Source organism: Massilia putida (assembly GCF_001941825.1).
GTDB classification, from domain to species: Bacteria; Pseudomonadota; Gammaproteobacteria; order Burkholderiales; family Burkholderiaceae_D; genus Telluria; species Telluria putida.
Window position 1 is genome coordinate 3,434,259 of sequence record NZ_CP019038.1, and the last position, 55,445, is coordinate 3,489,703.

The following is a 55,445-nucleotide window of genomic DNA, read 5'->3' on the forward strand; positions in this document are numbered from 1 at the left end:
GCGCGCGTTCGGCGCCGCCCTGCCCGGCATCCGCACGCTGCTCGACAGCGACGTGATCGCCGCCTACCAGGGCGACCCGGCCGCGCGCAGCGTCGACGAAGTGCTGCTGTGCTATCCGGGCATCCACGCGATGATCCACCACCGTCTCGCGCACTGCCTGTACGGGCTCGGGCTGCCGCTGCTGGCGCGCATCATCGCCGAACAGGCGCATGCGGAGACCGGCATCGACATCCACCCGGGCGCGACGATCGGCCCGGGCTTCTTCATCGACCACGGCACGGGCGTCGTGATCGGGGAAACGGCCGTCATCGGCCAGCGCGTGCGCCTGTACCAGGCCGTCACCCTGGGCGCCAAGCGCTTCCCCGCGAATGCCGACGGCACGCTGCAGAAGGGCTTGCCGCGCCATCCCGTCGTCGAGGACGACGTCGTCATCTATGCCGGGGCCACCCTGCTGGGCCGCATCACCATCGGCAAGGGTGCCGTCATCGGCGGCAATATCTGGCTGACGCACGACGTGCCGCCCGGTGCCCGCGTGGCCCAGGCCGCGTCGCGCGAGGACGACCTGGGGGTGCCGGGCGAGTCGGCCTGATCTCCGCTCACCTGGGGCTCTCGACCGCGTACCCCCTGGACTGCAGCGCAGCCAGATAGCTCGTCGGACCGACGATGTCCTGGATTTCCAGGACGGCGAACGTGGTGGCGTTATTGGCCAGCGCTTTTTCCGCCGCCTTGAGCCAGGAGGCGCGCAGGCGCTCGCGCATCTGGCGCAGGGCCGCGGCATCCTTCGCGATCGAACTGTTCAGCACGGCGTCCAGGCAGGCGTCGCGGCGCTCCGCGAAATTCAGGCCGCGGATTTCCGCGATGTCGCCATTGGCCCACGCATTCGCACGCACGCGCATCGTTTCGAGATCGACGTCCAGGCTGTCGAGCGTCCTGGTGAAGCAGACGAGGTCGTCCACTTGCGAATTCTTGAAGTCGCGCACGAGCTTGCGGGGATCGTCGAGCATCACGTCGTAGCCGGAATCGCTCAGCTTGACGTTGTTCTTCTTCGCGATGTCCTGGATCGTGTCCAGCACTTCGCCACCATAGGACAGGCCGCTCTTCTTGAGGCCCGCGAGCAGCAATTCTTCGCCGGCGAAGACGGGCCGGTAGTGTTCGACACCGTCGTCGTTGCCGATGTATTTGGCCTTCAGCACCGTCCAGTGGTCGTAGACATCGGGCGGGACGACGTCGTGCAGCACGGCATCGTCCGGGTTCCGCTTGATGCCGATGAGGCTGGGCAAGGCCGTCAGCCCGCGGAAGAAACCGATATGGGCTTTCGCAACGGGCGGGGTCAGGACTTCCTGCGATTTGGCCACGAGACGTTCGACACGCGACGCATCCCACTGCATCTTCTGCGGCAGCGGCGCGTACGTCCCGAACACCCACATCACATGCGTACCCTTCGAGACTTTCCACACGCCCGGGCCGGGACGGCGGCCTTCGACGACGACGGTGGCCGGGACGGCATCGGGTCCGGCCGGCTGCGCGGCCTCGTCCACGCTCTGGGCACATGCCGGCACAGCCAACAGGCCCAGCCAGAGCGCGTATTGCCGGGTTCTCTTCATGGGGGACCTTATTTCGGACTCTCGACCGTATAGCCTTTCGCCCGCAGGTCGGCCAGGTAACTGTTCGGGCCGGCGATGTCCTTCATCCGCAGCAGCGCGAAGGTCGACGTATTGTTGGCCAGCGATTTTTCCGCTGCTTTCAGCCAGCCGGCGCGGGCGCGTTCGCGGACGTTTTGTAAGGCCGGCGTGGTCTCGGCGAGCGGACTATTCCAGAGGGCATTGCCGCATGCTTCGTCCCGTTCGGCATAGTCCAAGCGGGCGATCTCGGCGATGTCGCCGTTGGCCCAGGCATTGGCGCGCACGCGCATGGCGTCGATGTCGTCGTCCAGGCGTTCCATCGTCTTGGTGAAGCACGTCAGGTCTTCCATCTGCATTTTCTTGAATTCATTGAGCACGCGGCGCGGCGCGGCTCGTCGAGTTCGATGGCGAGTACCGTCGAGGTCAGCTTGACATTGCTCTGCTTGGCAATCTTCTCGATCCGGTCGCTCACGGCACCATTCCGCGCGAGGCCATTCTTCGCCAGGCCTGCCTGCAAGAGTTTTTCAGCTGCGAAGAAGGGCCGTTCGCGCTCGACGCCATCATCCGCACCGATGTACTTGCCTTTCAACGCTTGCCAGCGCCCATACACGTCCGCCGGTAGCACGTCCTGCAGCCGCGCGCCGTCCGGGTTTTTTTCCAGGCCGATCATCGTTGGGATCAGGGTGAGGCTGCGGAAAAATCCGAAGCCGATGTTGATGCCAGGCTGCAGCAGCACTTCCTGCGACTTGGCCACGAGGCCCTCGACGCGCGCCGAATCCCATTCCATCTTTTGCGGCAGCGGGGAATACAGGCCGAACACCCACATCACGTGATCGCCCTTCGACACTTTCCACACGCCGGGACCGGGACGGCGGCCTTCGACGACGACGGTGGCCGGGACGGGCTCCGCCGCGGCATCGACAGCCGGCGCGGGTTCAGGCTGGGCCGTGGTCTGGGCCAGGGCCGGCAGGGTCACGACACTGAGAAACAGTGCGCATGCATATCGTTTGCTCATCGGGCATCCTATTCTTGTTGTGTGCGCAAAAGCTTAGCGCCACGGATGAGATTAGCCTATCGGGGCAACGAAGTGTTACATTTTTGACATGCATATGTTACGGCGGCAACATTCACGCGTCCGGTGTCTCGGTCGGCCGGTGCAGGAGATCATGCGCCAGCTTCAGCCCCTCGACCATCGTGTTGAACGCCGCGCGCTTCGCCTCCTCGCCCGGCACGCGCAGCACGTACGACGGGTGGTACGTCGTGACGACCCAGCGTCCTTCGTGGCGCAGCGGCTTGCCGAGCGAATCCTTCAACGTCACATTGGCCGTGCGCAGCACGGATTTCAACGCGGTGGCACCAAGGGCCACGACGACGGTCGGTTTGACGCTCGCCAGTTCCTTGTCGAGCCAGTAGTGGCACGCCTCGATCTCGCGCTGGACCGGCGTCTTGTGCAGGCGGCGCTTGCCGCGCGGCTCCCATTTGAAATGCTTGACGGCGTTGGTGACGTAGATCGTGTCGCGGTCGACACCGGCCGCCTCGCACACGCGGTCCAGCAGCTTGCCGGCCGGGCCGACGAAGGGTTGTCCCGCCAGGTCTTCCTGGTCGCCCGGCTGCTCGCCGACGAACATGATTTTCGCGCGCTTGGGGCCTTCGCCGCCGACGGCCTGGGTGGCGAACTGCCACAGCTCGCAGCGCCGGCATTCGTCCAGTTTGGAGGGCTGCTGGCGCTCCGGCTGGGCGTCATCGGGGGCGATCGGGATCGTCGTGCCCTTGCGCTGGCCGACGGCCTCGTACTGGCCCACCTTGCGCGCGCCCAGCGCCGCTTCGCTCACCATCTGCGGCACGATCTTCGCCTCCGGCAGGTTCTTCCAGCGATGCGACGGGATGTGCTGGTGCATCACGTCCGTGTTCAGGCGCGCGGGGTTGAACACGCTGCGGTAGTAGGTCAGCCACAGGGCCTCGCCCGTGTCCTCGAGGTCGGCGGCATCGCGCACGAGCGGTCCGGTGTTGTGCAGCGTGTGGCCATCCCACAGGACGCTCGCCTCGGGCGTGGCGATCATCCAGCTGACCTTGCCCATGCGCGACACGAAATGTTCGGCCACCTGGGGCAGCACGTCGTGGCGCGGCTCGTACCAGGCGACGAAGCGGGGCGGGCCGGCTTCTTCCGGGCGCTCGCGGAAGCGGATATAGGCATGCATGTCGTGTTCCTCGCGGTGCACCGCCTTCACCATCGCGTGCAGGCGCGCGCCGTCTTCGTCGGCCGGCGACTGCACGTCGTGCTCGCCCTGCTGCCAGCGCCAGATCACGCGGTACAGGAAGGCCCAGCGGTCCGGCACGCGGCAGCACGCGGCCGCTTGCAGCATCTCCATCAGCGAACGCGGGATGTGCGGCGCGGGTCGTAGTGGCTCGTCCGGCGGTTCGGTCGGCGGCGGCGGTATAGAGGGATTATCGGATGCCTCGGCCGCAGGCGGCGCACCCGTGAACAGGTCGCCGCCCGCCAGCAGATCATCCATGTGCGGCGCGCTCCACGTCACCTGCTCCGGCGGAATGCCGTGGACGAGCAGTTCGCGCGCCGCCTCGCGCCATTCCGCGAACGTGTCGACCGCGCGTCGCACCGCCATCATGCCGCCTGTAGTTCCGGCCACAGATTCATCTGCCGCGGCGCGTCGGCCAGGTTACGCCGCAGCAGGTCGGACGACGCGGCGCCTTGCGCCGGCTTGTAGTCCGCCGTGATCACGAAGGGCGCCAGCTTTTTCAGGCTGCAGCGCAGGCGCGACAGATCCTCCCAGCGGATGCGCCGCAGCCGCCGCAGGTCGATCAGGCGCTTCGCCGTGCGCAGCCCGATGCCCGGCACGCGCGCGATCATGCTTTCGTCGGCGCGGTTCAGGTCGAGCGGGAAATGCGCGCGGTTCGCGAGCGCCCACCCCAGCTTGGGGTCGATGTCGAGTGCAAGATTGCCGGCCGCGGGCATCAACTCCTTCGCCGTGAATCCATAGCCGCGCAGCAGGAAGTCGGCTTGATACAAGCGGTGCTCGCGCAGCAGCGGCGGCGGTGCGGACGGCACGCTCGACGGGCTTTGCGGGATCGGGCTGAAGGCCGAGTAGTACACGCGCTTCAGTTTATAGCTGCCGTACAGCGTCTGCGCGGTATGCAGGATCGTCCGGTCGTCGCTGGCGTCCGCGCCGACGATCATCTGCGTGCTCTGCCCCGCCGGCGCGAACACGGGCGCCTTGGGGTGGTCGTCCTTTTCGTCCAGCCTGGCGCGGATGGAACCCATCGCCAGCTTGATCGTGTGCACGCTCTTTTCGGGCGCGAGCTTCGTCACGCTGTCCTGCGTGGGCAGCTCGATGTTCACCGACAGGCGGTCGGCATACCGGCCCGCCAGTTCGATGAGGCGCGGGTCGGCGTCCGGGATCGTCTTGAGGTGGATGTAGCCGCGGAACTGGTGGTCCTCGCGCAGGCGGCGCGCGACGTCGACCAGCTGCTCCATCGTGTAGTCGCTCGACTGGATGATGCCGGAGCTGAGGAACAGGCCGTCGATGTAGTTGCGCAGGTAAAAGTCGTGCGTGAGCTTGACGACTTCGTCGACGGAGAAGCGCGCCCGCGGCACATTCGACGTGCGCCGGTTCACGCAGTACTGGCAATCGTAGACGCAGAAATTCGTCAGCAAAATCTTGAGCAGCGACACGCAGCGCCCGTCCGGCGTATAGCTGTGGCAGATGCCCATGCCGTTCGTCGCGCCGAGCCCGTCCTTGTCGACGGAGTCGCGCTTCGGCGCCCCGCTGCTGGCGCAGGAGGCGTCGTACTTGGCCGCGTCGGCCAGGATCTCGAGCTTGTCTTTGAGTTCCATCGCGGAATAAATACTGTATATATTCACAGTATATCGCGAATCGCCCCCGCCACGCCGTGCGCGAACGCACTGTGGCCATCATTGTCCAATCTGACGACGGTCATTTCACAATGTTAATATCGGCGGATCGCGCCAAATCTGGCTGGGGATCATCATGTCTGTTCAATTTCGCAACAACGTCCACGTAACCGGCTCAGGGCCGACGACGATGGTGTTCGTGCACGGTTTTGGTTGCGACCAGACCATGTGGCGCTTCCTGGTGCCCACCTTCGCGCAGCGCTTCCGCGTCGTGCTGTACGACCTGACGGGCAGCGGGCGCTCCGACTGGTCCGCCTACGACCGCACGAAGTACGCCAGCCTGCAAGGCCACGTCAGCGATCTGCTGGAAGTGCTCGACGCCTGCGCGGCCGGCCCGACCATCGTCGTCGGGCACTCGATCGGCGCATCGATCGCCCTGCTGGCGACGGTCGCGGCGCCGCAGCGTTTCCTGGCCCAGATCCTCGTCGGCCCGTCTCCCTGCTACGTCAACGACGGCGATTACGTGGGCGGTTTCAACCGCGAAGACATCGATGGCCTGCTGGACTCGATGGAGACGAATTTTCTCGACTGGTCGCGCAAGATGGCGCCGGCGATCATGGGCGCGCCCAACCAGCCGGAACTCGGCGAGGAACTGACGCGCAGCTTCTGCCGCAACAATCCCGCCATCGCCAAGCATTTCGCGCGCGTGACGTTCAATACCGATATCCGCGCCGAGGTGGTGCGCTCCACCGTCCCCGCCCTGATCCTGCAATGCAGCGACGACCTGATCGTGCCGCGCGAAGTGGGAGACTGGCTGCACGCGCACCTGGCGCACAGCGTGCTGCGCGTGATCGACAACGTGGGGCATTGCCCGCACCTGAGCGCGCCGACGGCGAGTTCGGATGCGATCGAGTCCTTTCTCGCGCAGACGCTGGGGTAAGGTGGGCGGGTTTCCCGTCCACGCATTCAACGGCATGCGAATGACCGCGCAATCAAACCGGCATATGCGCAACCGCGCGTCCGTTCAAGCGTGATTTGAACGTGGACGGCATAGCCGTCCACCTTACGCCGCGCCGATGTATCCGTTGGCCTGCGCCAGCAGCGCGGGCTCCATGCGCGCCGCGATGCGCCGGATATAGTTCGCGGCCGGCGCGATGCCGGCGGCGCCCGCGCGGTGCAGCCATGCATAGGCTTCCACCAGGTCGGTCGGCACGCCCTGCCCCGCCGCATACATCACGCCGAGGTTGAACTGGGCGCGCGCATGGCCCTGGCGCGCCGCGCACAGGTACCAGAAATGGGCGGCCTCGTAATCGCGCTCGGCGCCGTGGCCGCTGTCGTGGCGCAGGCCCAGCGCGAACTGCGCGAGCGCGTGGCCCTGCTCGGCCGCCTTGCGGTACCACATCGTCGCCTGGCGCGGATCGACCGTGCCCGTGTCGTCGCGGTCGAGGAGCATGCCCAGCGCGTACTGGGCCGGCGCGTAATCCTGATCGGCCGCCTTGCGGTACCAGTACGCGGCTTCGCGCTCGTCCTGCTGCACGCCGTTGCCGCTTTCGTAGCGCAGGGCGAGGTCGAATTGCGCGCGCAGGTGGCCTTGTTCGGCGGCCTTGCGATACCAATCGAGTGCGACTGAAGGATCCTGCGGCACGCCATGGCCCGCATCGTACAGCTGGCCGAGGTGATACTGCGCGCCGGCGAAGCCCTGGCCGGCCGCCTGGACATACCAGTGCGCGGCCTGCGCGTAATCCTGTTCGACGCCTTGGCCATGTTCATAGCGCAGGCCGAGGTTGTCCTGCGCGCCCGCGTGTCCCTGCTCGGCCGCGCGCCGGAACCAGGCCAGCGCCAGTTGCGGGTCGCGCGCGACGCCGTGGCCGGCATCGTAGATCAATGCGAGATTGAACTGCGAGCTGGCGTGGCCTTGCTCGCCCGCGCGGCCGTACCACAGGATGGCTTTCTCGCTGTCCTGCGGCAGGTCCTGGCCCTTGTCGTAACGGAGACCGAGGTTGAACTGGGCCGGCGCATAGCCCTGCTCGGCGGCCTTGCGGAACCAGTGGATGGCCTGCTGCACGTCGCGCGCGATACCTTGCCCGCTGTCGTAGCGAAGGGCCAGGTTGAACTGCGAGCGCGCGTAATTCTGTTCGGCCGCCTTGCGATACCAGGCGATGGCCTGTTCGACGTCCTGGGCGACGCCCTTGCCACCCTCGTACATCATGCCCAGATTATGCTGCGCGCCGGGATCGCCCTGCTCGGCGGCCTTGACGAACCAGTGCAGCGCTTCGTGCACGTCGGCCGGCGTGCCCTGTCCTTTCGCATACAGCCATCCCAGGTTGTATTGCGCTTGCACGTAGCCCTGTTCGGCCGCCTGCCGGTACCAGTACAAGGCCTGGCCCAGGTCCTGCGCGACGCCCTGACCCTTCTGGTACATCACGCCGAGGTTGTACTGCGCCTGTTCGAGGCCGGCGCTGGCGGCCATGCGGTACCAGGCCACGGCCAGCTCGTAGTTGCGCGGCACGCCCTGGCCGTTCACGTACATGAAGCCCAGGCTGTGCTGGGCGGTGGCGACGCCGCGCTCGGCCAGCGCCTTTACGCGCAGGAACTCCGCGGTGTGGCGGGCATCAAGCTCGCTGGGGCTGGCCTGGTCCGGCATGACGCATCAGGCCTGGAAGGCGAGCACGTTCGATGCGCCCGCCGGCAACGCCTGGCCGCGCAGCACGTCGATGAAGCGCGGCAGCGGCATCGGTCGGTGGTACAGATAGCCCTGCATCGTCAGGCAGCCGTTCGAGCGCAGGTAGCGCGCCTGCGAATCGGTCTCCACGCCTTCCGCGATCAGGTTCAGGCCCAGCCCGCGCGCGATCGAGATGATCGCCAGGACGACCGGGTAGTGACCGTGCTCGTCGTGGATCTCCTTGACGAACGACTGGTCGATCTTGATCGTGTGGACGGGGAAGCGGTGCAGATAAGCGAGCGACGAATAGCCGGTGCCGAAGTCGTCGATCGCAACGGACACGCCCAGCTGTCCCAGTTTATTGAGCTGCTCGATCGCGTGCTGCGGGTTGCGGATGCAGATGTTCTCGGTGATTTCGACTTCGATCTGGCTCGGCGCGATCCCGTAGCGCAGCAGGGCGTTGCGCATCTTTTCGTAGAAGTCGCCCCGGTCGAGGTATTGCGGCGACAGGTTCAGCGACAGCCGCACCTGGTTGCCGCCGATGTTCTTCCACTGCAGCATATCGCGGCACAGGGCGCCGATCATCCAGTCGGAGATCGGCAGCATCAGGCCGTTCTCTTCCGCGAACGGCAGGAATTCGCCCGGCGAGACGATGCCGCGGGTCGGATGGTTCCAGCGCATCAGCGCCTCGGCGCCGACGATGCGGCCGCTGATGGCGTCGATCTGCGGCTGGTAGTACATCTCCAGCTCGTTGTTCTCGAGCGCGCGGCGCAGGCTCTGTTCCAGCGCGATCTTCTGGTGCGAGACGTCCTGCATCGACGGGTCGTAGAACGCGTGGCCGTTCTTGCCTTGTCCCTTGACCTGGTACATGGCGATGTCGGCGTGGCGCAGCAGTTCGTCGATCGATTCGCCGTGGCTCGGGTAGATCGCGATGCCGATCGACGCCGAGATGTGCACGGCGTGGCCGTCCAGGTCGAACGGATCCTGCAGCACTTCGAGGAATTTGTCGGCCACCATGCGCGCGTCGTCGCGGTCGCGCAGTTCCGGCAGCACGATCGTGAATTCGTCGCCGCCCTGGCGCGCCAGCGTGTCGCCCTTGCGCAGGCATTCCTTCAGGCGGCCCGCGGCCTGCTGCAGCAGTTCGTCGCCCTTCACGTGACCCAGCGTATCGTTGACGAGCTTGAAGCGGTCCAGGTCGATGAACATGACGGCGAGTTCCGTCTGCTTTCTCTTGGCCTGGATGACGGCGAGGCCGAGACGGTCCTTGAACAGGATGCGGTTCGGCAGGTCGGTCAGGATGTCGTGGTAGGCCTGGTACGAGATCACTTCTTCCGCGCGCTTGCGGTCCGTGATGTCGCGCGCCACGCCATACGTGCCGTAGAACTCGAGCTTCTTGACCTCCTGGTCGGGCACATGCATGCCGATGGCGTTCAGCGAGATCGTCATCAGGGTATTGTTGAAGGTGCGTTCCTGATTGGCGCCCGCGTGGCACTTCAGGCGCAGCTCGACGTTGCGCGACGCGCGCTCGTCGACGCGGCGCTCGTTGAACACGTAGCGCGCGCGCTCCAGATCCTCCTCGTGCACGACGATCGAGTAATGCTGGCCGATGAGTTCTTCGCGCTTGTAGCCGAGCAGCTGGTAGGCGCGGTCGTTGATGAAGGTGAACTTGCCTTCGTGGTTCAGCGTGTAGATGATGTCGGGCGAAGAGTCCACCAGGTAGCGGTACATCTTCTCCGAGTTTTCCAGCTGGTTCGCGATGCGCGCGTTGGCCTCTTCCAGGCGCCGCTGCTTCAATGCGTTCGCCACGGTGGTCAAGAGTTCCTCGCGGCTGTACGGCTTGCGCAGGTAATCGTAGGCGCCGCGTTTCAGCGCGCCGATGGCGGCGTCGATGCCGACCTCGCCGCTCATCACGATGACATCGGATTCGATGCCCTTCTGGTTGATGAAGTCCATGATCTCGTGGCCGCCGATGTCGGGCAGGCGCAGGTCGAGCAGCACGAGGTCGAAGCGCAGGCGCGACAGGTGGGCGAGGGCTTCGCTGCCGGTGGCCGCCGTGACGAGCTGGTAGCCGCGGCCCTGCAGCAGCTCGTGCAGCGACGCGAGCAGGCGGGGTTCATCGTCGACGAGCAGGAGTCTGGGCTGGTCGATGCCGAGCGAAGTTTGCGTGTCGTGGGGGCTGGACGACGTGGCGCTGGCGGAGAATGGATTCATTGTTACCTTATACGGATCCAAGCGCGCGCACCGGCATTGTTGCCGGGGCGCCGGCGCCGGCATGCGCCGGCAGCAGGATTTCAAAACTGGTGCCGGTCGTGCCGCTGCGGCAGGCGATATGCCCGTTCAGCTTCTTGACCAGGCTGTGCACGATCGACAGGCCGAGGCCGTGGTGCGGCCCTTCCTTGGTGCTCTTCACGGCCGAGAACAGATTGGCCAGCACGTCGCGCGACAGCCCCGGACCGGTGTCGGAAACGACCAGCTCCAGGTACAGCCTGCGCTCGCGGTTCACGTGGCCGCGGTTCGCGATCTCGATGCGGCCGCCGCTGGCCGACAGCGCCTCGATCGCGTTCTTGACGAGGTTCACGAGGATCTGCTTCAGGATGTCCGGGTCGCCCTCGATGCGGCTGTCGGCGTCAAGCATGCTGACGACGATCTCCACGTTGGCCGGAATGAAGTTCGTCGTGCGGAACAGGCGCAGCACGTCGTCGACGACCCTGGTCACGTCCGCGGCCGGCGCCGCGCCTTCGATGCGAGGCTGGATGTCCGTCAGGCTGCCGACCAGCTGGCCGACGCGGTCGATCTCCTCGTTCAGGATCGACAGCTCGGCGCTGACCGGTTCCTGGCGTTCCAGCTTGCTGTCCAGGACCGACAGGTAGTTCTTGATGATCGACAGCGGGTTGTTCACTTCATGCACGACGCGCCGCGACGCTTCGCGGTATTCCTCGGCCACGTGGGCGAGCTGGCGGCGCGCGTGGCCGCGCTCCGACATCGCCGTCTCCAGGGCACCCGCGGCTTGCGCGCCGAACGCCTGCAGGAAGCGCTCGCGCTTCTGGCACGCCGGCAGCTGCCAGCTGGCGACGCCGCCGACCAGCACACCGAGGCAGCGCGCGCCCGCGACGAGCGGCAGGCACACGAGCGATTCCGTGCCGAGCATGCGCAGCAGCTGTTCTTCCGCGAGGCCGAGCGGACGGCCGTCGCGGCGGATGAAGCCCATGCGGCGCTCCAGCGCGGCCTGCGCGACGGCGCCGCCCTTCGCCAGCGGGACCGTGAATTCGGCGACGCGTTGCTGGGTCGCGGTCGGCGCGCCGACCAGGGCCTGCCCGGTCGGATTCTCCAGCAGCACGACGGCGTTCTCGAAATCGAACAGGATGCGCGCCGAACGCGTCATCGCTTCCAGCAGGCCCGACTCGCCTTGCTGGCGCGCGAACGTCTGGCCGACTTCGGACACGAGCACCAAGTTGCGCACTTCCTCGGACAGGCGCTGCTGCACGGGATCGACGGGCGGCGGCGGCGCGAACGCGGGCAATGCCGGCAGGTCGTCGGCGCCGGCGAGGTCGATGCCGAGGTGGACGGCGGCCTTCTCGACCTGGCGCGCGGCGAGGCCCAGCAACTCGTCCGGCGCGTCCGGACCGAGGCCGCACAGGGCGCGCGCCTCGTCCACGAGGACGTCATCGTTGGCATGGCTGGACAGCACGTGGGCCACGCGCACGATGCGGATCAACGGATGCGCCGCTTCCAGGCGCTCGCTCGGCTCGTGGTGGTACAGGACCGAATCGGCCAGGAAGGAATCGAGCTGCCAGCGCTCGATCAGCCAGGCGCCCGCTTCGGCGTGCGTGATCTGCAGGGTGCGCTGCTCGACGGCGCACAGGTCTTCGTCGTCGCGCGCCGTGAAGTTGAACCCGTATTCCTTCGGCGCCGTCGCCAGCAGCGCGAGGCGGCCGACGTTGTGCAACAGGCCCGCCAGATAGGCTTCTTCCGGCTGCGCATACTCGATGCGGCGCGCCACTTCGCGCGCCAGCACGGCAGCCGTCAACGAGTTCTTCCAGAACGCGCGCAGGTCGGTGGCGCCGGAATTCGGGAAGCTGTTGAAGGTCTGGAAAACGGAGTCGCTGATGACCAGCGTCTTGATCATGTCCGTGCCCAGCGCCACCATGGCCTGCTCGAGATTCGGCTGGCGGCCGTTGCGGTGGTAGGCCGAGCTGTTGGCGACGGTGAGGATCTTGCCGGTCATGCCGGCATCCTTGGCGACCAGCGCGGCCAACTCCGGCATGCCCAGATCGTCCGCCTGCAAGTGCGCAAGCAGCTTGATGAGGATCTGCGGCATGGCCGGCAAACGCGCGATCAGCAGTCGGTTGCGGATGTCCTGGTCAGGTTGATGTATGGATTCAAGCACGGCCGCCAACTTGGTTTCTGGGTGATGGCCGCCATCCCTGCGGGGCTGCCACAACATTCGTTTTTGCGGTCCCTGGAATAGGGTAATTCTTACATCGTTATTCCAAGCATGAAAAACTTATCTTAGCATATATACATTTCTGACCGGGAACAATATTTTCCGCGCAATGTGACGCATTTTAGAGTCAAATTTCGATTGCAGAGTATTGACACAACTCATAATAGAGCGCAATAGTTGACGTTTTTTTATTCAGGCCAGCGCCTTGTAGCGCCGGTACTGGCACGACGTCATCCAGCACGCCAGCGACGCCAGCGCGAACGCGGCCTGGCCGAGCGCCATCGCCAGCACGGAATGGGTCAGCGCCGGCGCGATGATGCCGGCGACCAGCGCGCCCATCAGGGTCGTGACGAACGACTGGCACGACGCCACCGTACCGCGGATATGCGGAAACAGGTCGAGGGCCAGCAAGGTTGCGCTCGGGTTGATGATCGAGCTGCCGAAGTTATAGAAGAACATCGGCAGCACGGTCCACGGCAGCGCCGGCGGCAGCACGGCGTGATACGTGACGGAACCCGCGACGGCCGCCAGCATGAATGCGTAGCCGATGCCGATCTGGCGCGAGAACGTCATCTTCCCCGCCAGCCGGTTGGCGGCGAGCGCGCCGAGGAAGATGCCGCTCACGGCCGGCACGAACAGCCAGGCGAAGTCCGACGGTCCGAGATGCAGGTGGACGGGCAAGAGTACGGGCGCGCCGGCGATGAACAGGAACATGCCGCCGAAATTGAAGGCGACGATGCCCGACTTCATCTGGAACAGCACGGAGCTGAAGATGTCCCAGTAACTGCGCGCCAGGAAGCGCGGGTTGAACGGCTGGCGGCGTTCCACCGGCATCGTCTCCGGCAGGTGCTGCCAGCACACCCACCACAGCACGACGGAAAACGCGAGCAGGCCGAGGAAGATCGAACGCCAGTCGAACGCGGCCACCACCCAGCCGCCCAGCACGGGCGCGATGGCGGGCGCGATCGAAAAAATCATCGTCACCATCGACAGCAGGCGCGCGGCCGGCGCATCCGAATACAGGTCGCGGATGATCGCGCGTCCCACGACGACGCCCGCCCCGGCCGAGATGCCCTGCATGATCCGGAAGACCCACAGGTAATGCACGGAATGCGCGGACGCGCAGCCGAGCGTCCCGACCGCGAACACGATCAATCCGACGAGGACCACATTGCGCCGCCCGAACGCGTCCGACAGCGCGCCGTGCCACAGCGACATCACGGCGAAGGCCAGCATGTACGCCGTCAGCGTCTGCTGCACCTCCAGTCCGGTCGCGGAGAGCGACGCCTGGATGGCCGGGAACGCGGGCAGGTAGGCGTCGACGGAGAACGGGCCCAGCATCGACAGCGCGGCCAGCAGAGACGCGAGGCCGCCCGCCGACAGCATCGTGATCTTGTGCGGCGCCGGCAGCGGGACGGGGGTGACGGGGTCTTTCGGTAGATTGTCCGGTTCTGGTTCGGGTAGCATTTATTGGTCGTCTTTGGGTTTGGCTGCGTCGCGGCGGTTGAAACCGGCGACCATGTCGAAGCGGAACAGGCGGCATTCGAGGGCGCCGTTGAAGAACGGCGTCTTGCGCGATTCCTTCAGGCGCAGCATCTTGGGCAGGCCCAGGTCGGCCGTGAACAGGTACACGGTCCAACCGGCGAAGCGCTGCTTCAGCGTGGCGGAAAGCTGCTGGTAGAAGCCGACGGCCATCTCGTCCTGCGGGATCGTCGAATCGCCGCGCACGCCGATACGCTCGCCGTACGGCGGATTCGTCACCAGCAGGCCCGGCTCGCTGGTGGGCGGCTGCACCTGCTGCGCCTCGATCTGCTTCAGCGGCACCTCGAACAGGATGCCGGCCGAGCGCAGGTTATGGCGCGTCATCGCGACCATGTCGCCGGAGATGTCGGAACCGAAGATCGTCGGTTCGGCCGGCAGCGGATTCGGCTTGATCGCCGTCTTCATCTCCTGCCAGGCCTTGGCGTTGAAATTCTTGAATTTCTCGAACGCGAAGCGGCGCCGCGCGCCGGGCGGGATGCCCTGCACCATCTGCGCGGCCTCGATCAGGATCGTGCCCGAGCCGCACATCGGATCGAACAGCGGCACGCCCGGCTTCCAGCCCGCGACGCGCAGCAGGCCGGCGGCCAGGTTTTCGCGCAGCGGCGCGTCGCCCGTCTCTTCGCGCCAGCCGCGCTTGAACAGCGCTTCGCCGGACGTGTCAAGGTAGATCGTGAAGTTGCGCTGGTCGAGGAAGCCCATGATGCGCATGTCCGGCTCGCGCGTGTTGACGGACGGGCGGCGGCCGAACTGGTCGCGGAAGCGGTCGCAGACGGCATCCTTGATCTTCAGCGTCGTGAACTCGAGGCTCGTCAGCGGCGACTTGATGGCGGTGATGTCGACGCGGATCGTGTGGTCGACGCTGAACCAGTTTTCCCACGGCTGTTCCAGCACGAGGTCGTAGATGTCGTTTTCGTTGGCGTACGTGCGGTTGGCGATGCGCAGCAACACCCGCGACGCGATGCGCGAATGCAGGTTGATGCGGTACGCGTCCGTGTCCGTGCCCGAGCAGTGCACGCCGCCCGGCACCTGGTTGTGCACCTTCAGCGACGTGCTGCCGGTGGTGTGTGCGATCTCGGCCAGTTCGTCGGCCAGCGCCTGTTCCATGCCGCGCGGGCAGGGGCAAAAGTAGGAAGTCATAGGGGTACCCTTTATCCGTTAGTTAAAAACCTTCGGGGTCAGAGCCCGGTTTACACGGGTGGGCTCTGACCCCGACTGACTAAAAAAGAAGCGGCCGGGATCGCCCGGCCGCTGGTGAATCTTTTCGTTGGTGCGTGAATCAAAACGGCTTCACGACCACCAGGATCACGATCGCCAGCAGCAGCAAAACCGGCACCTCGTTGAACACGCGGAACCACTTATGGCTACGCGTATTGACGCCGCGCTCGAATTTTTTCAGCAGCGATCCACATGCATGATGGTAGCCGATGACAAGGACCACGAGCGCCAGTTTCGCATGCAGCCAGCCGCCCTTGATGCCGAAGCCCAGCCACAGCCACAAGCCCAGCAACAGCGCCGGCACCATCAGGATCGTCGTGAACCGGTACAGGCGGCGCGCCATGCCGAGCAGGCGCTCGGCGACGGCCGGATTGCTTTCCTGCGCCAGGTTCACGTAGATGCGCGGCAGGTAGAACAGCCCGGCGAACCACGAGGCGATGAAGACGATGTGCAGCGCTTTGATCCAGAGGTACATGCAATTCCTTTAATCAAAAACTCCAATTCGGGGTCAGAGCACGTTTTTGTGCAACGTCTCCTGAGAACCAACGGGCACAAAAGATTTGCCGGTGCCTCTACCCCGCCCTGACCGCGCCTCGCCGCTGCGGTCTGTCGCGATCGGAGATCGCGCGCGCAATTTTCCAGAAAGGTCTCCGACCCCGAATTGAGTTGTCGTTATTTGCGCACTTCGCCGTGGCCGAACACCACGTATTTCAACGACGTCAGGCCTTCCAGGCCGACCGGCCCGCGCGCGTGCAGCTTGTCGTTCGAGATGCCGATCTCGGCGCCCAGCCCGTATTCGAAGCCGTCGGCGAAACGCGTCGATGCGTTGATCATCACCGAGGCCGAATCGACTTCGCGCAGGAAGCGCATCGCGTCCGTGTAATCCTCGGTGACGATGGCGTCCGTGTGCTTCGACGAATACGTGTTGATATGCTCGATGGCCGCGTCGATGCCGTCCACGATCTTCACGGCGAGGATCGGCGCCAGGTATTCCGTGCTCCAGTCCTCTTCCGTCGCCGGCACCAGGTGCGGATAGCCTTGCAGGATCGCCTGGCTTTCCGGATCGGCGCGCAGCTCCACTTCCTTCGTCGCGTACAGCGCGGCCAGTTGCGGCAGCACGGCCTTCGCGATGGCGCGTGCGACGAGCAGCGTTTCCATCGTGTTGCACGTGCCGTAGCGGTGCGTCTTGGCGTTCATCGCGATGGGCAGCGCCTTGGCGATATCGGCCTTGGCGTCGATGTAGACGTGGCAGATGCCGTCCAGGTGCTTGATCATCGGGACCGTGGATTCCTTCATCAGGCGCGCGATCAGGCCCTTGCCGCCGCGCGGGACGATGACGTCCACGAATTCCGGCATCGTGATGAGGGCGCCGACGGCGGCGCGGTCCGTCGTCTCGACGACCTGCACGCCGTGTTCCGGCAGGCCCGCGCCGCGCAGGCCCTCGGCGACGAGGGCCGCGAGCGCGCGGTTGCAGTGGATGGCTTCCGAGCCGCCGCGCAGGATGGCGGCGTTGCCGCTCTTGATGCACAGGCCGGCCGCGTCGACCGTCACGTTCGGACGCGCTTCGTAGATGATGCCGATGACGCCCAGCGGGACACGCATGCGGCCCACCTGGATGCCCGTCGGGCGGAATTTCAGGTCGGTGATCTCGCCGATCGGGTCGGGCAGCGCGACGATCTGGCGCAGGCCGTCGACCATCGTGGCGATCGCCTTGTCGGACAGCGCGAGGCGGTCCAGCAGCGCGGGCTCCAGGCCGGCGGCGGCCGCCGCTTCCATGTCGCGCGCGTTGGCGGCGCGCAGGCTGTCCGCCTCACGCTCGATGGCGGCGGCGATCAGGAGCAACGCCTGGTTGCGGGTGGCGCTGTCCGCGCGCGCCATCGCGCGCGAGGCCGCGCGGGCCTGGCGGCCGATTGTGTGCATGTAGTCGGTGATGTCCATCGTGCTTCGTCCGTATGTGTTCGTTTTTGTCCGGCACCGATTGATCACCGGCCCGTAGGGTGGGCATTTGAGGCCGGGGGCCTCAAATGAAACGTGCCCGTCATTCATGTGCCGCATGGCGGGCACGGGGTGCCCACCCTACGGCGATTCCGCATTCCCCGGTTGTCACGAGGCGACCCTGAGCGCGAGCTGCAGCATCGCGTCCCACGCATCGCCCGCGAACTGCTTCGCGCGCAGGCCCTTGACCATCTTGTCGACCTGCGCCGCCTGCTGCAGCGCCGCTTCCAGGGTCGGCAGGGAAATGCGCCGCAGCGCCGGTTCCATCATGCGCTCGCGCGGGCCCCAGATGCGGTATTCCTTCAGCAGCGCGCCGAGCGGGCGTCCCTGCGCCATCCCTGCCTTCAATTTTAGCAGCGTGCGGATTTCTTCGGAGACGGCCCACAATACCAGCGGCAGCGCCTCGCCCTCGCCTTTCAAGCCGTCCAGCATGCGCACGAGGCGCGCCGGGTCGCCGGCCAGCATCGCTTCCGACAGCTTGAAGACGTCGTAGCGCGCCACGTTCAGCACCGCATCGATCACCTGGTCGTAGGTCAGCTTGCCCGGCTCGTACAGCAAGGCCAGTTTCTGGATCTCCTGGTGCGCCGCGAGCAGGTTGCCCTCGACGCGGTCGGCGATGAAGTCCAGGCTCTGGCGGTCCGCGCTCTGGTTCTGGCTTGCCAAGCGCATGCCGATCCAGCCCGGCAGCTGCGCGCGTTCCACGTTCGGGATCTCGACGTAGACCGCCGCCTGCTGCAGGGCCGCCACCCACGACGCCTTGGCCGTCTGCCAGTCCAGCTTCGGCAGCGTGATCAAGGTGAGGTTGTCGGGGTTCAGGTCTTTCGCATAGTTCTGCAGGGCCGCGCTGCCGTCCTTGCCCGGCTTGCCGCCGGGGATGCGCAACTCGATCAGCTTCTTGTCGCCGAACAGCGACATGGCCTGGTTGGCGGCCAGCAGCTCGCCCCATTTGAAGTTGCGCTCGACCGTGAGCACGTCGCGCTCGGAATACCCTTGTGCGCGCGCCGCGCGGCGGATCTTGTCCGCCGCTTCCAGCGCCAGCAGGTGCTCGTCGCTGGTGATCACGTACAGGGGCGCGAGCCCCTTGGCGAGGTGGCCGTCGAGCGCCTCAGGCCGCAACTGCATGGTCTTCCTTTTTCGCTTATTTGTTAAGTGGCCGGCTTCATCGCGGCAAGACGGCGGATGATCTGCTGGACCAGGTCCGCCTGCATGTCGCGGTACAGCAGCGCTTCTTCCGATTCCTTGGCCAGCACCTGGGTCTCGTCGAACGCCATGTTCCGGCGCAGCGATATCTGGGTGGGCGGCACCAGCTCCGCGCCCTTGGCGTCGCGCACGGCGAACGACAGCGTGTACGTCAGCAGGTATTCGCGCACGCGGCCCAGGCTGTTCAGCGACAGGATGGACTTGTTGCGCGTCTCGCCCAGCAGCACGAACTGCGCCTCGGCATCCGTCGCCTTGTCGGCGATGACCAGCTGGCCGGTCGCGCGCAGGTTGCGCTTGAGTTCCGTGCCCAGCGCGGACGTGTCCGGGAAGCCGAGATAAATGCTGTTGAACGGCATCGTGTAGCTGCCGTTCGAACCGCGCAGCTGAAAGCCGCAGCCTGCCAGGCTGGTTGCCACCAGCAGGGCCGCAGCGGCACGCACCACCAACTTCCTGGTATGGGCGCGCATCGTTTACACCACGATGTTGATCAATTTGCCGGGGACGACGATGATCTTCTTCGGCGTACCTTCGATGAACTTCTGCGCGGACTCCGACGCCAGCGCGGCAGCCTCGATGGCGGCCTTGTCGGCATCCTTCGGCACCTTCACGGAACCGCGCAGCTTGCCGTTCACCTGGATCATCAGCTCGACCTCGGCCTGCTCCAGCGCGGCCGGATCCACTTCCGGCCAGGCGACGTCGAGGATGTCGCCGTACTTGCCGGCATAGCCCAGCTCCTGCCACAGCGCGTGCGTGATGTGCGGTGCGACCGGGTTCAGCATGCGCAGGAAGATCGACAGGCCTTCCGTGATCACGGCGTCGCTTGCCGCGCCTTCCGCCAGCTTGGCCGACTCCAGGGTATTGAGCATCTTCATGCAGGCCGAGACGACCGTGTTGTACTGGATGCGCTTGAAGTCGTAGTCGGCCTGCTGCAGCACCTTGTGCACTTCGCGGCGCAACGTCTTCTGCGCGTCGTCCAACGTGCCTTGCTGCTGCGCGGCCAGCGCGGCGGCGACGCGCTCGCGCTGGGCATACCCGAACGCCCAGACGCGGCGCAGGAAGCGGCTCGCGCCTTCCACGCCCGACTCCGACCATTCCAGCGTCTGCTCCGGCGGCGCGGCGAACATCGTGAACAGGCGGGCGGTGTCGGCGCCGTACTGCCCGATCTGCGCCTGCGGGTCGATGCCGTTGTTCTTCGACTTCGACATCTTTTCGGTGCCGCCGATGACGACCGGCTGGCCGTCTTCCTTCAGCACCGCCGATTGCGGACGGCCGCGCTCGTCGAACGTCAGGCTGACGTCCGCCGGGTTGTACCACGTCTTCTTGCCGCTAGCGTCTTCGCGGTAGTAGGTCTCGTTCAGCACCATGCCCTGCGTGAGCAGGTTGACGAACGGCTCGTCGAATTTCACGAGGCCGAAGTCGCGCATGACCTTCGTCCAGAAGCGCGCGTACAGCAGGTGCAGCACGGCGTGCTCGATGCCGCCGATGTACTGGTCCATCGGCATCCAGTAATCGTTGCGGGCCGGGTCGACCATCGCATCGTCCGAACCCGGCGACGTATAGCGCATGTAGTACCAGGACGAGTCGATGAACGTGTCCATCGTGTCCGTCTCGCGGCGCGCGGGCGCGCCGCAGCTCGGGCAGTCGACCTTCAGGAACGCTTCGTGTTTCTTCAGCGGGTTGCCGGAGCCGTCCGGGACGCAGTCTTCCGGCAGCACGACCGGCAGGTCCTTTTCGGGAACCGGCACCGTGCCGCACTTTTCGCAGTGGATCATCGGGATCGGCGTGCCCCAGTAGCGCTGGCGCGAGATGCCCCAGTCGCGCAGGCGGAACGTGACCTTCTTGTCGCCCAGGCCCAGGTTCGCGAGGTCGCCCGCGACGGCGTTGACGGCCGACGTGTAATCGAGGCCGTCGTACTTGCCCGAGTTGACGACGACGCCGCGTTCCTTGTCGCCGTACCACTCCTGCCAGCCGTCCAGCGAGAACGTCTCGCCTTCCACGGCCACCACCTGCTTGATCGGCAGGTCGTATTTTTTGGCGAACGCGAAGTCGCGCTCGTCGTGGCCCGGCACGCCCATCACGGCGCCGTCGCCGTACGTGATCAGGACGTAATTGCCGACCCAGACCGGCACCTGCTCGCCGGAGATCGGGTGCGTCACGAACAGGCCGGTCGGCATGCCCTTCTTTTCCATCGTCGCCATGTCGGCTTCGATGACGGAACCCTGCTTGCACTCGGCGATGAACGCCTGCAGTTCCGGATTGTCCTTGGCCGCGTGCTGCGCCAGCGCGTGTTCCGGCGCGACGGCGCAGAAGGTCACGCCCATGATCGTGTCGGCGCGCGTCGTGAAGACGTACATCTTGCCGTCGTTGATGAGCTCACCCTGCTCGTCCATGATCACGTGCGGGAAGGCGAAGCGCACGCCGGTCGACTTGCCGATCCAGTTGGCCTGCATGATGCGCACGCGCTCCGGCCAGCCCGGCAGCTTGTTGTCGACGTGGTCCAGCAGTTCGTCGGCGTAGTCCGTGATGCGCACGTAGTACATCGGGATCTCGCGCTTTTCCACGGTCGCGCCCGAGCGCCAACCCTTGCCGTCGATGACCTGCTCGTTGGCGAGCACGGTCTGGTCGACCGGGTCCCAGTTCACGGTGCCGGTCTTCTGGTAGATGATGCCCTTCTCGAGCATCTTGAGGAACATCCACTGGTTCCACTTGTAGTAGTCCGGCTTGCAAGCGGTCATTTCGCGCGACCAGTCGATCGCGAGACCCATCGACTCCATCTGGGCGCGCATGTGGGCGATGTTCGAATAGGTCCACTGGGCCGGCGGCACGTTGTTGGCCATCGCCGCGTTCTCGGCGGGCATGCCGAAGGCGTCCCAGCCCATCGGCATCAGCACGTTGTAGCCGTTCATCCGCAGATAGCGGTACATCACGTCATTGATCGTATAGTTGCGCACGTGACCCATGTGCAGCTTGCCCGACGGGTAGGGCAGCATCGAGCAGGCGTAATACTTGCCTTTCGGGAAACGCGGGTCATTCTCGACGGCTTTATACGCGTCGATCGATTTCCAGTAGGCCTGCGCGGCCTGTTCGACTTCGGCTGGACTATATTTATCTTGCATGATGTTCTGCGGACTGAAAGAGGTGAGCAGAACATTATACCGGCTCATTCGTCAACCGGCCCTGCTGGCGCGGCCGGGGACGTTTGCGATATGCGTAGGTGGACGGCTCTGCCGTCCACGCGGTGATACGCACCGTCAAATATGCCGCGTCCGTGCCGGCGGATGTTGAACGCGTGGACGGCAAGCCGTCCACGCGACCCGCGCCGCGGGTGCATTTAACGGAGCTCGAGTTCCAGGGCCGGCTTCTCGCCGTAGTCCTCGTAGCGCTCGTTGATGCCGATGATGCAAAAGGCCATCTCTTCCAGCACGTCCGGCGCCCGTTCGCGCAGGGCTTCCGAGTGCGTCACGACGATGTGCAGCACCTCGTCCTTCTTGAGCCGGACGCTGCTCATGCCGTCCTCGTCGCGCAGATAGCTCAGGCAATCGACCCAGGAATCCATGGTGTGCGCATACGAATCGGGAAAGCCGAACGCACGCTGGCTCTCGACGTGAAAGCTTTCCGCGTCGGTGATCGCGGCGCCGTTGAGCTCGACGGTGGCCATGAGAGTCTCCAGTTAAGCGTCGTTCCCGCGCAGGCGGGAACGACGGTACTTATTCAGTGCGCGGGAATGAAAAACCCGCCGTCCCGGCCAGTATGCCAGCACATCGCCGGCAAAGCCGTCCAGTTCGGCGGGCGTGTGCGTCAGCCCTTGAGGCCCAGCACGTCCTGCATGTCGTAGAGGCCGGTCGCCTTGTCAGCCAGGAAACGCGCGGCGCGCAGCGAGCCCTGGGCGTAGCTGACGCGGCTGCTCGATTTGTGGCTGATCTCGATGCGCTCGCCGATGCCCGCGAACAGCACCGTGTGGTCGCCCACGATGTCGCCGCCGCGCACGGTGGCAAAGCCGATCGTCGACGGGTCGCGCTCGCCCGTCACGCCTTCGCGGCCATAGACGGCGCATGCCTTCAAGTCGCGGCCGAGGGCGTCGGCGATCACTTCGCCCATTTTGAGCGCCGTGCCGGACGGCGCGTCGACCTTGTGGCGGTGGTGGGCTTCGATGATCTCGATGTCATAGCCCTCGGCGAAGTTCTTGGCCGCCAGTTCGAGCAGCTTCATCGTGACGTTCACGCCGATGCTCATGTTCGGGGCGAACATGATCGCGGTCTTCTCGGCGGCGGCGCGGATGGCGGCCTTGCCGGCGTCATCGAAACCGGTGGTGCCGATGATCATCTTGATGCCGTGCGCGGCGCAGTATTCCAGGTGGCGCAGCGTGCCTTCCGGGCGCGTGAAGTCGATCAGGAAGTCGGCGTCCGCCAGGCCCTTGTCCAGGTCGGACTGGATCACGACACCGGTCAGCTGGCCGGAAAACGCGCCGGCGTCCGAATTGATGAACGGGTTGCCTTCGCGGTCGAGGGCGCCGGTCAGCTTGGCGTCCGGCGCGGCGGCGATGGTTTCGATCAGCATGCGGCCCATGCGGCCGCTGGCGCCGGCAACGGCGATTTTCAGTTGCGTCATGTTATTCCCCCCGTCCGCCGCCTTTGGCCGCCTCGTCGCGCTTGCGCTTGAGTTCGTCCAACGATTCCTGTTCGGACTTGGTTTCGTATTTCGAGATGCCGATCAGGCGATTGATGTATTCGCGCTCCGTCGGCAGGTTGCCGCCGTCGAAGTGGTCGACCTTGTCATCCTTGAAATAGACGGTGACGCGGCTGGTGGTCAGCTCGCCGTTGCCGCGCGCGAGGTAGAACGGATAATCCCAGCGGTCCTTGTGGAAGGCGTCCTGCAGCAGCGGCGTGCCGAGGATGAATTTCACTTGATCGCGGGTCTGGCCGACCTTCAGCTGGTTCAGCATTTCCTGCGACACGAAATTGCCCTGCTGGATGTCCGGGCGGTATGGCGAGAAGATCCAGAGGAATTTCTGCAGCTTGGTGACGGTCGTCGTCTGCGCGCCCGAATTCGCGATTGCCGCGGACTTGCCGGCATCGGCGGCGACCGCGTCGGGGGCGGTGCTCACCGGCGCGGCCGGCTGGGTCTGGTTGCGCCAGGCGGCGCAGCCGGACAGCGCCAACGTCATGCAGGCGAGGCCGGCCACGAGCGCTGCCCGGGCGTGGGAACGATGTAAAACGACGTTAATGCGCATATCTGACCTTAAAAATCGATGAGGCGGGAGCTATCAAAACGCTATATCATAAAGCACTCCGCCCATATCCGAGTAACAAAACATGAGCCACAATCCAACCGACCTGAAAGCCAGCGGCCTGAAAGCAACCTTGCCTCGGCTAAAAATCCTGGAAATTTTCCAGAACAGCGCGGTGCGGCACCTGACGGCGGAAGACGTCTACAAGACCCTGCTGAACGAAAACATGGACGTGGGCCTGGCGACCGTCTACCGGGTGCTGACCCAGTTCGAACAAGCCGGCCTGTTGAACCGCAATCACTTTGAAACCGGCAAGGCAATCTACGAGCTGAACGCCGGCTCGCACCACGACCACCTCGTCTGCCTGGACTGCGGCCACGTGGAAGAGTTCTACGACGACGAAATCGAAAGCCGCCAACAGAAGATCGCCGCCGAACGCGGCTTCAAGATCGCCGAGCACGCCCTCGCCATCTACGGCCACTGCCAGAAGACCGACTGCCCGCACCGGCATTGAGGCCGCGGCGGAATCAGGAGTGGCTCAGCGCGTTCGACAGCAGCTTGGCCGTGATGTCGACGATCGGAATCACGCGCTCGTAGGCCATGCGCGTGGGGCCGATGACGCCGAGGGTGCCGACGATCTTGCCGTTCACCTCGTACGGCGCGGTGACGACGCTCATCTCGTCCATCGGCACCAGCTTCGATTCGCCGCCGATGAAGATCTGCACGCCGCCGGCCTTGCTGGACACGTCGAGCAGCTGCATGAGGCCCGTCTTCTGCTCGAACATCTCGAACATCTGGCGTAGCGAGCTCATGTTGGACGACAGGTCGGCCACCGAGAGCAGGTTGCGCTCGCCGGCGATGACCATATCGTCCGTCTCGGCCAGCGCCTCGCTGCCCGCTTCCACCGCGGCCTGCATCAGGCGTCCCATATCGTCGCGCAACTGCTGCAGCTCGCCCGTCAGGTTCCTGCGCACCTCGTCGAACGACAGGCCGGCGAAATGCTGGTTCAGGTAATTGGCCGATTGCGTCAGCTGCGCCGGCGTGTAGTCGACGTCGGTCAGCAGCAGGCGGTTCTGCACGTCGCCGCGCGGGTCGACGATGACGAGCAGGATGCGCTTTTCCGACAGGCGCAGGAATTCGATCTGCTGGAACGCCGATTCGCGCCGCGGGCTCTGCACGACGCCGGCGAACTGCGACAGCGACGACAGCATCTGGGCCGCGTTGGCGATCACCTTCTGCGGCTGGTGCGCGGGCAGGCGCATGCTGGCCTCGACGGCGTTCTCGTCGATCTGCTGCACGGTGAGCAGCGTGTCGACGAACAGGCGGTAGCCGCGCGGCGTGGGAATGCGGCCGGCCGACGTGTGCGGACTGGCGACGTACCCCATTTCCTCGAGATCGGCCATGATGTTGCGGATCGTGGCCGGCGACAGGTCGAGCCCGGAAATCTTCGACAGCGCGCGCGAGCCGACCGGCTGGCCGTCGGCGATGTAGCGCTCGACCAGGGCTTTCAGCAGGGTTTGTGCACGGTTATCGAGTTGCATGGCCTAACCAGGGTTCCGTTTCATTTCTGTCATTATGCACGTTCGGTCAAAGCTTGTGCTTAACCGCGCTCTTGCTCGTGTTCGCGCCTGAGCCAATCGATCAGCTCGTCGAAGTCGCGCACGATCGCATCCGGCACCACCTCGTGCTCCAGGTGCTTGGTCGAGCCCGTGCGGTTCATCCACACGGCGCGCAGGCCGGCACGCTGGGCGCCCTGCACGTCGAGCAGCACGTCGTCGCCGACATAGACCGCATCCTCGGGCGCCACGCCCAATTCCTTGCAGGCGGCCAGGAAGATGGCCGCGTCCGGCTTGGCCACGCCGAACTGGGGCGCCGCCACCGACACCTTGAAATGGTGCGACAGGCCGATCGTCCGCAGGTCGGCATTGCCGTTCGAAATCGAGCCGACCAGCACGCGGCTCTTCAGCTTCAACAAGCCCGGCAGGACGTCGTCGTAGGGGACCACGGCATTGCGCGCGGCGAAAAACTGCGCCATCGCATGCTCGACCTTGGCGGCATCCTCGCCCGCCGCCTGGAACGCGTCGACCAGGCCGGCGCGGCGCAGCTTGCCGAGGTCGAGGTGGAATTCCGGCTTGCGCGCCAGCAGTTCCAGGCGCGCCTGGCGCAGGGTGTCGATGGTGAAGCGCTCGGCCACGCGCGGCGCGTGCTCGCGCAGCCACGCGAACAGCGTCTCTTCCGCCTGCAGGATGACGGGGGCGATCGGCCACAACGTGTCGTCGAGGTCGAACAGGATGGCTTTGGGCCAGGCACGGCGGGTGTTCATGCTGGGATGCGGCTTCGGAAACGAAGCTTGGACAGTGGAAAGGAGCGGTCCAAGCATAACGAGGGCCGCGCCGAAAAGCAATGCCGTGTCCGACTCGGGCGCATGGTTACACCGTGATACAAAGGCAAATAGGGCCGATGGTTGGCAAATGCACTAAAATGATGGGTATTTTTCTATTCAGCCGTACCGGCGCCGCCCGCGCGCCATCATTCCATTGTGGAGATTTTATGAAGAGCTCGATCCTGCGTGCCGGCGTTGTAGCGCTGGCATGCGCGCTGGGCCTGTCCGCCTGCGGCGGCGGGAGCGGCGACCTGTACCTGTCCGGCGCGGTCAGCAATGTCACCAAGGACGGTCTGGTGCTGACGAATAATGGCGGTAACGACACGGCCGTCGTGTCGCCCTATACCTCGTTCCAGTTCAGCAACCGCGTCTCGACCGACGACCAGTTCAATATCGAGGTCAAGAGCATTCCGTCGAACACCAGCGAATGCCACGCCATCAACGGCAAGGCGCGCGCCAACTATTACACGATCGCCCAGATCCGCGTGACCTGCACGATCAAGACGCACGCCCTGACCGTCAGCGTCAAGAACCTGACCGGCAACGGCCTCGTGGTCGTCAACGGCGCGGATCGTCATGACGTCCCGGCGGGCACGGCCACGGTGCAGATGGCCCCGGTGTACGAAGACGGCGCATACGGCGTCACCGTCCTGACCCAGCCGACCGGCCAGACCTGCGCCGTCAGCGGCGGCAGCAGCGGCAACGGCTCGGGCATCATGGGCGCGACCGAAACCACCACCGTCACCGTCACCTGCTCTTAACTCCGGAGAGACTCACATGAAGTTTTCCCTCGCGCGTCCGGCCCTCGCCCTCGCGATCATGGCGACGCTGGCCTCCTGCGGCGGCGGCGGCAAGGCCACGTTCCCGATCAACGTCACGGTCAGCAATGTGCGGTACCCGGGCCTCGTCCTGACCACGAACGGCCAGGACCTGACCGTCAACCCGCCGTCCGCCACCAGTGCGACGGACGCCACCGTCCCGGACGTCGTGCTCGCGTTCCCGAACCAGATCGAGTACGGCCAGACGTATGAAGTGATCCCGAAAGGCGCGACCGTCAGCAACCACGTTCCCTCGGGCGGCGCGCAGCCGAAACACCAGACCTGCGCGCCCGTCACCTTCCCGGCGTACGGCACGGCCGGCCAGCTGGCCAAGATCGACGTGCGCTATGCCTGTGCCATCAATACGTATGCGCTCACCGGCGCCGTCAAGGGCCTGACCGGCACCGGCCTCGTCCTCGCCAACGGCAGCACGACCGGCACCATCGCCGTCAGCCCCGCCCTGGACGCCAACAAGGCCCCGACCGGCGCGGACGTTCCGCTGACGATGAACCCGGTTCCCTACGGCAATACCTACGGCGTGACCGTCCTGACCCAGCCCACCAACCCCAGCCAGACCTGCACCGTCACCGGCGGCGCCAACGGTACGGGCGGCGGCACGATGGACGACGCGGCGGAAGCGGCCAAGGGCGTGAGCAACCTGGTCGTGACTTGCGTGACCAATAAGTGAGATATGGAAATTTCGTATATCGAATATGCGAAACAAAAATTGGACTGATATGCTGTAGCGCAGCATAATTGCACCTGTCTCCTCCAACTCTCCTCAGAAAAGAATTGGATTTAAGCCCGCCTCAACAGCGGGCTTTTTTTTTGCCCGCGGCGCTCGGGCGGACGGATCAGATGGCGGCTTTCTCGACGGCGGTCAGGCGCTTCGCGGTCACTTTGACGACGGCCATCTGCTGGCCTTCGATCGTCACCTGGGCGTCGTAGCGCGCATGTTTGGCGCTGCTCGCGGCGTGCGCGGCGCTCGTCACGCCCACGAGGACGGCGGCTGCGAGGAAGATGGCTTCCATGTGTTTGAGGACGTTCATTTCGCTTCTCCTTAGGGTTCGTTTCGGTTTGTCGGGAGCCGTGATCGGCTTGGTATGGTGTCACTGTAGGCGTGCAGCGCCTTCCCTTCCACCGGCGTGCGACGAAACGCACAAAACGCGGGATAAAGCGGCCAAAAACGGGATGGTGCGTTGCGACATGGGCAGCGGCGCATGAGCATGCTCAACAGCCGGGCCGGATTCGCTGGCGATACTTCTCTGCGCACAAGCGGAGGTGGGGGCGAATATGGGACGGCGGAACTTCCTGGAACTGGATGCGGACGGGGCAACCGGGCCCCTGGCGACGCGGCCGGCCGGCACGGTGTCGGGTTGGAACGGGCTGGCGCTGCGGATCACGGACACGGCGCGGGCGCTGCATACGCTCGCGCGCCTGCACACGTGCATCTACAACGCCTGGGCCGCCTACGACGGTGACGCGCGCCAGACGGTGCAGGGCGTGGCCGTGCGCCTGCCCCGCGCCGAGCGCGACGCCGCCAGCAAGACGGCCGCGATGAGCCATGCGGCCCGCGGCATCCTTGCCGGCCTGTTCCCGGAGACGCTCGCCGACGTCGACGCCCGCATGGCGAGCCTGGGCCTCGATCCGGCCGCCGCGGCTGGCCAATTCAGCCCGGCGGGCATCGGCCGCACGCAGGCGGCGGCGATGCTCGGGGCCCGCCACCGCGAGCAGCCGTTCGCGCTGATGCCGGCCGAGGCCCGCCAGCCCGTCACCGCCGGGCAGCAGGCGATCGCCGCGCACTGGTTCGCCCAGGCCCGGCACATCTCGGTACGGGACGGCCACGACGACGACCGCGACGTGCTGCTGTACTTCGTGCTCGCCAATGCGCTGGCGGACGCCGCCAGCGCGGCCGGGGATGACGCGGCCTGCGCCGCGGCCGCCGCCGAAGCGCTGCGGCGCCTCACGGGCGGCGTCCGGCTGGATGCGCCGGCGTCGGAGGCGGGAAGAAGAGTCGGCGCGCGCGTGTTCGACAAGGCGCGCCGTTATTGGCAGGGGAAGCTGTAGCCGCTTACGGACGGGTGGCCGTGCCGGACGCGCTGCCCGACGCCGAACCGCTCGCGCTGCCGCTGACCGTCACGCCGCCGTTCACGGCCGACGCGCCATCGTGCGCCGCACCGATCGCACCGCGCCCACTGCCGGCGGCCTCGCTGCGGGCGACCGCCGCGCCATCGTGCGCCGAACCGATTGCGCCGCGCGCACTGCCGGCCGCCTCGCTGCCGGCGACCGCCGCGCGGTCGCGCGCCGAACCGATTGCGCCGCGCGCACTGCCGGCCGCCTCATTGCCGGCGACCGCCGCGCGATCATGCGCCTGGCCTGCCGCGCCGCGGGCCGCGCCGCCGACCATACCCGCCGCGGCGCTGCCGTCCATGCTGGCCGAGCCCGATCCGTCGGCATAGGCCGACGCGCCCCCGCTGCCGCCTTCGGCCGAGACCGAACGCTGCGCGCTGGCCGCGCCGGTGGCGTTGCCCGCGAGGCTGCCCGCGCCGGCCAGCAGGCCCGGCCGTTGTGCGGGGGCGGCGGGCTGGGCCGGTGCGGAGGCGGCGGGATTCGGGGCTTGCCGCTCCGCAGTGCGGCCGGCGCCGGACGCGGCATCGGCCGCGCCGTCGCGCACGAGGCGTCCTTCGCCGCGCAGGCCGCCCATCGTATCCATGCGGCTGATGCCGCCCATGCCGCCCATGCCGCCGCCGATCATGCCGCCGACGGACCCGCCCAGCGAGCCGCCCATCCGGCCGCCGAGCAGTTGCGCGTGGGCCTGGTGAGCCATGCCGATTGTCAGGATGAGGGCGATGTGGCGGGCGATCTGTTTGGTGTTCATGTCTGTTCTCCTTGGGATGGGGCGGCACATTGCGCCGCCGATACAAGGAAAACGGACCAGCTCGCCGTTTTCTTCCATTCCTTCAAAAATTTTTTTCAACGCAGGTCCGACGGGTCCGTGCGCAAGCCGGCGCCGACGATGCCATAACCGGTCTCGTCGTTCGCGACGGCCTGGCCGCCGCCGGCCTCGCGCGCCAGCGCGTCCACGGCGCGTGCGGCCGCGGCGCGGTCCGGCCGGGGCAGCCGCTGCGCCAGCAACGCCGCGACGATGGGCGCCGCGAACGAGGTCCCGCGCACCTGGCGGTACGGCGGCGTGCCCGGCGCGGCGCTGACCATCTGGCTGCCGGGCGCGGCGAATTTCACCTGCGGACCGCGCGCCGCTTCCGGCAGCGGCCGGCCGCGCCGGTCGACGCCCGTCACGCCGACGACGCCGGGATAACTGGCCGGATACAACGGCGGCGCGGCCGGTCCGTCGTTGCCGACGGCGGCCACCAGCAGGTGTCCGCGCGCCTGCATCGCCGCGACGGCACGCGCCAGCAGCGCGTTCGACGGGCCGACGAGGCTGATGTTCACGACGCCGACCTGCTGCTCGTCCAGCCAGCCCAGCGCGGCCGCGATGCGGTCGGCGGCGCCGCCCACCGGGCTGCCGCAATACACGTCCGCCGCGTACAAGCTGGCCCCCGGCGCCGCGCCGCGCAGGTGGTCGGAGCGCCCGATCATCAGCGCCGCCACGGCCGTGCCGTGCGGCGCCGGAACCGCCTGGCCGTCGCACCCCCAGCGCGAGATGGCGGCGTCCTCGAAGACCGGGTGCGCGCCATCGACGCCGCTGTCGACGAGGCCGATGCGCACGGCCGCCTTGCCCCCGGCCGGCACGCCATCCGCCGCGCCGCTGCCCGTGTACACATGATTGAAATCGTAGCTGCCGTCGGGGTCCAAGGCGCGCAGGCGCTCGACCAGGGCCGCCGTCGTTGCCCCGGCCGGCAGCCGCAGCACCACCATGCGCTCGCCCAGCCCCGGCAGCGCCTCGTCGCGCACGACGGTGGCGCCAGCAATCTGCGCCGCCCGCAACGCCGCCTCCGATGGCGACCAGGCCAGCACCTCGCCCCGCAGCGCCGGTTCGCCGCGCGGATCGGCCTCGAGCTGGTCCGGATGGTCGCGCAGCAATCGTTTGACGGTGTCGAGGCGCAGGCTGCCGAGGTCCGGCAGCGGCGCCCGGTCGAGCAGCTGGTCGACGGGCCGGCGCAAACCGTCCAGCCCCAGCGGACCGACGCGCCCCGGCAGCGGCAAGGACGGCAAGCCCAGCTGCGCATGGGCGGACGCCGTCCCGCACACGAGCGCCACGGCGACGAGGCCACGCCTATTTACGAAAGGGAATTTCATGTGCGGATCATATATGATTGGCCGGAATATCCAGTTAACGAACGACGGCGGGAAGAAAATCCCCTTCCCCATCGTTTACCCATACAGAGACTATGCTTGCCGACGAGATTGCCGCCCTGCTGCCCCGCATGCGCCGCTTTGCGCGGGCGCTGACCTACCATCGCGAAGACGCGGACGACCTGGTCCAGATCGCGATGGAGCGTGCGCTCGGCCGCAGCGAACAATGGGAACCGGGGACGCGGCTCGACAGCTGGCTCTTCCGGATCATCAAGAACGCGTGGATCGACGAGGTGCGCAGCCGGACCCGGCGCGCCGAGCTGTTCGCGCCGGAGGAGGAAGGCGAACACGTGGGCGACGACACCGCGCAGGCGCACCAGCAGCGGCTCGCGATCCAGAAGGCGATCAGCCTGCTGTCCGAGGAGCACCGGCTGGTCGTCGGCCTCGTGCTCGTGGACGGGTTGCCGTACAAGGAAGCGGCGGACGTGCTGGAGATCCCGGTCGGGACCCTCACCAGCCGCCTGGCCCGCGCCCGGGAGGCCCTGCAGCAGCTGCTTTCCGATCAGACACGAAGGACACCATGACATTTTCCGATGACACCCTGATGGCCTATGCCGACGGCGAGCTCGATCCCGCCGAACGCGCCGCCGTCGAACAGGCGATGCGCACCGATCCCGCCATCGCCGCCGCCGTGGCGCGCCACCGCGCCCTGCGCGCGGACGTCGCCGCCGCGTTTGCCGGCATCCTCGACGAACCCGTGCCCGCGCGCCTGCAGCCGGCGCCGCCGGCGCCCGTGCTGTCGCTCGATGCGGCGCGCACCGCGCGGGCCGAGCGCCGCAGATGGTCGTGGCCGGAATGGGGCGCGCTGGCGGCCACGCTCGTCGTCGGCGTCCTGGTCGGCAAAACGGTCGCCGGCGGCGGCGCGCCCGCCATTGCGGGCAACGGCAGCCAGGTGGTGGCGCAAGGGGAACTGGCGTCCGCGCTCGACCGCCAGGTCGGCGGCAAGGCGGATGGCGCGGTAAAGGTCGGCGTCAGCTTCGCCGCCCGCGACGGCGCGTACTGCCGCGGCTTCGTCATGGGGTCGTCGGCCGGCCTCGCGTGCCGTGAGGGCGGACAGTGGAAGATTCCCGTGCTGGCCGAGTCGGCGCCGGAAGCGGCGGGCGGTTACCGCCAGGCCGGCAGTGCGTTGCCGGCGGCCGTGCTGGAGGCGATCGACGAGCGCATCGCGGGCAAGCCGCTGGACGCGGCGGCAGAAGAGGCGGCGCGGGCACGCGGCTGGAAGAACGGCCGGTGATGAGCGGCAGGTGGATCAGGCTTGGGGTTTCAGGATGTTGGCCAGCGCCACGTACTGTTCCAGCCCCACGGCTTCCGGACGCGCGCCCGGATCGATGCCGGCATCGACCAGCTGCTGTTCGGTGAACATGCCCGCCACGCAGTTGCGGATCACCTTGCGGCGCTGCGAGAACGCCTTTTGCACGACGGCTTCCAACGTGGCCGCGTCGGCCGGCAGCTGGCGCTTCGTGGGCACCATGCGCACGATGGCGGAATCGACTTGCGGCGGCGGATCGAACGCCGTCGGCGGCACGATGAACAGCAGCGCCATGTCATAGCGCCACTGCAGCATCACGGACAGGCGGCCGTAGGCCTTCGTGCCCGGCTCCGCCACCATGCGCTCCACGACCTCTTTCTGCAGCATGAAGTGCTGGTCTTCGATGAGGTGGGCGTAGTCGGCCAGGTGGAACAGCAGCGGGCTGGAGATGTTGTACGGCAGGTTGCCCACCACGCGCAGCTTCTTCCCTTCCGGGACGGGGATGGAGCCGAAGTCGAACTTCAGCGCGTCGCCCGAGTGGATGGTCAACCGCTCGCGCGGATAGGCTTTTTCCAGGCGCGCGACGAGGTCGCGGTCGAGCTCCACCACGTGCATGTGGTCGAGCTCCTTGAGCAGCAGCGCCGTCATCGCGGCCAGGCCGGGGCCGATTTCGACCATGGTGTCGCCGCGGCGCGGATCGATGCCTTCGATGATGTTGTGGAGGACGTGGTCGTCGGTCAGGAAGTTCTGGCCGAAGCGCTTGCGGGCTACGTGTTTCATTTGTCGTATGCGGTTATTGCTGCTGCGCGCGCACCATGGCGATAGCGACGCGGATCGCCTCCTCCATGCTGCCGCAATCGGCCTCGCCGAGGCCTTTGGCCGCCAGGTCGAGGGCCGTGCCATGGTCGACCGAGGTGCGGGTCAAAGGCAGGCCGAGCGTGATGTTGACGCCGCGCCCAAAAGTAGCGTACTTGAGCACGGGCAGGCCCTGGTCGTGGTACATGGCCAGCACGGCGTCGGCGTCCTGCAGGTATTTATGTTGGAACAGCGTGTCGGCCGGATACGGGCCGCGCGCGTCGATGCCGCGGCTGCGCGCATCGTCCAGCACGGGCGTGATGACGTCGATCTCTTCGCGGCCGAGGTAGCCGTTCTCGCCCGCGTGCGGGTTCAGGCCCGTCACCAGGATGCGCGGCGACGCGATGCCGAATTTCTTCACGAGGTCCGCATGCAGGATGTCCAGCACCTGCGTGAGGCTGTCGCGCGTGATGGCGCTCGATACATCCTTGAGCGGCAAGTGGGTCGTGGCCAGCGCCACGCGCAGGTACGGTTGATCCGCCCCCGGCGAGCCGGCCAGCATCATGACGACTTTCGGCGTGCCCGTCTTTTCGGCCAGGTATTCCGTGTGGCCGGAAAACGCGACGCCGGCATCGTTGATGGTGCTCTTCTGCAGAGGTGCCGTGACGATGGCGTCCCACCAGCCGGCCCGCGTGCCTTCGATCGCGAGATCGAGCGTGGCCAGCACGGCGCGGCCGTTGGCGGCGTCCAGCTTACCCGGCACGACGTGCGCATCGAGCGGCACGTCGACGACGGGAATCGTATCCGGACCAAAATGCGGCAGGCCGCTGTGGCGCAGCGCCAGCGTGGAGAGCGCGGACAGGCGGATCGCCGGGTCGATCAGGCCCGCCGTCAGCGAAAGAAAGGCGGCATCGCCCACGAGCACGCACCTAGCCTCGCCGCGCAGCGCCCAGGCCGCGCGGATCGAGATCTCGGGACCGATGCCGGCCGGCTCGCCGACCGTGATCGCGAGATTGGGGCGTGCGCCTGTCCGGGACATTTATTTGTCCTCGCGGAACTCGACGTAGGCGCGGTCGCGGACCTGGCGGCTCCAGTCTTCCAGCGCTTCCTGGCGCTTGCGGTCGGTGAGGACCTGGCGTGCGGCCGAGCGTTCCTTTTCCTTCGACACGTCTTCCGTCTTGCGCTCGACGACCTCGATCAGGTGCAGGCCGAACGGCGTCTTGATGACGTCCGACACCTGGCCCGGCTTGAGGGCGTTCATCGGGTTCTCGAATTCCGGCAGCGCGTCGCCCGGGTACAGCCAGCCCAGGTCGCCGCCCTTCGAGGCCGAGCCGTCGTTCGAATACTGGCGCGCCATGTCTTCGAACGTCGCCTGCTTGCTCTCGATCTTCTGCTTGATTTCCTGGAGCTTCTTGCGGGCGTCGTCCTCGCTCTGCGTCGGCGTGATCTTGAGCAGGATGTGGCGCGCGTGGGTCTGCTGCACGACGGCCTGGTCGGCCTTCTGCGCATCGGCGAGCTTGCGCTGGTCGATCAGCTTGAGGATGTGGAAGCCGACGTTGGTGCGGATGACCGGCGTGACCTGGCCCGGCTTCAGCTTGTGCAGCTCGCTCGCGAAGATCGGGGGCAGGCGGTCCGGGTCGCGCCAGCCGACCGAGCCGCCTTTCAGCGCGTCCGGCGAATCGGAATACGTGGCGGCCATCTTGGCGAAGTCGGCGCCGGTGCGCAACTGGCGCGCGACTTCGTCGGCGCGGGCTTTACGGGCGGCGATCTGTTCGGGCGACGCGTTTTCCGGGATGCGCACGAGGATCTGGGCGATGTCCATCTCGACGCGGTCGGCGGCGGCGGCCTTCTCGGCCGCCATGTACGTGTCGATCTCGGCCTCGGTGACCTGGATCTTGCTGTCGACTTCGTGCTCGATCAGGCGCTGCATCATGATCTCGTTGCGGATCTGCTCGCGGAACTGGGAGAACGGCAGGCCGTCCTTCTCCATCGCGTTGCGCATCTCCTGCACGCTCATCTTCTGGTTCTCGGCGATGCGGCCGATGGCGCGGTCGAGCGTCGTGTCGTCGACGCGCACGCCCATTTCCTTGGCCAGCTGGAGCTGGGCGCGTTCGGTGATCATGGCTTCGACGACCTGGCGGCGCAGGTCTTCCTCGGCCGGCATCTGGGCGCCTTGCGCTTTCAGGCGCTGGGTGATCTCGGCCATGCGCTGCTCGACTTCGCGCTTCGTGATGACTTCGTCGTTGACGATCACGTACACGGAATCGATCACGTGGGCGTTGCTGGTCGCGGGCGGCAGGAAGCCGGTGCCCGGTTTGGTGGACGGCGCGGCGGCAGGTGCGGCCGGCTTGGCCTGGGCCAGGACATCGCCCGTGGCGAGGGCGCACAGCAGCACCGCCGCCAGCTTGAGCTGGTGCGGACGGAGCGGGGACAGACGGGTAGTACGCATATTCAGGAAAGCACTCATTTCAGGTATCTGGTTGTCCATGGCCCGGTCAGGGGCGGCCGACGTTGGTGTTCAGCCGGGTATAGCCGGGGATGCTCTTGTTGAAAGTCTCCAGCGGGTTGCCGAAGCCCAGCCGCGACAGGCCGTTGAGCTCGAGCTGGAAGAAGATCGGCGTCGAGGTGGTCTGCGCGGCCGTCACGAAACGCTGTGCGCCCATGCGGAACACCCAGCAATCCGCCTTGTACTCGAGCCCCACGAGGCTCTCGAGCAGTTTGCGGTCGCGCACCGAGTAGCTGACCCGGGTCACGCCATACCAGCGGTGCGACAGCGGCCACTGGCCCGAGACGTCGACGTTGCGGAAGCCGTTGGCGATGCCGAAGGTGTCGCGCTGGAAGCGGTATTCCAGGTTCAACACCTTCATCGGGGCCGGCTGCCATTGCACCCCGACGTTCGAGCTGTACAGGCTGCGCGCCTGTGCATCGTATTGTACGCCGCTGTCGAAACTCCACGACTCCGAAATGCGCCCCGACGCCGCCACCAGAGCGTCCGAGCGGGTCTGGTTGCTTTGCTCGTTCGAGTTCAGGCGCACGCGCGGGTCGGTGAAATAGTAGCGGCTGCCGACCGCGAGGCGCAGGCGCTCGGCGCCGTTCGCCTCGATGAAGCGCGAGACGATCGCCGCCGTCAGCTGGTTCGCATCCGACACCTTGTCGGCGCCGACGAAGCGGTTTTCCGTGAACAGCTGGGCGTAATTGAAACCGGCGACGCCCGTATCGAAATTGGGGATGTCGGCCTGATTCTTGTACGGCGTGCGCACGTAGAACAGGCGCGGCTCCAGGGTCTGCGTGCCGTCCGGTCCGAACAGCGACGACTTGCGCTCGAAGACGAGGCCGGAATCCAGCGAGAACGTGGGCAGCACGCGCGAGATCTTGTCGTCCGTGTTGACGTTGTGCGTGAGGTCGTACTGCGTCGCGTGCAGCATGACCTTGGGCGTGATGAACCAGCCCGGATGCACCCACGGATAGCTCACCTGCGCCACCATATTGGCGCGGTTGCCCTGCACCTGGTTGTCGTCCGGATGCGAGAAGCGCGTGGCTTCCGCGTCCACCGACCAGTCGAAGCCGCCCAGCACGTCGTAGCGGCCCGCGTGGAAGTTCAGGGTCGGCAGGCGGTTGTACGGCGTGGCCACGGTCAGCGCCGGATTGAGCACGGCGCCCGGGTCCTGCAGGACCTGGTAGCTCTGCACGCGCGCCGTCAGGTTCCAGTACTGGCCGTAGTAATCGGTGCGCAGTTCGCGCAGCAGCTGGCGCTCGGCACTGGCGGCGACGGTGCGCGAGAAGTCGGACGGGTACTCGTTGTCCGACGCCGCGTGCGCGTTCCAGCCGAACGTCCAGTTGGGCGCCAGGAACTGGTTGTGCAGCGTGTCGACCCACCAGCGGTTGCGGTGCGCCAGGCGGTCGCCCGCCAGGTATTCCACGTGCGTCTCGCCGTGGTAAGGCCCGCGGTCGGTCTCGCCCAGGTAGCGGCCCGTCGCGCCCAGCTGCAGGCCGCGCGCGAAGATGTAGCGCGGGAACAGCGTCAGGTCGCGGTTCGGCGCGATGTTGAAATAATACGGCACCATCAACTCGGCCGACCCCTTGGAGCCGAAGCCGATCGTGGGCGGCAGCCAGCCGGAACGGCGCGCGCCGGACAGCGAGAACGACAGTGCCGGTGTGCCGATGATGGGCACGTCCTTGAAATAAATGATCGTCTTGCCGGCCGTGCCGACGTCGCGGCCCTGGTCCAGGCGCAGCGTGCTGGATTTCAGGTACCAGTCCGGATCGGGGCCTTCGCACGTGCTGTACGTGCCGTCGACGACGACGGCCTGGTCCTCGCCGAGGAAGTTGATGCGCTGGGCCTTGCCCTGCGCATTGTTCGCCGCCAGGCGGTAGGCCGGATGCAGCACCCAGCCTTTGCCCGTTTCCAGGTTCAGCTGCAGGGCGTCGCCCTTATAGCGGTCGCCGAAGCGCCACATCGTGATATTGCCTTCGGCCGTGACCTCGTCCTCGACGCGGCGGTAGCAGGCCGTGTCGGCGGTGACGCCGGTGGCGCCGCGCGTGATCTCGACGTTGCGGACCATGTTCAGGATGCGGTCCGGGCGGCCGGAAAACTCCTCGGCGCGCATCGTGATCGGCAGATCGCGCTCGTCCGGACGGGCCGGCGCAGGCATGGGTGCAGCCGCCGGCTGCGCCGCCGTCTGTGCATACAACGGCCCCGCGGCCATGGCCACGAGGGCGGACAGGGCTGCGGTTCGCCGCGGCGGGAATGGTAGGGCCGTCATCCAGCTCATGAAAGATCGGGTTGCACCATAGAGGGCGATTTTTTGGATTGAATCCCTTATTATATGGGAATTCCTATCACCAACCCGTTTCACCGGGACGCTTCATGTCTTCTCAGTCTCAACACGTTCCCTCCACTCCCGACAAGGATGCCCGCCTGGCACGGCTGATCGAATGGCTGAGCTCGCTCGACCTGGTCGACGTCGGCAGCCTGCGCCCGGCGTCGTCCGATGCGAGTTTCCGCCGCTACTTCCGCCTCGATGTTGTGCCGGCGCTACGCGACAAGCTGGGCGAGTCCCTCGTCGCCATGGACGCCCCGCCGGAGCGCGAAAACGTCCCGGCATTCATCCACGTCGACGGCCTGCTGCGCGACGCCGGCGTCACCGTGCCCGCCATCGTGGCCCGCGACGTGGACGCCGGTTTCCTGCTGCTGTCCGACCTCGGCACGACGATGTACCTGCAGCGCCTGTCCGTCGACAACGCGCCGTTCATGTACTCGGACGCGATCGACGCCCTGATCAAATTCCAGCTGGCGAGCCAGGCCGGCGTGCTGCCGGAATTCGACCGCGCCTTCGTGCTGCGCGAGCTGAACCTGTTCCCCGAATGGTTCATCGAGCGCCACCTGGGCGTGCAGATGAACGACATCCAGCGCGCCCAGCTGGACAAAGTGTTCGAGGCGATCACGGCCAACGTGTTGGCGCAACAGCAAGTCTACATGCACCGCGATTTCCATTCCCGCAACCTGATGTTCCTCGACCAGGGCAACCCGGGCGTGCTGGATTTCCAGGACGCGGTCTACGGCCCCGTCACCTACGACCTGGCCTCGCTGCTGCGCGACGCCTACATCCAGTGGGACGAGGAATTCGTGCTGGACTGGGTCGTGCGTTACTGGCAAAGCGCGAAGCAGGTCGGCCTGCCTGTCAACCCGGACATCGACGCCTTTTATCGCGACTTCGAATACATGGCCCTGCAGCGCCACTTGAAAATCCTCGGCATCTTCTGCCGCCTGAACTACCGCGACGGCAAGTCCACCTATATGGGCGACCTGTCCACGGTGATGGACTACGTGCGCAAGACCGCCAACCGCTACACCGAACTCAAGCCCCTGCTGCGCCTGCTCGACGCGTTCGAGGACAAGGCGCCGCAAGTCGGCTACACCTTCTGAAGACCATCCGATGAAAGCCATGATCTTCGCCGCGGGCCGCGGCGAGCGGATGCGTCCGCTGACCGATACCTGCCCCAAGCCCCTGCTCAAGGTGCGCGGCCGCCCCCTCATCACCTGGCACGTGCTGAACCTCGTGCGCGCCGGCCTCAAGGACATCGTCATCAACCACTCCCACCTCGGCCACATGATCGAGGAAGAGCTGGGCGACGGCAGCCGCTACGGCGCGCGCATCGTCTACTCGCACGAACCGGCGCCGCTGGAAACGGCGGGTGGCATCGCCAACGCCCTGCACCTGCTCGGCGACGAGCCGTTCCTGGCCGTCTCGGGCGACATCTATGCGCCCTACTTCGACTTCGAACAGGTACTGGACGTGCTCAAGGACGTCGACGCCGTCGGCCAGCCGATCCCGCCCGAGAAGCGCGACATCGCCTGGCTGTACCTGACGCCGAACCCGTGGCACAACCCGGACGGCGACTTCGGCGTGACGATGTACACGCTGTCCAACGACGGCAATCCGAAGTGGAATTTTTCGAACATCGGCGTCTATCGTCCCGAGATGTTCGACGGGATCAAGGCCGGGGAAGTTTCGCGGCTCGGCCCACTGATGCGCAAGTTCATTGACCAGGGTCGCATCGGCGGCGAGATCTACGACGGTCCCTGGGTCAACGTCGGCACCGTGCGCCAGCTGGAAGAACTCAACGCGCCGCCGGGCTCCGTGAAGGCGGGCGCCTGATGGATTACGCGGCACGACGCGCGCGCCTGGCCGCGCAGATGCAGCCCGGCAGCGTGGCCGTGCTGCCCACCGCCCCGGCCGTCCTGCGCAACGGCGACAGCGACTACCCCTACCGCCACGACAGCGCGTTTTACTATCTGACCGGCTTCACGGAACCGGAAAGCGTATTGGTACTCGTCGCCGCAACGGGCGACAAGCCGGCGCGCTCCATCCTGTTCTGCCGCGAGAAAAACATCGAGCGCGAGATCTGGGACGGCTACCGCCATGGCCCCGAAGCGGCGCGCACCACGTTCGGCTTCGACGACGCCTACCCGATCGCCGAACTGGATACGCACATGGCGCGCCTCCTCGCCAACGCACCGGCGCTGTACTACGCGCTGGCATCGAACGCCGCGCTCGACGCGCAGGTGACGGGCTGGATCAAGGCCGTGCGCGCGCAAGCCCGCACCGGCACCACCGCGCCCGACACCTTCGTGAACCTGCTGCCGCTGCTGGACGAGATGCGCCTCGTGAAGGACGCCGACGAGCAGGCGCTGATGCTGCGCGCCGGCGAGATCTCGGGCCGCGCCCACGGGCGCGCGATGCGTGCGGCGCGCCCAGGCATGTTCGAGTACGAGCTGGAAGCGGAGCTGCTGTACGCCTTCCGCAAAAGCGGCGCCCAGTTCCCCGCCTACACGCCGATCGTGGCCTCGGGCCCGAACGCCTGCATCCTGCACTACAACGTCAACGACCGGAACATGGAAGACGGCGACCTGGTGCTGATCGACGCCGGCTGCGAACTGGATGGCTACGCGTCCGACATCACCCGCACGTTCCCGGTGAGCGGCCGCTTCACGGACGCCCAGCGCACGCTGTACGAACTGGTGCTGGCCGCGCAGGACGCCGCGTTGGCCGCCATCGCGCCGGGCCGGCCGTACAGCGCCTTCCACGAAGCGGCGCTGCGCGTGCTCGTGCAGGGCATGCTCGACCTGGGCCTCGTCGACAAGTCGAAATACGCCAGCGTCGACGACGCCATCGCCGACAAGGCCCACGTCCCGTTCTACATGCACGGCACGGGCCACTGGCTCGGCATGGATGTGCACGACGTGGGCGGGTACCGCGACGTCACGCAGGCCGAGAAGCCATCGCGGCCGCTGGCCGAAGGCATGGTCGTCACGGTGGAACCGGGCATCTACGTGCGTCCGGCCGACGGCGTGCCGGAACGCTTCTGGCACATCGGCATCCGCATCGAGGACGACGTCGTCGTGACAAAGGACGGCTATCGCCTGCTGACGGCGTCCGCGCCGAAGACGGTGGCCGAGATCGAAGCGATCGTGGGGACGGCGCATGGCTGAACAGGCGCTGCACGTGGACGTGGCGATCTGCGGCGCCGGCCCGGTCGGCCTCGCGCTGGCCGCGCTGATGGCGCGCCGCGGCGTCGAGCCGGGGCGCATCGCGCTCGTCGATGCGAAGGCGCTGGGCCAGGCGATCTCGGACCCGCGCTCGATCGCGCTGTCGTGGGGCAGCCGCATGCTGCTGGAGGATGTCGGCGCGTGGCCCGCCGTGCAATCCGCGGCCACGGCCATCCACCAGATCCACGTCTCGCGCCGCGGCCATCTGGGCCGCAGCGTGATGGACCGCGCGGAACACCAACTCGACGCGCTGGGCTATGTGGCGCGCTACGGCGACGTCGTCGACGCGTTGTCGCGCGCCTGCGAGCGCGTGGGCGTGCAGGTGCTGCGTCCCGCGCGCGTGGCCGCGCTGCATGAAGACCGCGACGGCGTCGTGCTCGAACTGGACGACGAGCGCACGCTGCATGCGAAGGTCGCCGTGCAGGCAGAAGGCGGCGTGTTCGGCGCACAGGCCGAGCGGCCGCAGCGGCGCGACTACGTGCAGACGGCCGTCATCGCGCGCGTCACGGCGAGCCAGCCGATTCCGCACCGCGCCTTCGAACGTTTTACGGACGAAGGCCCGCTGGCGCTGCTGCCGCAGGACGGTGCCGACGGCCACCAATATGCCTTGGTCTGGTGCGTGCATCCGGAGCGCGCGCAGCAGCTGCTGGACCTGGGCGAGCCCGAATTCCTGCGCCGGCTGGGCGAGGCGTTCGGCGAACGCCTCGGCACATTCACGCACGCCTCCACGCGGGCGGCGTTTCCCCTCGGGCTGAATGCGGACCCCAGGTTCTCGGCGCGCACGGTCGCCATCGGGAATGCGGCGCAGACCTTGCATCCGGTCGCGGGCCAGGGTTTGAATCTCGGCCTGCGCGACGCGGCCGTGCTGGCGCGCCTGCTGGCACGCGGGATCGATCAGGACGGCGGCACCGCGGACGCGCTGGCGCGCTTTGCGGAAGAACGTGCGCGCGACCGCGGCGCCATCATCCGCACGACGGATGCGATGGCGCGCGTGTTCGCGAATACGGGGCCGCTGCAGGCGGTGCTCGGGCTGGCGCTGGCGGCGCTGGATACCGTGAAACCAGCAAGGATGCTGCTTGCCGAACTGATGATGTTCGGGCGGCGTTGAACGCGTGGACGGCTGTGCCGTCCACGCGTTCAACCATCATTCGACTGCCTTGACCATCGCCTCGATCACCTTCTTCGCATCGCCGAACACCATCATCGTGTTCGGCTGATAGAAGAGATCGTTGTCCAGCCCCGCATACCCCGACGCCATCGAGCGCTTGTTGACGATGATGCTCTTGGCTTTATAGGCCTCGAGAATCGGCATCCCCGCGATCGGCGATTTCGGGTCCTTGGCCGCCGGGTTCACGACGTCGTTCGCGCCCAGCACGAGCACGACGTCCGTCTGGCCGAACTCGCCGTTGATGTCTTCCATCTCCGCCACCTGGTCGTACGGCACCTCGGCTTCCGCCAGCAGCACGTTCATGTGGCCCGGCATGCGGCCCGCCACCGGGTGGATCGCGTAGCGCACCTGCACGCCGTGCGCCGTGAGCTTGTCGACCAGTTCCTTCACCGTGTGCTGGGCGCGCGCCACCGCGAGGCCGTAGCCCGGCACGATGATCACGGATTCCGCGTTCTGCAGGATGAACGCCGCGTCTTCCGGCGAGCCCGATTTCACCGGACGCTGTTCCTTCGCGCCGCCCGCGTCGCTGGATGCCCCCTCGCCGCCGAAGCCGCCCAGGATCACGTTGAAGAACGAGCGGTTCATCGCCTTGCACATGATGTACGACAGGATCGCGCCGCTTGATCCGACAAGCGAGCCCGCGATGATCAGCATCGAGTTGTTCAGCGAGAAGCCGATGCCGGCCGCCGCCCAGCCCGAGTACGAGTTCAGCATCGACACGACGACGGGCATGTCCGCGCCGCCGATCGGGATGATGATGAGCACCCCGAGCACGAACGACAGCACGGCCATCACGATGTACGGCGTCCACGCGGGCGCGCTGCCTGCCGAGAAGCAGAACACGAGGCCGAGCGCGATGATGGCGATGGCCACCAGCAGGTTGATCATGTGCTGGCCCGGATAGCGCACGGGCGCGCCCTGGAACAGCCGGAATTTATATTTGCCGGCCAGCTTGCCGAACGCGATCACGGAACCGGAGAACGTCACCGCGCCGACGAACGTGCCGATGAACAGTTCCAGGCGGTTGCCGAACGGGAGTCCTTCGCCGCGCGCGGCGATATTGAAGGCCCACGGCTCGGACACGGCCGCGATGGCGATGCACACGGCCGCGAGGCCGATGAGCGAGTGCATCGCGGCGACCAGTTCCGGCATCTTGGTCATCTCGACGCGCTTCGCGGCCACGGCACCGATCGCGCCGCCGACGACGACGCCGAGCAGCACGAGGCCAAAACCCATGCCGCCCGTCTGCATCTGCTCCTTCAGCTTGAACATCAGGGCGATGGTGGTGATGACGGCGATGCCCATGCCCGTCATGCCGAACGCGTTGCCCATGCGCGCGGACGCGGGCGACGACAAGCCTTTCAAGGCCTGGATGAAGCATACGGACGCCACGAGGTACAGGAGCGTCACGACGTTCATGCTGATCATGTTCATGCGGCCTCCTTCGCGACGCCGACGGCATCCTTGGCGACCGGCGCGGATTTCGCCGCTTTCGGTTCCTTCTTCTTGAACATCTCCAGCATGCGCTGGGTGACGAGGAAGCCGCCGAACACGTTCACGGCCGCCAGCGCCACCGCGACGGTGCCGGCGATTCTCCCGGTCAGGCCTTCCGTCAGGCCGGCCGCCAGCATGGCGCCGACGATGATGATGGCCGAGACGGCGTTCGTCACCGCCATCAGCGGCGTGTGCAGCGCGGGCGTGACGGTCCACACGACGTGGTAGCCGACATAGATCGCCAGCACGAAGATGATCAGGTTGATGATGGTATGGCTGATTTCCATGACGCGTCTCCTTGTTTACGCCGCTTTGCGCAGCACGTCGCCGTCGATGGCGACGAGCACTGCGCGCACGATCTCGTCCTCGCGGTCGATGACGAGCTTCCCGTCCTTGTCGATCACGAGCTTCAAAAAGTCCAGCACGTTGCGCGCGTACAGGGCCGAGGCGTCGGCCGCGACGAGCGCCGGCAGGTTCGGTTCGCCGATGATCGTCACGCCGTGCTTGATCACCGTCTTGCCCAACTCCGTCAGCGGGCAGTTGCCGCCCTGCTCGATGGCCATGTCGACGATCACGGAACCCGGCTTCATCGCGCGCACCGTCTCTTCCGCAATCAGCACGGGGGCCTTGCGGCCCGGGATCAGCGCGGTGGTGATGACGATGTCGGCCTGCTTCGCGCGCTCGTGCACGAGCTCCGCCTGGCGCCGCATCCAGTCGGCCGGCATCGGACGCGCATAGCCGCCGACGCCCTTGGCGATCTCCCGTTCCTCGTCGGTGAGGAACGGCACGTCGATGAATTTGGCGCCCAGCGATTCCACCTGCTCCTTCACGGGCGGCCGCACGTCGGACGCTTCGATGACGGCACCGAGGCGCTTCGCGGTGGCGATGGCCTGCAGGCCGGCGACGCCGACGCCCATGATCAGCACGCGCGCCGCTTTCACGGTGCCGGCGGCCGTCATCAGCATCGGCATGAAGCGCTGATAGGCGTTGGCGGCCATGATCACGGCCTTGTAGCCGGCGATGTTGGCCTGCGACGACAGCACGTCCATCGATTGCGCACGGGTGATGCGGGGCGCCGCTTCAAGCGCGAACGCGGTCAGGCGCTGCTGCGCCAGCGCGGCCAGGTTGTCCGTATCGAACGGGTTCAACATGCCGACGAGGGCGGCGCCCTGCTTCATCTGCGCGCGCTCTTCCGCGTTCGGGCTGCGTACTTTCAGGACGAGGTCGGCCCCGAGAGCCTCTTGCGCGGTCCCGATGCGGGCGCCAGCGGCGACATAGGCGTCATCAATCGCGGAAGCATGCACGCCGGCACCGGATTGCACGATCACTTCGTGCTGGGCAGCCAGCTTTTTGACGGTTTCGGGAGTTGCTGCGACACGTGTCTCGCCCGGCCTCGTTTCGGCCGGAACACCAATTCTCATGATGCCTCCATAAAATTGATAAACTGTCCACAATCTAGCATGTAATGCTCCGATGAATACAGATGAGTGGTTTTTCGTCAACAGATCGGCCATTCTCATGGCATAGCCTGCGAGAACCTAGACGAATCCACAAGGTTTTTGTTTCAAATCAATATTCAAACTTGTCCGGAACTGTTGCACCGCAGCGTGCGCCCGAGCAACGCACGTTCCATCAAGGTAGAATGTCGGCTCACATTAAGGACGCGCATGACCCATACCTTCAGACCGTCAGTCACCGTCGCCGCGATCATCGAGCGCGATGGCCGCTTTCTGCTGATCGAAGAGGAAACCAGCGACGGCATCCGCCTGAATCAGCCGGCCGGCCACCTCGACCCGTGCGAATCGCTCGAACAGGCGGTGATCCGCGAGGCGATGGAAGAGACGGCGCATGAATTCATCCCGGAAGCCCTCGTCGGCATGTATCTGTCGCGCTACCACTCGAAGTCGCGCGGACATGACGTGACCTATCTGCGCTTCACGTTCTGCGGCAAGGCGGGCAAGCAGTACGACCAGGCGCTCGACCACGGCATCCTGCGCACGCTGTGGCTCACGCGCGACGAACTGGCCGCGTGCCAGGAGCGCCACCGCAGCCCGATCGTGCTGCGGTGCGTGGACGATTACCTGGCGGGCAAGCGCACGCCGCTAGACCTGCTGTACACGGACTATTCGGTCTTCGACGGCGGACTCACCATCAAACCGGACGTAACCTGAAATGAGCAAAAAGAAAGTCGTGATCGGGATGTCGGGCGGCGTCGACTCCTCGGTCGCGGCCTGGATGTTGAAGGAACAGGGCTATGAAGTCGTCGGCCTGTTCATGAAGAACTGGGAAGACGACGACGATTCCGAATACTGTTCCACGCGCCAGGACTGGATCGACGCGGCCAGCGTGGCCGACGTCGTCGGCGTGGACATCGAGGCGGTCAACTTCGCCGCCGAATACAAGGACCGCGTGTTCGCGGAATTCCTGCGCGAATACCAGGCCGGCCGCACGCCGAACCCGGACGTGCTGTGCAACGCCGAGATCAAGTTCAAGGCCTTCCTCGACCACGCGATGAAGCTGGGCGCCGACCTGATCGCGACCGGCCACTACGCGCGCGTGCGCCACAACGGCGCCACTAACAAATTCGAGCTGCTGAAAGCGCTCGATTCGACCAAGGACCAGAGCTACTTCCTGCACCGCCTGAACCAGGCGCAGTTGTCGAAATCGCTGTTCCCGCTGGGCGAGATCGCCAAGACGGAAGTGCGCAAGATCGCGGAAAAACTGGGCCTGCCCAATGCGGCGAAAAAGGATTCGACGGGCATCTGCTTCATCGGCGAGCGCCCGTTCCGCGAATTCCTCGGCCGCTACCTGCAGCACAAGCCGGGCCCGATGAAGCTGGACAACGGCCAGACGGTCGGCGAGCACGTGGGCCTGTCGTTCTACACGCTGGGCCAGCGCAAGGGCATCGGCATCGGCGGCCTGAAATCGCACAAGAACGCGGACGGCACGAGCGAACCGTGGTTCGTGGCGCGCAAGGACATCGCCACCAACACGCTGTACATCGTGCAGGGCCACGACCACCCGTGGCTGCTGTCGGCCAGCCTGGGCGCCGGGCAGGCCAGCTGGATCGCGGGCGCACCTCCGGAGCCGCGCGCTTTATCCGCCAAGACCCGCTACCGCCAGGCCGACGTGCCCTGCACGGTCGCGCCGGAAGGTCCGGACCGCTTCACGCTCGCCTTCACCGATCCGCAATGGGCGGTGACGCCGGGCCAGTCGGCCGTGTTGTACGACGGCGACGTGTGCCTGGGCGGCGGCATCATCGATACCGCGACCGCCGCCTGATTGTTGCATTCTGCCCGCAGCCACGGCATTTTTGTTCACGATTGTCTTTTGGCCATCGTATCCGACACAAAAATGTCGTACTCTTCCGGTATATTGCTGCATGGAAACATGCGACACGTTTAAACCTGAGGAATATCAATGGCTGAAGACATCGTCAACAACGCGACCGAAGTGCTGTCGTTCCGCCTGGGCAGCGAGGAATATGCGATCAGCATTCTCAAGGTCCAGGAAATCCGCGGCTACGACGCCGTCACCCGCATCGCCAACGCGCCCGACTACCTGAAGGGCGTCGTCAACCTGCGCGGCATCATCGTGCCGGTGGTCGACATGCGCATCAAGTTCAACGTCGGCGCCGCGACCTACGACGCGTTCACCGTCGTGATCGTCCTGAACATCAACAACCACACGATCGGCATGGTGGTGGACAGCGTCTCGGACGTCGTCACGCTGACGGCGGACCAGATCAAGCCGGCCCCGGACCTCGGCGCCACCGTGTCGGGCGAATACCTGCGCGGGCTCGGTACCGTGGGCGAGCGCATGCTGATCATGCTGGATATCGACAAGCTGCTCGGCTCCGAGGAGATGGGGCTCTTGGCGGCGGCGAAAGAGGCGGCCTGATTTAGGCCCGCAGCACAAAGACGTCGTTCCCGGCATTGCCGGAAACGGCTCCCGCGAAAGCGGGAATGACGTTTTTTTAGTCGCCCCGGTGCTTCTTGACGATGGAAATGACGGTGTTGCGGATCGTGCGCAGCACCGTGTCGGCCTTGAACGGCTTGACGATGAACCCGTGCACGCCGCCCGCGAGCGCCGCCTGGACGGCCGGCGCGTCGAGCGAGCCGGACACCATGAAGATCAGCGTCTTGGGCAGCTGCGCGCGCAGCTGTCCGATGGCCTCTTGCCCGTCCTCGAACTGCTCGCGCGCGATGCAGAAGATGTGCGGATGGTGCTTGAGCGCGAGCGCAAATCCGGCCGCGGCCGTGTGGGCCTGGCCGGCGACGTCGTAGCCGCCGTCGGTGAGCACGGTGGCCAGCAGGCCGCGCGCGACGGCGCTGCCGTCCACGATGATCGCCTTGAGCATCGGTTTCCTTTCTTTTAATCTGCTTCGTACGCCAGCATGTTCCACGTGACGCCCAGGCGCACGTCGGTCTTCAGTTGCACCAGCTTGCGCGACACCTCAAGGATCTCGCGCTCCGCGCGCAGTCTCTCGCCCAGCGGCGTCTTGAGGATGCCGGCGCCCGCCATGACGGCGTCGAGGTCGCCATAGGCATTGAGCAGGCGCGCGGCCGTCTTCATGCCGATCTTCGACACGCCCGGCACGCCGTCGGTCGGGTCGCCCATCAGCGCCAGCAGGTCGTGCAGGCGCTCCGGCGCGACGCCGAACCTGTTGCGCACCCACGCGTCGTCGTGCCACTCGCCCTTGAAATGATCCCACACCAGCGCGCCGTGCGCGATCAAGGGGTGCAGGTCCTTGTCGGTGGTGGCGACGACGGCGTCGCCGCGCCCCTCCGACAGCCAGCGCAGCACGCCGGTGCCGATGACGTCGTCCGCCTCGACCTCGGGCAGCATCAGGACGTGCAGGCCGACCTTGCGCAGGCGCTCGTGGAATTCCGGCAGCGCTTCGCGCAGCACGCCCGGCATCGGCGCGCGGCCTTCGCGGTAGCGCGGATACAACGCGTGCCGCCACGTGGCGCCGCCGTAGTCGAACGCGGCCAGCACGTGCGTGGGCGCGTGCGCTTCGAGCAGGTTGCGGAACGACGAGAACGCGTGGCGCAGCGCGATGCTCGCCTTGAGGTCCGAGTCCGGTTCGGGGCTCGCCTCGTACACGCGCCGCACGATGTTCAGGCCGTCGATGGCCAGCAGCTTTGCCATGGTCCTTACTTTTTTACTTGACGAAGGCGTATTCCCCGCCCTGTTCGAGCGCGCGCCGGTAGGCCGGCCGCGCGTGGACCTTGTCGAGGAAGGCGACCAGGTTCGGGTATTGCCCATCCAGCCCGCCGCGCGCGGCCGCCGCTTCCAGCGGGAAGCTCATCTGGATGTCGGCGGCGGAGAACTCGTCGCCGGCGAACCAGGTGCGCTTGCCCAGCTCCCCCTCCAGGAACGCCAGGTGCTGGCGGATCTGCGGCAGCACGAAGCTGTCCTTGACCTTGTTCGCGATCGCGCGCGCGATCGGGCGCACGAAGAACGGCGCCGGGCTGCTCTCGACGCGGTCGAACACGAGTTTCAGCAGCAGCGGCGGCATCGCCGATCCTTCCGCGTAATGCAGGAAATACGTGTAGTGCAGGCGCCCGGGCGTACCCGGCACCGGCGCCAGCGCCGTGCCGTAGCGGCCGACCAGGTACTCGATGATCGCGCCCGATTCCGCCACGACCGTATCGCCGTCCTGGATGACGGGCGACTTGCCGAGCGGGTGCACGGCGCGCAGCGCGGGCGGCGCCAGCATCGTCTTCGGATCGCGTTGGTATTTTTTGATCTCGTATTCCAGACCCAGTTCCTCCAACAGCCACAGGATGCGCTGGGAGCGCGAATTGTTCAGGTGATGGACGACGATCATCGGCATTTGCGGGCGTGATAAAGGCGGTAGCTTAGCATTGTTGGGGGCCGATCAGAAGCAAAGTGGCAACGACAACATCCTTGCCACATACGCCATACTCAAACGCGAATACTGTTTATATCGTTAGCGCGATTAGAGATCCAGACATTTCCAAGACTATAAAAGAACGTTGTAGGGATGCCGCGTCAAGCCTCTATTTTTGAAGAAAATCACTAATTACGCACGTCATCTCATATGACCATGATTACACTCAAAGTACCTTTCCCCAGATCAATTGCCCTGCCATGACATTCCGCCATCTCGCCATCCGCGCCAAGCTCATGCTCAGCATGGGCGTGTGTCTGCTCGTATTCATCGCCATCTCGTCCACGCTGTCGATTTCGATGACCGGTTCGCACATGCGCGAGCGCGTCGTCGGCAGCGAATTGCCGGCCCAGATCAGCGCCATCCGCAACGACATCCAGCGCCAGATCGCCGAACCCGCCGCGATCTCGCAGACGCTGGCGCACAACACGTTCCTGGAGGCGTGGGAAGACGCCGGCAATCCGGACGACGGCCTGGCGGCCTGGACGACGCAGGCCAAGCGCCTGCGTGAAGCCAACCGCGCGGCCACCGTGTTCTGGGTGTCGGACAGCACCTCGAAATACTTTACCGAAAAGGGTCTCGACCGCATGATCGACAAGGCATCCGCCAAGGACGCCTGGTTCAAGGCCTTCCTCGACAGCAATAAGACATACACGCTCGATCTGGACAAGGACGCCGGTTCCGATGTCTACATGCTGTTCATTAACACGCGCGTGCAGACGCCGAACGGCAAACTGGCCATCGCCGGCCTGGGCCTCTCCGCCGACGCGCTGGCGAACAGCATCCGCAGCTACCGGCTGGGCAAATCCGGCTTCGTCTACCTGGTGAACAAGGACGGCGTGCTGATGGTCCACCGCGACCGCAGCCTGCTCGACGGCCATCACACCCTCGACAAGCTGCCCGGCTTCACGCCCGATCTGGCGCGTTCGCTGCTGGGCAAGCAGGCGTTCGCGTCGGCGCACTACGACGCGCCGGCGGGCCGCCAGTTCGTCGCCTCGTCGTTCGTGCCGGAGCTGGGCCTGTACGTCGTGGCCGAAGTGCCGGAAGCCGAAGTGCTGGGCAATATCGGCCAGACGGCGGCGGTGTCCGCCATCATCGCGGCCCTCGTCGGCGGCGCGGTGGGTCTCGCGGCGATCTGGTTCGTGTCCGGCGCTATTTCGGCTCCCGTGATGGGCGCGGCCGGCATGCTGGGCGAAATCGCCGACGGCGAAGGCGACCTCAGCCGCCGTCTGCAAGCCGATGGCGAGGATGAAGTCGGCAAGCTGGCGCAGGCGTTCAACCGCTTCGTCGGCTCGCTCAGCGGCACGATCGGCAAGGTACGCGACAGCAGCCACGTGATCGCGGACGCCTCCGCGGAAATCGCACGCGGCAATCTGGACCTGTCCGCGCGCACGGAAGCGCAGGCGTCGAGCATCGAAGAGACGGCGGCCGCGATGGAAGAACTGACGACCACCGTGCGCAACAACGCCGAGCACGCGATCGAAGCGAACCGCCTCGTGTCCGAGACGGCGCAGTCGGCCGAAAAAGGCGGCGCCGTCGTGGCGGAAGTCGTGCGCACGATGGGTGCCATCACGGAAAGCTCGCGCAAGATTTCCGAGATCATCGGCGTCATCGACGGCATCGCCTTCCAGACCAATATCCTCGCGCTCAACGCGGCCGTGGAAGCGGCCCGTGCGGGCGAACAAGGCCGCGGCTTCGCGGTCGTCGCCGGCGAGGTGCGCACGCTGGCGCAACGGTCGGCCGCGGCATCGAAAGAGATCCGCCAGCTGATCCTGGATTCCGTCGCCAAGGTCGACGCCGGCAGCGCGCTGGCCGATGGCGCCGGCCAGGCGATGGAAGCGATCGTCGGCTCGGTGCGCCGCGCGGAGGTCCTCATGCGCGACATCGCCTCGTCGAGCCAGGAGCAGAGCCTGGGCATCACCCAGGTCAACCAGGCCATCGCGCAGATGGACGACGCGACCCAGCAGAACGCGGCCCTCGTCGAGGAAGCCGCCGCCGCCGCCGCCGCCCTGCAGGAACAGGCGCGCGAACTGGATGCCATCGTCGGCACGTTCAAGCTGGCAAGCGGCCCCGCGGCAGCGGTGCCGGCCCTCGCCGCGCCGAACCGCAAGCGCCTGGCGGCATAACCCGCCTAAAACCGGGGTCAGAGCCCGATTTTGAGCAATTTCCAAAAACCGGGCTCTGACCCCGGTTTTATGGCCCGTTTGCAGAGTTCCCCACCCTTCGGTACTATGTTTGGTTGCAACTTTACCCAGGTTGCTCATTCAACCGTCCCGTGGAGAACCATCCAATGTCGCGTCACTGCCTGCCGTCCCTGTCCGCCCTTTCCCTCGTGCTTGCCGCCGCCTTCGCCACTGGCGCACAGGCCCAGACCGCGCCGATGGCGCCGGACATCCCGGCCGACAAGTTCACCACGACGGTCCCGAACGCCGACTACGTCAAGCAGGACGTGATGATCCCGATGCGCGACGGCGTCAAGCTGCACACCGTGATCGTGATCCCGAAGAGCGTCATGACGGGCAAGGCGCCGATCATGCTGACGCGCACGCCCTATAACGCCTCCGGCCGCGCGAGCCGCATGAAGAGCCCGCACCTGGCGTCCATCCTGGGCGACGGCGACGATGCCTTCATCGAGAACGGCTACATCCGCGTGTTCCAGGACGTGCGCGGTAAATACGGCTCGGAAGGCGACTACGTGATGACGCGCCCCGTGCGCGGCCCGCTGAACAACACGCCGGTCGACCACAGCACGGATGCCTACGACACGATCGATTGGCTCATCAAAAACATACCGCAATCGAACGGCAAGGTGGGCATGGTCGGCTCGTCCTACGAAGGTTTTACGGTGCTGATGGCCCTCGTGGAACCGCACCCGGCGCTGAAGGCGGCCGTGCCGATGAGCCCCATGGTCGACGGCTGGCGCGGCGACGACTGGTTCCACAACGGCGCTTTCCGCAACCCGAACCTCGCGTACATCGCCAGCCAGAACGCGGCGCGCGGCGAAGGCGAGAAAATCGTCACCGGCATCTACGACGATTACGAGGCTTACCTGCGCGCGGGATCGACCTCGGACTTCGCCCACATCTATGGCCTCGACCAGCTGAACTTCACGAAAAAACTGTTCGAGCATCCGGCCTACGACAGCTACTGGCAGGAGCAGGCGCTCGATAAGATCCTGGCCAAACGTCCCTTGAGCGTGCCCACGATGACCGTCGTCGGCCGCTGGGACCAGGAAGACATCTACGGCGCCTACGCGACCTACGCGGCCGTCGAACCGCAGGACAAGACGAACAAGCTGAATTCCCTGGTCGTCGGCCCGTGGCGCCACAGCGGCGTCAATTACGAAGGCTCGACGCTGGGCGTGCTGAAGTTCACGGGCGACACGGCCCGCGAATTCCGCCACGACGTCATGCTCCCGTTCTTCAACCAATACCTCAAGGATGGCGCGCCCGCGTTCGACACGCCGCCCGTGTGGTCGTACCAGACCGGCGTGAACCGCTGGCGCCGCCTGGAGCAGTGGCCGCTCGTGCCGGCATCCACGCCGCTGTACCTGAAGCCGGGCTTCGGCCTCGCGTTCGAGAAGGCCGAGGGCAAGGCCGACAAGACGGCCGCGTTCGACGAATACGTGTCCGATCCGGCCAAGCCGGTGCCGTTCGTGCCCCGTCCCGTGCACATGGGCGACGGCAATGTCTGGAAGCCGTGGCTCGTGACCGACCAGCGCAGCTACTCGGACCGTCCGGACGTGCTGACCTACACGAGCGCCCCGCTCACGGCGCCGCTGCAGCTGGCCGGCCAGCCGATGGTCGACCTGTTCGCGTCGACATCGGGCACGGACAGCGACTGGGTCGTCAAGCTGATCGACGTGTACCCGGACGAAGTGGCGGCGCAGCCGGAGCTGGGCGGCTACGAGCTGCCGATCGCGATGGACATCTTCCGCGGCCGCTACTACCAGGGCCTGGACAAGCCGGCCGCGATCCCCGCGAACAAGGCCGAGCGCTACCGCTTCGCCCTGCCCAACGTCGACCACGTGTTCCTGCCGGGCCACCGCATCATGGTGCAGATCCAGTCCAGCTGGTTCCCGCTGTACGACCGCAACCCGCAGACCTTCGTGCCGAACATCTTCTACGCCAAGCCGGGCGATTACCGCAAGGCGACGCAGCGCGTCTATCACGCGCCGGGACTGGAGAGCGCGATCGAACTGCCGGTGGTGCAGATGACGAAGTAATCCACAGGTCAAATACAGGGTTCGGCAGCGCACGGAGCGCGCCCATGTCCCGGCCTAGACTGCCGGCATGGGCGCAATCTACATCGGCATCTCGGGCTGGCGTTACGAACCATGGCGCGGGGTGTTCTACCCGCCCGGCCTCGCGCAGTCGCGCGAGCTCGATTACGCATCGCGCTTCCTGCCCACCATCGAGATCAACGGTTCCTTCTATTCGCTGCAGCGCCCGTCCAGCTATGCGGCGTGGTACGACGCGACGCCGCCCGGCTTCGTGTTCGCCGTGAAGGGCAACCGCTTCCTCACCCACATGCTCAAACTGCGCGGCATCGGGACGCCGCTCGCCAACGTGCTCGCCTCGGGCGTGTTCGCGCTGCGCGAGAAGCTCGGACCCTTCCTGTGGCAGTTCCCGCCGCAGCTGCGCTTCGACGCGGACAAGGTCGAGCATTTCCTGTCCCTGCTGCCGCACGACACGGGCCGCGCACTCGATATCGCGCGCGGTCACGACGAGAAGCTTGCGGGCCGCGCGCTGCTGGAGATCGACGCCGTGCGCCCGCTGCGCCACGCCGTCGAAGTGCGCCACGAGAGCTTCCGCGATCCCGCCTTCAGTGCGCTGCTGCGCAAGCATAATGTGGCGCTGGTCGTCGCCGACACGGCCGGCAAGTGGCCCGACTTCGACGAGGTGACGGCGGACTTCGTCTACATGCGCCTGCACGGCGAGCACGAGCTGTATGCGAGCGGCTACGAGGACGAATCGCTGGCACGCTGGGCCGCGCGCATCCGCGCGTGGGCGGAGAATGGGGATGTGTACTGCTACTTCGACAACGACATCAAGGTGAGAGCGCCGTTCGATGCGAAGCGGTTGATGGAGATGGTGGGCGCGGATTGGAAACCGGCGGTCTGAAAAAAACCGTCGGTCCGCCCAGGCGGGGCCCAGTTTTGCATGCGTTTCGACGGCGCGTAAACCCGGGTTCCCGCCAAGGCGGACGGGTAGTCGGGGAACGACGTGACTAGTGCCGTACGTGAACCTGGATGACCTTGCGGCCCTTCGCATCGGTCTCGGGCAGCGGCGTCGTCTCGCACGTGCCGCACGTATCGCACCCGCTGCCGCAGCTCGAATCGGTGCCGAGCCATTTCACGATCCGGCCACGGCCGGTGCCGCCCGACAGCTTGTAGACGAGCTTCTCGCGCCACGCCTTGGGCAGGTATTTGGCCGCCGCATACAGCGCGGCGAAGGCGACGATGACGGCGACGATCAGGTAC

General features: G+C 66.3%; 52 protein-coding genes (2 of these 52 cut by a window edge). 18 read left to right on the forward strand and 34 right to left on the reverse strand.

The window, feature by feature from the left end:
* Positions 1-589 carry the 3' portion of a serine O-acetyltransferase EpsC gene (gene epsC / locus BVG12_RS17485; protein ID WP_075793509.1) on the forward strand. 335 nt of this gene lie to the left of the window's left edge, so 589 of the gene's 924 nt are visible here — the last part of the coding sequence; the start codon falls outside the window, past its left edge; its stop codon occupies positions 587-589.
* A 7-nt stretch (positions 590-596) separates the two neighbouring features.
* Here epsC and BVG12_RS17490 read toward each other — a convergent pair whose 3' ends face one another.
* From BVG12_RS17490 to BVG12_RS17505, 5 genes are all read right to left on the reverse strand, one after another.
* Positions 597-1,604, reverse strand: a complete 1,008-nt coding sequence (locus tag BVG12_RS17490; protein ID WP_075793510.1) for a TraB/GumN family protein — start codon at positions 1,602-1,604, stop codon at positions 597-599.
* 8 nt (positions 1,605-1,612) lie between these two features.
* Positions 1,613-1,972 (reverse strand): TraB/GumN family protein, encoded by a 360-nt coding sequence (locus BVG12_RS35545; protein WP_169926823.1) that lies wholly within the window; start codon positions 1,970-1,972, stop codon positions 1,613-1,615.
* Complete coding sequence (locus tag BVG12_RS35550; RefSeq protein ID WP_083685172.1) at positions 1,960-2,637, reverse strand: TraB/GumN family protein; 678 nt, start codon at positions 2,635-2,637, stop codon at positions 1,960-1,962. The genes BVG12_RS35545 and BVG12_RS35550 overlap by 13 nt, the downstream gene beginning before the upstream one ends.
* A 112-nt stretch (positions 2,638-2,749) precedes the next feature.
* Positions 2,750-4,246, reverse strand: a complete 1,497-nt coding sequence (locus tag BVG12_RS17500) for a UdgX family uracil-DNA binding protein (RefSeq protein ID WP_307189122.1) — start codon at positions 4,244-4,246, stop codon at positions 2,750-2,752.
* Complete coding sequence (locus BVG12_RS17505) at positions 4,243-5,472, reverse strand: putative DNA modification/repair radical SAM protein (RefSeq protein ID WP_075793512.1); 1,230 nt, start codon at positions 5,470-5,472, stop codon at positions 4,243-4,245. The genes BVG12_RS17500 and BVG12_RS17505 overlap by 4 nt, the downstream gene beginning before the upstream one ends.
* 154 nt (positions 5,473-5,626) lie before the next feature.
* On the opposite strand from BVG12_RS17505, the gene BVG12_RS17510 reads away from it, so the two are divergent.
* The gene (locus BVG12_RS17510) at positions 5,627-6,430 is read left to right on the forward strand and encodes an alpha/beta fold hydrolase (protein WP_075793513.1); all 804 of its coding nucleotides are present in this window, start codon (positions 5,627-5,629) and stop codon (positions 6,428-6,430) included.
* 123 nt (positions 6,431-6,553) lie between these two features.
* Here BVG12_RS17510 and BVG12_RS17515 read toward each other — a convergent pair whose 3' ends face one another.
* The 13 genes from BVG12_RS17515 to BVG12_RS17575 form a co-directional block, all read right to left on the reverse strand.
* Positions 6,554-8,134: an SEL1-like repeat protein gene (locus tag BVG12_RS17515; RefSeq protein ID WP_075793514.1), complete on the reverse strand. Its 1,581-nt coding sequence runs from the start codon at positions 8,132-8,134 to the stop codon at positions 6,554-6,556.
* Between the two features lie 6 nt (positions 8,135-8,140).
* Positions 8,141-10,363 (reverse strand): putative bifunctional diguanylate cyclase/phosphodiesterase, encoded by a 2,223-nt coding sequence (locus BVG12_RS17520; RefSeq protein WP_075793515.1) that lies wholly within the window; start codon positions 10,361-10,363, stop codon positions 8,141-8,143.
* A 7-nt stretch (positions 10,364-10,370) separates the two neighbouring features.
* Positions 10,371-12,470: an HDOD domain-containing protein gene (locus tag BVG12_RS17525; RefSeq protein WP_075796428.1), complete on the reverse strand. Its 2,100-nt coding sequence runs from the start codon at positions 12,468-12,470 to the stop codon at positions 10,371-10,373.
* Positions 12,471-12,788: 318 nt separating this feature from the next.
* Complete coding sequence (locus tag BVG12_RS17530) at positions 12,789-14,063, reverse strand: multidrug effflux MFS transporter (RefSeq protein WP_083685177.1); 1,275 nt, start codon at positions 14,061-14,063, stop codon at positions 12,789-12,791.
* Entirely contained in the window at positions 14,064-15,275 is a 1,212-nt protein-coding gene (locus BVG12_RS17535) for a THUMP domain-containing class I SAM-dependent RNA methyltransferase (RefSeq protein WP_441293444.1), read from the reverse strand.
* A 139-nt stretch (positions 15,276-15,414) separates the two neighbouring features.
* The gene (locus tag BVG12_RS17540) at positions 15,415-15,828 is read right to left on the reverse strand and encodes a CopD family protein (RefSeq protein ID WP_075793517.1); all 414 of its coding nucleotides are present in this window, start codon (positions 15,826-15,828) and stop codon (positions 15,415-15,417) included.
* A gap of 197 nt (positions 15,829-16,025) precedes the next feature.
* Positions 16,026-17,291, reverse strand: a complete 1,266-nt coding sequence (locus BVG12_RS17545) for a glutamate-5-semialdehyde dehydrogenase (protein WP_075793518.1) — start codon at positions 17,289-17,291, stop codon at positions 16,026-16,028.
* 165 nt (positions 17,292-17,456) lie between these two features.
* A complete protein-coding gene (gene holA / locus BVG12_RS17550) occupies positions 17,457-18,470 on the reverse strand; it encodes a DNA polymerase III subunit delta (RefSeq protein WP_075793519.1) in 1,014 nt (337 codons plus the stop codon).
* Positions 18,471-18,493: 23 nt separating this feature from the next.
* Positions 18,494-19,015, reverse strand: a complete 522-nt coding sequence (locus tag BVG12_RS17555; protein WP_075793520.1) for an LPS-assembly lipoprotein LptE — start codon at positions 19,013-19,015, stop codon at positions 18,494-18,496.
* 3 nt (positions 19,016-19,018) lie between these two features.
* Entirely contained in the window at positions 19,019-21,664 is a 2,646-nt protein-coding gene (leuS, locus tag BVG12_RS17560; protein WP_075793521.1) for a leucine--tRNA ligase, read from the reverse strand.
* Between the two features lie 215 nt (positions 21,665-21,879).
* Positions 21,880-22,206: a barstar family protein gene (locus tag BVG12_RS17565; protein WP_075793522.1), complete on the reverse strand. Its 327-nt coding sequence runs from the start codon at positions 22,204-22,206 to the stop codon at positions 21,880-21,882.
* A gap of 140 nt (positions 22,207-22,346) precedes the next feature.
* Positions 22,347-23,156, reverse strand: a complete 810-nt coding sequence (dapB, locus tag BVG12_RS17570) for a 4-hydroxy-tetrahydrodipicolinate reductase (RefSeq protein WP_075793523.1) — start codon at positions 23,154-23,156, stop codon at positions 22,347-22,349.
* A gap of 1 nt (position 23,157) precedes the next feature.
* Positions 23,158-23,778, reverse strand: coding sequence for an outer membrane protein assembly factor BamE (locus BVG12_RS17575; RefSeq protein ID WP_075793524.1), 621 nt, complete (start codon positions 23,776-23,778; stop codon positions 23,158-23,160).
* An 82-nt stretch (positions 23,779-23,860) separates the two neighbouring features.
* Between BVG12_RS17575 and fur the strand changes: the two genes are divergently transcribed.
* On the forward strand, positions 23,861-24,289 hold the full coding sequence (gene fur / locus BVG12_RS17580; protein WP_075793525.1) for a ferric iron uptake transcriptional regulator: 429 nt from the start codon (positions 23,861-23,863) through the stop codon (positions 24,287-24,289).
* 13 nt (positions 24,290-24,302) lie between these two features.
* Here fur and hrcA read toward each other — a convergent pair whose 3' ends face one another.
* Positions 24,303-25,316: a heat-inducible transcriptional repressor HrcA gene (gene hrcA, locus BVG12_RS17585; protein ID WP_075793526.1), complete on the reverse strand. Its 1,014-nt coding sequence runs from the start codon at positions 25,314-25,316 to the stop codon at positions 24,303-24,305.
* A gap of 59 nt (positions 25,317-25,375) precedes the next feature.
* Positions 25,376-26,098, reverse strand: coding sequence for an HAD family hydrolase (locus tag BVG12_RS17590; protein WP_075793527.1), 723 nt, complete (start codon positions 26,096-26,098; stop codon positions 25,376-25,378).
* Positions 26,099-26,325: 227 nt separating this feature from the next.
* Between BVG12_RS17590 and BVG12_RS17595 the strand changes: the two genes are divergently transcribed.
* Together BVG12_RS17595 and BVG12_RS17600 are read left to right on the forward strand one after the other, a co-directional pair.
* Complete coding sequence (locus tag BVG12_RS17595; protein ID WP_075793528.1) at positions 26,326-26,919, forward strand: hypothetical protein; 594 nt, start codon at positions 26,326-26,328, stop codon at positions 26,917-26,919.
* A 16-nt stretch (positions 26,920-26,935) separates the two neighbouring features.
* The gene (locus tag BVG12_RS17600) at positions 26,936-27,664 is read left to right on the forward strand and encodes a hypothetical protein (protein WP_075793529.1); all 729 of its coding nucleotides are present in this window, start codon (positions 26,936-26,938) and stop codon (positions 27,662-27,664) included.
* A gap of 166 nt (positions 27,665-27,830) precedes the next feature.
* Here the strand turns inward: BVG12_RS17600 and BVG12_RS17605 are convergent, their stop codons facing one another.
* Positions 27,831-28,025, reverse strand: coding sequence for a hypothetical protein (locus BVG12_RS17605; protein WP_075793530.1), 195 nt, complete (start codon positions 28,023-28,025; stop codon positions 27,831-27,833).
* A 244-nt stretch (positions 28,026-28,269) separates the two neighbouring features.
* Between BVG12_RS17605 and BVG12_RS17610 the strand changes: the two genes are divergently transcribed.
* Entirely contained in the window at positions 28,270-29,043 is a 774-nt protein-coding gene (locus BVG12_RS17610) for a DUF6851 domain-containing protein (RefSeq protein ID WP_075793531.1), read from the forward strand.
* Positions 29,044-29,047: 4 nt separating this feature from the next.
* Here the strand turns inward: BVG12_RS17610 and BVG12_RS17615 are convergent, their stop codons facing one another.
* Positions 29,048-29,854 carry a hypothetical protein gene (locus BVG12_RS17615; RefSeq protein WP_075793532.1) on the reverse strand — a complete coding sequence of 269 codons (807 nt, stop codon included), beginning with the start codon at positions 29,852-29,854 and terminating at the stop codon, positions 29,048-29,050.
* Positions 29,855-29,949: 95 nt separating this feature from the next.
* Entirely contained in the window at positions 29,950-31,233 is a 1,284-nt protein-coding gene (locus BVG12_RS17620) for a S8 family serine peptidase (protein ID WP_156895665.1), read from the reverse strand.
* 92 nt (positions 31,234-31,325) lie between these two features.
* Here BVG12_RS17620 and BVG12_RS17625 point away from each other — a divergent pair, with 92 nt between their 5' ends.
* Complete coding sequence (locus tag BVG12_RS17625; RefSeq protein ID WP_075793533.1) at positions 31,326-31,814, forward strand: RNA polymerase sigma factor; 489 nt, start codon at positions 31,326-31,328, stop codon at positions 31,812-31,814.
* The gene (locus tag BVG12_RS17630) at positions 31,811-32,524 is read left to right on the forward strand and encodes an anti-sigma factor (protein ID WP_075793534.1); all 714 of its coding nucleotides are present in this window, start codon (positions 31,811-31,813) and stop codon (positions 32,522-32,524) included. Before BVG12_RS17625 ends, BVG12_RS17630 begins: the two co-directional genes overlap by 4 nt.
* A 15-nt stretch (positions 32,525-32,539) precedes the next feature.
* Here BVG12_RS17630 and rsmA read toward each other — a convergent pair whose 3' ends face one another.
* Genes rsmA through BVG12_RS17650 form a run of 4 tightly spaced genes read right to left on the reverse strand, consistent with a single transcriptional unit; the run spans position 32,540 to position 38,106 of the window.
* A complete protein-coding gene (rsmA, locus tag BVG12_RS17635) occupies positions 32,540-33,319 on the reverse strand; it encodes a 16S rRNA (adenine(1518)-N(6)/adenine(1519)-N(6))-dimethyltransferase RsmA (RefSeq protein WP_075793535.1) in 780 nt (259 codons plus the stop codon).
* Positions 33,320-33,332: 13 nt separating this feature from the next.
* Positions 33,333-34,373 (reverse strand): 4-hydroxythreonine-4-phosphate dehydrogenase PdxA, encoded by a 1,041-nt coding sequence (gene pdxA / locus BVG12_RS17640; RefSeq protein ID WP_075793536.1) that lies wholly within the window; start codon positions 34,371-34,373, stop codon positions 33,333-33,335.
* Entirely contained in the window at positions 34,374-35,783 is a 1,410-nt protein-coding gene (locus tag BVG12_RS17645) for a peptidylprolyl isomerase (RefSeq protein ID WP_075793537.1), read from the reverse strand.
* Between the two features lie 46 nt (positions 35,784-35,829).
* Positions 35,830-38,106 carry an LPS-assembly protein LptD gene (locus tag BVG12_RS17650; protein WP_075793538.1) on the reverse strand — a complete coding sequence of 759 codons (2,277 nt, stop codon included), beginning with the start codon at positions 38,104-38,106 and terminating at the stop codon, positions 35,830-35,832.
* Between the two features lie 95 nt (positions 38,107-38,201).
* Here BVG12_RS17650 and BVG12_RS17655 point away from each other — a divergent pair, with 95 nt between their 5' ends.
* Genes BVG12_RS17655 through BVG12_RS17670 form a run of 4 tightly spaced genes read left to right on the forward strand, consistent with a single transcriptional unit; the run spans position 38,202 to position 42,492 of the window.
* Positions 38,202-39,260 carry an aminoglycoside phosphotransferase family protein gene (locus BVG12_RS17655; protein ID WP_075793539.1) on the forward strand — a complete coding sequence of 353 codons (1,059 nt, stop codon included), beginning with the start codon at positions 38,202-38,204 and terminating at the stop codon, positions 39,258-39,260.
* Positions 39,261-39,270: 10 nt separating this feature from the next.
* Positions 39,271-39,993 (forward strand): N-acetylmuramate alpha-1-phosphate uridylyltransferase MurU, encoded by a 723-nt coding sequence (murU, locus tag BVG12_RS17660; RefSeq protein ID WP_075793540.1) that lies wholly within the window; start codon positions 39,271-39,273, stop codon positions 39,991-39,993.
* Positions 39,993-41,327, forward strand: a complete 1,335-nt coding sequence (gene pepP / locus BVG12_RS17665) for a Xaa-Pro aminopeptidase (protein WP_075793541.1) — start codon at positions 39,993-39,995, stop codon at positions 41,325-41,327. Before murU ends, pepP begins: the two co-directional genes overlap by 1 nt.
* On the forward strand, positions 41,320-42,492 hold the full coding sequence (locus BVG12_RS17670; protein ID WP_075793542.1) for an FAD-dependent monooxygenase: 1,173 nt from the start codon (positions 41,320-41,322) through the stop codon (positions 42,490-42,492). Before pepP ends, BVG12_RS17670 begins: the two co-directional genes overlap by 8 nt.
* 36 nt (positions 42,493-42,528) lie before the next feature.
* On the opposite strand, the gene BVG12_RS17675 is transcribed toward BVG12_RS17670, so the two are convergent.
* Genes BVG12_RS17675 through BVG12_RS17685 form a run of 3 tightly spaced genes read right to left on the reverse strand, consistent with a single transcriptional unit; the run spans position 42,529 to position 45,467 of the window.
* A complete protein-coding gene (locus tag BVG12_RS17675) occupies positions 42,529-43,986 on the reverse strand; it encodes an NAD(P)(+) transhydrogenase (Re/Si-specific) subunit beta (RefSeq protein ID WP_075793543.1) in 1,458 nt (485 codons plus the stop codon).
* Positions 43,983-44,333 (reverse strand): NAD(P) transhydrogenase subunit alpha part 2, encoded by a 351-nt coding sequence (locus tag BVG12_RS17680; protein WP_075793544.1) that lies wholly within the window; start codon positions 44,331-44,333, stop codon positions 43,983-43,985. The genes BVG12_RS17675 and BVG12_RS17680 overlap by 4 nt, the downstream gene beginning before the upstream one ends.
* 15 nt (positions 44,334-44,348) lie before the next feature.
* On the reverse strand, positions 44,349-45,467 hold the full coding sequence (locus tag BVG12_RS17685) for a Re/Si-specific NAD(P)(+) transhydrogenase subunit alpha (protein ID WP_075793545.1): 1,119 nt from the start codon (positions 45,465-45,467) through the stop codon (positions 44,349-44,351).
* Positions 45,468-45,713: 246 nt separating this feature from the next.
* Between BVG12_RS17685 and BVG12_RS17690 the strand changes: the two genes are divergently transcribed.
* From BVG12_RS17690 to BVG12_RS17700, 3 genes are all read left to right on the forward strand, one after another.
* On the forward strand, positions 45,714-46,217 hold the full coding sequence (locus tag BVG12_RS17690; RefSeq protein WP_075793546.1) for an NUDIX hydrolase: 504 nt from the start codon (positions 45,714-45,716) through the stop codon (positions 46,215-46,217).
* 1 nt (position 46,218) lies between these two features.
* Positions 46,219-47,328 carry a tRNA 2-thiouridine(34) synthase MnmA gene (mnmA, locus tag BVG12_RS17695; protein ID WP_075793547.1) on the forward strand — a complete coding sequence of 370 codons (1,110 nt, stop codon included), beginning with the start codon at positions 46,219-46,221 and terminating at the stop codon, positions 47,326-47,328.
* A 138-nt stretch (positions 47,329-47,466) separates the two neighbouring features.
* A complete protein-coding gene (locus BVG12_RS17700) occupies positions 47,467-47,946 on the forward strand; it encodes a chemotaxis protein CheW (protein ID WP_075793548.1) in 480 nt (159 codons plus the stop codon).
* A 76-nt stretch (positions 47,947-48,022) separates the two neighbouring features.
* Here the strand turns inward: BVG12_RS17700 and BVG12_RS17705 are convergent, their stop codons facing one another.
* From BVG12_RS17705 to BVG12_RS17715, 3 genes are read right to left on the reverse strand one after another with little or no spacing between them, the layout of a single operon-like run.
* Positions 48,023-48,406: an ANTAR domain-containing response regulator gene (locus tag BVG12_RS17705; RefSeq protein ID WP_075793549.1), complete on the reverse strand. Its 384-nt coding sequence runs from the start codon at positions 48,404-48,406 to the stop codon at positions 48,023-48,025.
* 14 nt (positions 48,407-48,420) lie between these two features.
* Positions 48,421-49,197, reverse strand: a complete 777-nt coding sequence (locus tag BVG12_RS17710) for a 5'-3' exonuclease (RefSeq protein ID WP_075793550.1) — start codon at positions 49,195-49,197, stop codon at positions 48,421-48,423.
* Positions 49,198-49,210: 13 nt separating this feature from the next.
* Positions 49,211-49,879 carry a glutathione S-transferase gene (locus tag BVG12_RS17715; RefSeq protein WP_075796431.1) on the reverse strand — a complete coding sequence of 223 codons (669 nt, stop codon included), beginning with the start codon at positions 49,877-49,879 and terminating at the stop codon, positions 49,211-49,213.
* 284 nt (positions 49,880-50,163) lie between these two features.
* Between BVG12_RS17715 and BVG12_RS17720 the strand changes: the two genes are divergently transcribed.
* The 3 genes from BVG12_RS17720 (at position 50,164) to BVG12_RS17730 (ending at position 55,086) form a co-directional block, all read left to right on the forward strand.
* Positions 50,164-52,089 (forward strand): methyl-accepting chemotaxis protein, encoded by a 1,926-nt coding sequence (locus BVG12_RS17720; protein WP_075793551.1) that lies wholly within the window; start codon positions 50,164-50,166, stop codon positions 52,087-52,089.
* Between the two features lie 164 nt (positions 52,090-52,253).
* Positions 52,254-54,188: a CocE/NonD family hydrolase gene (locus BVG12_RS17725; protein WP_075793552.1), complete on the forward strand. Its 1,935-nt coding sequence runs from the start codon at positions 52,254-52,256 to the stop codon at positions 54,186-54,188.
* 67 nt (positions 54,189-54,255) lie between these two features.
* Entirely contained in the window at positions 54,256-55,086 is an 831-nt protein-coding gene (locus BVG12_RS17730) for a DUF72 domain-containing protein (RefSeq protein ID WP_075793553.1), read from the forward strand.
* Between the two features lie 106 nt (positions 55,087-55,192).
* On the opposite strand, the gene BVG12_RS17735 is transcribed toward BVG12_RS17730, so the two are convergent.
* Positions 55,193-55,445, reverse strand: partial view of a DUF6587 family protein gene (locus BVG12_RS17735; protein WP_075793554.1) — the 3' portion only. 8 nt of this gene lie beyond the right edge of the window; only the last 253 of its 261 coding nucleotides appear in the window; its start codon lies off the right edge, out of view — the gene reads right to left on this strand; its stop codon occupies positions 55,193-55,195.

Excerpts from the sequence above, each read along its gene's own strand:
- BVG12_RS17655 (WP_075793539.1), top strand. The coding sequence starts at position 38,202 with ATGTCTTCTCAGTCTCAACACGTTCCCTCCACTCCCGACAAGGATGCC.
- BVG12_RS17670 (WP_075793542.1), top strand. The coding sequence starts at position 41,320 with ATGGCTGAACAGGCGCTGCACGTGGACGTGGCGATCTGCGGCGCCGGC.
- BVG12_RS17515 (WP_075793514.1), bottom strand. The coding sequence starts at position 8,134 with ATGCCGGACCAGGCCAGCCCCAGCGAGCTTGATGCCCGCCACACCGCG.
- BVG12_RS17500 (WP_307189122.1), bottom strand. The coding sequence starts at position 4,246 with ATGATGGCGGTGCGACGCGCGGTCGACACGTTCGCGGAATGGCGCGAG.
- BVG12_RS17520 (WP_075793515.1), bottom strand. The coding sequence starts at position 10,363 with ATGAATCCATTCTCCGCCAGCGCCACGTCGTCCAGCCCCCACGACACG.
- BVG12_RS17590 (WP_075793527.1), bottom strand. The coding sequence starts at position 26,098 with ATGAACACCCGCCGTGCCTGGCCCAAAGCCATCCTGTTCGACCTCGAC.
- BVG12_RS17690 (WP_075793546.1), top strand. The coding sequence starts at position 45,714 with ATGACCCATACCTTCAGACCGTCAGTCACCGTCGCCGCGATCATCGAG.
- BVG12_RS17680 (WP_075793544.1), bottom strand. The coding sequence starts at position 44,333 with ATGGAAATCAGCCATACCATCATCAACCTGATCATCTTCGTGCTGGCG.
- BVG12_RS17490 (WP_075793510.1), bottom strand. The coding sequence starts at position 1,604 with ATGAAGAGAACCCGGCAATACGCGCTCTGGCTGGGCCTGTTGGCTGTG.
- BVG12_RS17565 (WP_075793522.1), bottom strand. The coding sequence starts at position 22,206 with ATGGCCACCGTCGAGCTCAACGGCGCCGCGATCACCGACGCGGAAAGC.
- BVG12_RS17535 (WP_441293444.1), bottom strand. The coding sequence starts at position 15,275 with ATGACTTCCTACTTTTGCCCCTGCCCGCGCGGCATGGAACAGGCGCTG.
- leuS (WP_075793521.1), bottom strand. The coding sequence starts at position 21,664 with ATGCAAGATAAATATAGTCCAGCCGAAGTCGAACAGGCCGCGCAGGCC.
- BVG12_RS17720 (WP_075793551.1), top strand. The coding sequence starts at position 50,164 with ATGACATTCCGCCATCTCGCCATCCGCGCCAAGCTCATGCTCAGCATG.
- fur (WP_075793525.1), top strand. The coding sequence starts at position 23,861 with ATGAGCCACAATCCAACCGACCTGAAAGCCAGCGGCCTGAAAGCAACC.
- BVG12_RS17600 (WP_075793529.1), top strand. The coding sequence starts at position 26,936 with ATGAAGTTTTCCCTCGCGCGTCCGGCCCTCGCCCTCGCGATCATGGCG.
- BVG12_RS17630 (WP_075793534.1), top strand. The coding sequence starts at position 31,811 with ATGACATTTTCCGATGACACCCTGATGGCCTATGCCGACGGCGAGCTC.
- BVG12_RS17710 (WP_075793550.1), bottom strand. The coding sequence starts at position 49,197 with ATGGCAAAGCTGCTGGCCATCGACGGCCTGAACATCGTGCGGCGCGTG.
- BVG12_RS17685 (WP_075793545.1), bottom strand. The coding sequence starts at position 45,467 with ATGAGAATTGGTGTTCCGGCCGAAACGAGGCCGGGCGAGACACGTGTC.
- BVG12_RS17625 (WP_075793533.1), top strand. The coding sequence starts at position 31,326 with ATGCTTGCCGACGAGATTGCCGCCCTGCTGCCCCGCATGCGCCGCTTT.
- BVG12_RS35550 (WP_083685172.1), bottom strand. The coding sequence starts at position 2,637 with ATGAGCAAACGATATGCATGCGCACTGTTTCTCAGTGTCGTGACCCTG.
- pdxA (WP_075793536.1), bottom strand. The coding sequence starts at position 34,373 with ATGTCCCGGACAGGCGCACGCCCCAATCTCGCGATCACGGTCGGCGAG.
- BVG12_RS17605 (WP_075793530.1), bottom strand. The coding sequence starts at position 28,025 with ATGAACGTCCTCAAACACATGGAAGCCATCTTCCTCGCAGCCGCCGTC.
- pepP (WP_075793541.1), top strand. The coding sequence starts at position 39,993 with ATGGATTACGCGGCACGACGCGCGCGCCTGGCCGCGCAGATGCAGCCC.
- murU (WP_075793540.1), top strand. The coding sequence starts at position 39,271 with ATGAAAGCCATGATCTTCGCCGCGGGCCGCGGCGAGCGGATGCGTCCG.
- BVG12_RS17525 (WP_075796428.1), bottom strand. The coding sequence starts at position 12,470 with ATGCCGCAGATCCTCATCAAGCTGCTTGCGCACTTGCAGGCGGACGAT.
- BVG12_RS17555 (WP_075793520.1), bottom strand. The coding sequence starts at position 19,015 with ATGCGCGCCCATACCAGGAAGTTGGTGGTGCGTGCCGCTGCGGCCCTG.
- BVG12_RS17510 (WP_075793513.1), top strand. The coding sequence starts at position 5,627 with ATGTCTGTTCAATTTCGCAACAACGTCCACGTAACCGGCTCAGGGCCG.
- BVG12_RS17730 (WP_075793553.1), top strand. The coding sequence starts at position 54,256 with ATGGGCGCAATCTACATCGGCATCTCGGGCTGGCGTTACGAACCATGG.
- BVG12_RS35545 (WP_169926823.1), bottom strand. The coding sequence starts at position 1,972 with ATGGAAGACCTGACGTGCTTCACCAAGACGATGGAACGCCTGGACGAC.
- BVG12_RS17700 (WP_075793548.1), top strand. The coding sequence starts at position 47,467 with ATGGCTGAAGACATCGTCAACAACGCGACCGAAGTGCTGTCGTTCCGC.
- BVG12_RS17620 (WP_156895665.1), bottom strand. The coding sequence starts at position 31,233 with ATGAAATTCCCTTTCGTAAATAGGCGTGGCCTCGTCGCCGTGGCGCTC.
- BVG12_RS17725 (WP_075793552.1), top strand. The coding sequence starts at position 52,254 with ATGTCGCGTCACTGCCTGCCGTCCCTGTCCGCCCTTTCCCTCGTGCTT.
- BVG12_RS17610 (WP_075793531.1), top strand. The coding sequence starts at position 28,270 with ATGGGACGGCGGAACTTCCTGGAACTGGATGCGGACGGGGCAACCGGG.
- BVG12_RS17645 (WP_075793537.1), bottom strand. The coding sequence starts at position 35,783 with ATGCGTACTACCCGTCTGTCCCCGCTCCGTCCGCACCAGCTCAAGCTG.
- holA (WP_075793519.1), bottom strand. The coding sequence starts at position 18,470 with ATGCAGTTGCGGCCTGAGGCGCTCGACGGCCACCTCGCCAAGGGGCTC.
- BVG12_RS17715 (WP_075796431.1), bottom strand. The coding sequence starts at position 49,879 with ATGATCGTCGTCCATCACCTGAACAATTCGCGCTCCCAGCGCATCCTG.
- BVG12_RS17595 (WP_075793528.1), top strand. The coding sequence starts at position 26,326 with ATGAAGAGCTCGATCCTGCGTGCCGGCGTTGTAGCGCTGGCATGCGCG.
- BVG12_RS17530 (WP_083685177.1), bottom strand. The coding sequence starts at position 14,063 with ATGCTACCCGAACCAGAACCGGACAATCTACCGAAAGACCCCGTCACC.
- hrcA (WP_075793526.1), bottom strand. The coding sequence starts at position 25,316 with ATGCAACTCGATAACCGTGCACAAACCCTGCTGAAAGCCCTGGTCGAG.
- BVG12_RS17675 (WP_075793543.1), bottom strand. The coding sequence starts at position 43,986 with ATGAACATGATCAGCATGAACGTCGTGACGCTCCTGTACCTCGTGGCG.
- rsmA (WP_075793535.1), bottom strand. The coding sequence starts at position 33,319 with ATGAAACACGTAGCCCGCAAGCGCTTCGGCCAGAACTTCCTGACCGAC.
- BVG12_RS17505 (WP_075793512.1), bottom strand. The coding sequence starts at position 5,472 with ATGGAACTCAAAGACAAGCTCGAGATCCTGGCCGACGCGGCCAAGTAC.
- BVG12_RS17650 (WP_075793538.1), bottom strand. The coding sequence starts at position 38,106 with ATGAGCTGGATGACGGCCCTACCATTCCCGCCGCGGCGAACCGCAGCC.
- BVG12_RS17615 (WP_075793532.1), bottom strand. The coding sequence starts at position 29,854 with ATGAACACCAAACAGATCGCCCGCCACATCGCCCTCATCCTGACAATC.
- BVG12_RS17545 (WP_075793518.1), bottom strand. The coding sequence starts at position 17,291 with ATGGACATCACCGACTACATGCACACAATCGGCCGCCAGGCCCGCGCG.
- BVG12_RS17705 (WP_075793549.1), bottom strand. The coding sequence starts at position 48,406 with ATGCTCAAGGCGATCATCGTGGACGGCAGCGCCGTCGCGCGCGGCCTG.
- dapB (WP_075793523.1), bottom strand. The coding sequence starts at position 23,156 with ATGACGCAACTGAAAATCGCCGTTGCCGGCGCCAGCGGCCGCATGGGC.
- mnmA (WP_075793547.1), top strand. The coding sequence starts at position 46,219 with ATGAGCAAAAAGAAAGTCGTGATCGGGATGTCGGGCGGCGTCGACTCC.
- BVG12_RS17575 (WP_075793524.1), bottom strand. The coding sequence starts at position 23,778 with ATGCGCATTAACGTCGTTTTACATCGTTCCCACGCCCGGGCAGCGCTC.
- BVG12_RS17540 (WP_075793517.1), bottom strand. The coding sequence starts at position 15,828 with ATGTACCTCTGGATCAAAGCGCTGCACATCGTCTTCATCGCCTCGTGG.